Source organism: Rathayibacter sp. VKM Ac-2928 (assembly GCF_022815545.1).
Lineage (GTDB): Bacteria > Actinomycetota > Actinomycetes > Actinomycetales > Microbacteriaceae > Rathayibacter > Rathayibacter festucae.
In genome coordinates, this window is sequence record NZ_JALGRU010000003.1 from 113143 (window position 1) to 169629 (window position 56487).

A 56487-nucleotide genomic window follows, 5' to 3' on the forward strand; every position below is an offset into this window, starting at 1 on the left:
CCGCGTGCCAGCGGATTCGCGGAGCGCGACGCTCCCCGCTCCACTCGGCGCGACCACCTCGGAAAGCCGACCGCGGCGGTGATGACGAGCGGAGCGAGGAATCGCCGCAAGACGGCTCAAAAGAAGCCCATGGGCCCTTCCGCGTAGCTGACGAGGAGGTTCTTCGTCTGCTGGTAGTGGTCGAGCATCATCTTGTGGTTCTCGCGGCCGATGCCGGACTGCTTGTAGCCGCCGAAGGCAGCGTGGGCGGGGTACTGGTGGTAGGTGTTGGACCAGACGCGGCCGGCCTCGATGGCGCGGCCGGCGCGGTAGAGCTGGGCGCCGTTGCGGCTCCAGACTCCGGCGCCGAGGCCGTAGAGGGTGTCGTTGGCGATGGCGATGCCGTCGTCGAAGTCCTCGAAGGAGGTGAGGGCGAGGACGGGGCCGAAGATCTCCTCCTGGAAGATGCGCATGGAGTTGCGCCCCTCGAAGACCGTCGGGTTGACGTAGTAGCCGCCGCTGAGCTCGCCGCCGAGGTCGGCGCGGTCACCGCCGATGAGCAGCTTCGCGCCCTCCTGCTTGCCGATGTCCATGTAGGAGAGGATCTTCTCCAGCTGGTCGTTGGAGGCCTGGGCGCCGATCATCGTCGAGACGTCGAGCGGGTTGCCCTGCTTGATCCGGCCGACGCGCTCCAGTCCGTCGCCGACGAAGTCGTCGTAGATGGACTTCTGCACGAGGGCGCGGGAGGGGCAGGTGCAGACCTCGCCCTGGTTGAGGGCGAAGAACGAGAAGCCCTCGAGCGCCTTGTCGTAGAAGGAGTCGCGCTCGGCGGCCACGTCGGCGAAGAACACGTTGGGGCTCTTGCCGCCGAGCTCGAGGGTGACCGGGATGAGGTTCTCGCTCGCGTACTGCATGATCAGGCGGCCTGTGGTCGTCTCGCCGGTGAAGGCGATCTTGCGGATCCGCGGGTGCGAGGCGAGCGGAGCGCCGGCCTCGATCCCGAAGCCGTTGACGATGTTGAGGACGCCGTCGGGCAGCAGGTCGTGGATCAGGTCCATCAGGACGTGGATCGACGCGGGGGTCTGCTCGGCCGGCTTGAGGACGATGCAGTTGCCGGCGGCGAGCGCCGGAGCGAGCTTCCACACGGCCATCAGGATCGGGAAGTTCCAGGGGATGATCTGGCCGACCACGCCGAGCGGCTCGTGGAAGTGGTAAGCGATGGTGTCGTGGTCGATCTCGGAGACGCCGCCCTCCTGGGCGCGCAGGGCGCCGGCGAAGTAGCGGAAGTGGTCGATCGCGAGGGGGATGTCGGCGGCGAGGGTCTCGCGCACCGGCTTGCCGTTCTCCCAGGTCTCGGCGACCGCGAGCAGCTCGAGGTTCGCCTCCATCCGGTCGGCGATGCGCAGCAGGACGTTCGCGCGCTCGGCAGGGCTGGTCTTGCCCCAGCTCGGGAAGGCCTTCCAGCCGGCCTCGACCGCGCGGTCGATGTCCTCGGCGGTGCCGCGGGCGATCTCGCAGAAGGGCTTCCCGGTGATCGGGGTGATGTTCTCGAAGTACTGGCCCTTCGCGGGGGCGACGTACTCGCCTCCGATGAAGTGGTCGTAGCGGGAGCGGAACGAGGCGACGGATCCCTCCGTGCCCGGGTTGGCGTAGACCGTGGACTCCGGTTCCTTCGGTGCCTGGTCGGCTACCGGGTCGGCGTACAGCGTCATGTGGACCTCCATCGACGTCGTTGTCGGGTGAGTGCGGGGTGTCGCGCTCGGTCCGACCGTACGTCGCGGGAGGTTGCACGCCGTTGCACGGCCGCGGAGACGGAGGCGGTGGCCGAGCGCGGGTCAGCGCTGCTCGGCCTCGAGCTCCTCGAGGTGCGCGACGATGCCGGCGCGGCGGGGCGAGCGGCGCGGCAGGATCCGCAGCAGCTCGGCCCAGACCTCCGCGTCGTCGTGGCCGTCGGGCCCGTGCGCGTAGGCGAGCAGCGTCTCGGCGGCAGCGCTGGTGAGCACGGTGGCGCGGACGCGGGCGCGCAGCTCGTCGGCGATCGCGCGGATGCCGGGGGCCTCGGAGCCGGGCAGCGGGGCGCCGGCGTAGGCGTCGAGGGCGAGCCGGTGCGCGCCGCGATCGAGCAGGCCGACCACCTGGCGCGCGTCGAGGTCGACCGGACTGGCGAGGCGGTACGGGCGCGAGAGCGGCACCAGCCTCGGGAGGCGCGGCTCGAGGATCCGGCGCAGGCGCACCATCTCGGCGCGCACGGTGACCACCGCGTCCTCCCGCCCGTAGAGCAGCTGGGCGAGCGCCTCGGCGGACAGCCCCGCGCGGTGCCAGGCGAGGAGGGTGAGGATCTCGGCGTGCCGGGTGGAGAGCTCGAGCTCGACGCCGTCGGCGGTGACGACGCCGGTCTCGCGGCCGAGGACGCGCAGGCTCGGCGCGCGGGCCGCCGCGGGCCGAGGTGGCGAGCGGCGGGGTTGCGCGCGGCGCGGGCGCTGCAGCCGCTGCACCATCAGCTGGCTCTCGACGGCCGCCGCGGTCGCCTCCATCAGCGGCAGGGTCTGCGGCGCGACGACCTCGGCGCCGCCGGTGATGTCGATCACCCCGAGGATCTCGTGGGTCTCGGGGTCGTGGATCGGCACCGCGGTGCAGCTCCACGGGTGGACGAGGGACGCGAAGTGCTCGGCGCCGTGGATCTGCACGCCGTGGTCGAGGACGAGGGCGGTGCCGGGAGCGGAGGTGCCGACGTCGGGCTCGGCCCAGGCCGCGCCCTCGACGAAGAGCATCCGCTCGGCGGAGCTCTTCAGCGCCTGATCGCCGTCGATCCAGAGCAGCCGCCCGAGGGCGTCGCCGACCGCGACGAGCACGCCGCTGTCCTCGTCGGCGTCGCGGACGAGGAGGCGCCGGATGACGGGCAGCACTGAGGCGAGCGGGTGGCCCATCCGGTAGTCGCGCAGCTCGTCGCTCGAGAAGGACAGCGGCGCGGTGAGGCGCTCGGGGTCGAGGCGGTGGCGGCGCGCCCGCTCCCAGGACGCCTCGACCAGCGGGCGGCGGCGACCGCTGCCGGGCAGGGCGAGCCAGGGGTTGGTCATCGGATCCGCCCCCTCGTCGTCGATCGGTGAGGCGCTCAGGCGCCGCGGCAGGGCAGAGGCTACTCCGCGAGGCTCGACGGCGCCTCAGGCGCGACGACCTCGGACCTCCTGCGGCGCGGCACTCCCCCGGCGCGCACTCCCCCGGCGCGCGGGCAGTGCCAGGAGCAGCACGGCGAGCACCAGGACGACGATGCCGGCGACCGCGTCGGGCGTCAGCCGCTCGCCGAGCAGGGCGACGCCGAGGAGGGTCGCGGTGGCGGGCTCGACGAGGGTGAGCGTCGAGACCGTGGCGGCGGGCAGGAGGCGCAAGCCCCGCGCGAAGAAGGTGTAGGCGACCGCGACGGTCACCACGCCGAGCCAGAGCACGGCGGGGAGGGAGCCGGCGAGGCGTCCGGGGTCACCCGCGAGCAGGACCGGCAGCGCGAGCAGCGCGGCGGTGCCGAACTGGGCGCCCATCGCGGCGGCCGGGCTGAGGCCGCGCTCGAGCAGCAGCTTGCCGCAGACCGCGTAGAGCGCGTAGGCGGCGCCGGCCCCGGCCGAGCCGGCGAGACCGAGCACGGAGACTCCGCCCGCGGCGCCACCGGTCAGCAGGCCGGCGAGCAGCACGACGCCGACCGCGGCGAGCGCCGTCGAGACGAACCAGCGCGGGCTCGGGGCGGAGCGCAGCAGGAGCCACTCGAGCAGTCCGGTGAAGGCGGGGGCGGAGCCGAGCGCGACGATCGTGCCGACCGCGACGCCGTTCTCGGCGGTGCCGGTGAAGAAGGCGGGCTGGTACGCGGCGACGCCGGCCGCGCCGAGGAGGACGAGCAGCACCGTCGAGACGCGCGGCCTCCGGGCGGCGCGGCGCGGAGCGCGCGCCGTCTCGACGCCGAGCAGGGCGGCCAGCAGCGCCCCGCCGAGCACGATCCGGGCGGCGCCGAGCAGCAGCGGATCGACGCCCTCCGCGCCGAGCGACTGCGCGGTGCCGGTGGTGCCGAAGCAGACCGCGGCGAGGACGATCGCGGCGACCGCGGATCCGCGAGACCCCATCTCCGCCCCGTCCCGCGGCCGGGCGGCGCGCGGGCTCCAGTCTGGCAGCGGCGGACCTTCCGCCGTTCAGGTTCCGGGCCCAGGATGGCGGTACGGTCGAAGCGAAGGCGGGTGGAGCATGGGCATCGCGGAACCGTTCGATGTGGAGAGCTACCGTCGCAGCGCGCACGGCAGCCTCCGCGACCACTTCTCGATCCGCGAGTTCGAGGAGGCGCCGCTGGATCGCGAGGCGATCGTCGCGTCCGCCTACCTCCGCGCTCTCGAGCACGCGGCCGTCGTGCGGGTGCTGCCGCTCGCGCGGGCGCATCCGGACCCGCGGGTGCGGTCGTTCGCGACGACCTGGGCCGCCGAGCGGCACCGGATCGCCGATGCGCTCGGCGAGGTGCTGGCGGCCTCGCCGCGGATCCGCGGTGTCGAGACCGGCCCGGCCGAGCCCGTGGTCAGGAGCCGGGTGCTGCGCGACCGCTCGTCCCGGCTGCTCGCAGGGCCCATCGCCCTCGCGCTGGCGGTCGACGCGCAGATCGCGCTGCACGCCTACCGCCGCCTCGCGCGGCTGTCGCTGCACCCCGAGATGGAGCGCCTCGCCGAGACCGTCGCCGCGATCCTCGAGCGGCACGCCGACTTCTTCGGCGAGCTCGCCGGAGACGCGATCGGCCGGCCGCTGCGCCGCCGGATCGTCGCCGCCGCCGTGCTCGCCTCCGTGCGGCTGCCGGTCGGCGAGGCGGCGCTGCCCGAGGAGCTCGCCCGCGAGGGACGCGAGCTGGTCTTCGGCCGCGACGACGGCGGGCTCGACGGGATCGACGCGGGCGTCGTCGCGCTCTACGCGCTGCCCTGCACGGCGGCGCGGCGGCTGCTGCGACCGCATCGCACGCTGCCGCTGCGCGCGGCGGTGCAGGCGGGGCGCGTCGGCGCCGACGTGGTCGCGGGGGTGCGGGAGCTGCGGTCGCTGGTCGCGGACTGAGCCGACGGCGACCCTGAGCGCCGCGCTTCTCGAGGACGCCCTCCGCGCTACGCGGATTCCCGCTGGACGAGGCTCACGGGCAGGATCCGCTGCCGGTCGATCTCGCGTCCCTGCAGGACGGCGACGACGGTCTCGGCGGCGATGCGGCCCATCTCCGCGAGGGGCTGGCGGATCGTCGTGATCGGCGGGTCCGTCGTGGTCGCGATGACGACGTCGTCGAAGCCCACGACCGAGACGTCCGTCGGCACGCGCCGCCCCGCGGCCCGGAGGACGTGGATCGCGCCGTGCGCCATCAGGTCGGAGGAGGCGAAGATCCCGTCGAGATCGGGGTAGCGCTGCAGGAGGCGCACCATCGCGGTCACGCCGCTCTCGACCGTGAACGCACCGTGCGCGAGGGGCGCGTAGTCGATGCCCAGGTGCTCCAGTTCGTCGCGCCAGCCGCGCAGCCGCTCACGGGCGGGCTTCATGTCGTGGGGGCCCGTGATGATGCCGAGTCGCCGACGGCCGGACTCGGCCAGCACTCGTGCGGCGAGCCTCCCTCCCCCGTAGTTGTCCGCATCGATCACGAGCGCGTCGTCCGCGAGGGCGACCCGCGGCCGTCCCACCCAGGCGATCGGGGCCGGAGAGTCCGCCAGCTCCTGGGTCACCTGGGTCATCTCGTTCTGCAGGATCACGATGGCCCCGTCGACCGCGCGCGTGCGGAGGAGCCGGGCGACGCGGCCCCTGTCGTCGTAGTCCGCGGGCAGCAGGACCGGCTGGACTCCCTGCGCGTGCAGGCTCGCCGCGGCGCCCTTCAGGACCGCCGTGAGGATCGTCCCGGGCAGGCGGTCGAGATCCTCGAAGGCGACGATCAGCGCGATCGAGCCCGCGCGTCCCCCGCGCAGCATGCGCGCGGCGCCGTTCGCCTCGTAGCCCAGCTGCTTCGCGGCGCGCTCCACGGCGGCGGTCATCCCGGCGTCGACGTTGGTCCGGCCCGCGAGCACGCGCGCGGCGGTCGCACGGGACACCCCCGCGATGCGCGCGACGTCCACCAGTGTCGGTTCAGCCATCGCCTGTCCTTCTGTCGAGGAGGAGCGACCGCGACGGCGTCGCGGGAGCGCCACGAGTCACCGTCCTGTGCTCCGAAGACACAGGATGTCAGAGTTCGGTCCGCGCGCTGCCAGCTGCGATCGGGGGCTTGCGGGCACAGCAGGACGGTCCGCGTGATGCCGGAGTCCCGAGCCGCCGAAACACCCGTGTCACCTGCCTGGGGTACGGTGACCGCCGGGGTTCGCGAGGAGACGCATGCACAGGGCAGGACGGCTGGCACGGCGCCTCGGCGTCGGCGCCCTCGCCGCGCTCGTGCTGGTGGTCGGCGCCGGGATCCCGGTCTACGTGCTGCCCGCGATCGATCCGGTGCCGGAGCACGCCGACGCGGTCCTCGTCCTCGGGCCGCCCACCCGCGCGCGCACCGAGCTCGGCCGCGACCTCGTCGAGGCGGGAGTGGCCGACACCCTGGTGATCTCGGTCTGGGCCTCGGATCTGGCCGCGGCTCCGGGCGAGAACGACGTCGTGGCCTGCGACGAGCCGGACATGGACGTGATCTGCTTCACCGCCGAGCCCGGGACCACCCAGGGCGAGGCGCGCGCCCTGGCCGACGACGCGCGGGCGGACCACTGGGACAGCGTCGTCGTCATCACGCAGACCCCCCACATCGCCCGGGCGCGCCTGCTGCTCGGCCGATGCTTCGACGGCGAGCTGTCGATGGTGTCCTCCGGCGAGCCCTACACGCTCGGCGACTGGGCCTACGAGTACGTCTACCAGACCGGCGCGTTCGTGAAGGCGCTCGCGGACCCGGCCTGCTGACCGGACCCGCACCGACCCGGGCCGCTCAGCCGAGCAGCTCGCGCACGTCCTCCGCGGTGATGCCGCCGGTCGCCGCCGCGCCGTCGTCGGACATCACGGCCGCGAACAGGGCGGCCTTCGCCTCCTTGAGCGCCATCACCTTCTCCTCGATGGTGTCCTTCGCGACGAGCCGGTAGACCATCACCGAGCGGGTCTGGCCGATGCGGTGGGCGCGGTCGACGGCCTGCGACTCCGTCGCCGGGTTCCACCACGGGTCGAGCAGGATGCAGTAGTCGGCCTCGGTGAGGTTGAGGCCGAAGCCGCCCGCCTTCAGCGAGATGAGGAAGACGCCCGCCTCGCCGGAGCGGAAGCGGTCGATCACCTCGTCGCGCTTCTTGGTGGCGCCGTCGAGGTAGGCGTACTCGACGCCAGCCGCGTCGAGCCGGCCGCGCACCCGGCCGAGGAAGCGGGTGAACTGGCTGAAGACCAGCACCCGGTGCCCCTCGGCGAGCGCGTCGGCGAGCAGCTCGTCGAGCAGGTCGAGCTTGGTCGACGGCACCGTGGCGTGCGCCTCATCGACCAGGGCCGCGTCGAGCGCGACCTGGCGGAGCACGGTGAGGGCGCGGAAGATCGCGAACCGGTTCTTCTCGAAGTCGCCGATCAGGCCGAGCACCCGCTGCCGCTCGCGGGCGAGGTAGGTGTCGTAGACCTTGCGCTGGCGGGTGCCGAGCTCGACCTCGATGGTCTGCTCCTGCTTGGGCGGCAGCTCCGTCGCGACGAGCTCCTTGGTGCGGCGGAGCATCAGCGGGCGGATGCGGCGGCGCAGCTGGCTGAGGCGCTCGGTGTCGGCGTCGCGCTCGATCGGCTTCTGGTAGTACTCGGCGAAGCCGGCCGGCGAGGGGAAGAGGCCCGGAGCGACGATCGACAGCAGCGACCAGAGCTCCATCACGTTGTTCTCCATCGGCGTGCCCGTGATGGCGAGCTTGAACGGCACGTCGAGGCGCCGGGCGAGCTGATGGGTGGCCGACTGGCGGTTCTTGACGAACTGCGCCTCGTCGAGCAGGAAGCCGGACCACTGGATGCCGGCGTAGGACTCGTAGTCGAGGCGGAAGAGGGCGTAGGAGGTGACGACCAGCTCGGCCTCGCCGATCATCGTCGACAGCGCCTTACGCTTCTTCTTCGAGGTCTCGTCGATGCCGACCACGCGCAGGTCGGGGGCGAAGCGCTTGGCCTCGCCGACCCAGTTGGGCACGACGCTCGTCGGCGCGACGACGAGGAACGGGCGGGGCGAGGTGCCGGCGCTCGCGGCGGCCGCGCGCTGCTCCTGCATCACCCGGGTGACCAGCGCGAGCGACTGCACGGTCTTGCCGAGGCCCATGTCGTCGGCGAGGACGCCGCCGAGCTGGTTGTCGTAGAGGAAGGAGAGCCAGTCGTAGCCGAGCTGCTGGTACGGCCGCAGCTCGACGGCGAAGCCCTCGGGGAGGGCGCGGGACTCGAGGGCGCCGGTCGCGGTGAAGCCGGAGAGGCCCTCGACCGAGCGGCGCCAGGCGGCGGCCTGCGCCTCGACGACGCCGAGCTCGACCAGCTCGTCCCAGAGCGAGGACTGGAAGCGGCTGATCCGGAGCGTCTCGCTCGGGTCGTCGGAGAGCTCGCGCGCCTCGGCGATCAGCTCGCGGAGACGGCCGAAGCGCTCGTCGTCCAGCGCGAAGTAGACGCCGCTCGGCAGCACCATGTACTCGTCGCCGCGGGCCAGGGCGAGGAAGATCTCGGCGAGCGGGACCGCCTCCTCGTTGACCGTGACCGAGATCTCGAGGTTGAACCAGTCGCGGCTGTCCGGCTGGGCGACCGTCTGCACGGCGACGACCGGAGCGGTCTCGGCCTCGCGGTACTCGACGCGCTGGCCGATCTCCTCGATCTCGACAGTGCCGAGCTCGCGCAGGCGCTCGACCTCGCCGGTGAGGAAGCCGACGGTCTGCATGCCGCGCAGGTCGAAGGTGGGGCGGAGGCGGCGGCTCGAGGGCGAGACCAGGGCGGGCGTCGACTCCGGGTCGATGCCGGCGCCGCCGAGCGAGTCGAGGATCCGCTGCTCGGCCTCAGCGTCGCGGTAGCCGGACTCGTCGTCCAGGCGCAGCGGGAGGCGCTCGGCCTCGGTGCCGCGGCCGCCCTCGATGCCGTAGCGCCACCACCAGGAGCCACGGAGTCCCGCGCCTTCGGTGTGCTCGAGGGTGAGGCCGAGCCGCGGCTCGGGGACGGGCGGCGCCTCGAAGGAGCCGTCGCGCGAGACGATGTCGAAGAGGCGGTGCAGGCGCTGGTAGTGCTCGGTGAGGAACGCCGACTCCTCCTGCTCCGGGATGCGGATCGGCTCGTTGCTCCAGAGGAAGGTCCGGGCGGAGGAGACCAGCGGCGCGGCGAACGGCACGAGCGTGACGGCCTTGCCGCGCAGCTCGTCGCCCTCGTCCCACGTGTAGAGGCCGACGGCGGGGTCGCCGATGAAGCCGAAGTGCTCGGGCGCCGGGTGGTCGCCGATCGCGACGAGCGAGCGCAGCTCGAGGCCGGCCGGGGTGCGGGTGACGTCGATGGACGCCGTGGCGGTGGTGTCCAGGATCTTCAGCGGGGTCTGGTCGCGGTCGCCCATGACCAGGCCGATGCCGGCGCGGACGGCGCCGTGCAGGGCCGCCCAGATCGCCTCGCTCCGGCACTGGTCGAGGTAGAGCCAGGTGTCGGGCGAGTAGTAGCTGGAGGCGCTGTGCCCGGAGAGCAGGCCCTGCATCTCGCGGACGACGTCGATCTGGCGCTCGTCGTAGTCGTGGCTGTAGTGGAGGTAGCCGAGGTCGCGCCAGCTGGTGCCGGTGCGGACCCAGCGGTCGCGGTCGCCCATCCGCACCGGGCGGACGCCGAGGCGCGGGCGCGGCTCGGGCGGCGGACGATAGCTGTTGTAGCGGCCGGGCGGGCGGCGCACGGGCTCGCCGGGGAGGAGCTCGAACTGGAGGCCGAGCGGGATGCCGGAGTGCGAGCGCTCGGCGCCGGCGAGCAGCGGCGCCAGGGCGCTGCGCCACTCCGGGACCGCGTCGACGGCGGCCTCGCCGGGGAACGGGCCGCTCAGGGCGCCCTCGCGCTCGCGGCGCAGCGCCTCGATCAGGACGGCGGCGACGTGCTTGCACTCGTGCTTGACCGGGCAGCTGCAGGCGCCGCCGAGGAGGATCGAGTGGTCGCCCTCGTCGCGCAGCTGCACGCTCACGGCGTAGGGCGAGCGGCCGGAGCCGCGGACCTGGCCGAAGAGCCGGGTGCGCCCGCCGAACCACTGCAGCTCGGCGACGCGGCCCTCGTCGGCGTAGGCGACGCCCTTGTCGAGGGCGGCGGTGCCGACGAGTCCCCGGATGTCCTGCTCGCTGAAGGGTTCGCGGCCCTCGGCCCCGGGCGCGGCCGAGGGGGGCAGCACCTCTTCGGGGGGACTCTGGCGGGCCATGGACCTCACGCTCTCCGCGCACCGACCGGAGCGCATCCGTCCATTCAACCCGATTCCGGAGGCGCCGGGAGCCGCGGAGCGGGATCCGCGCCCTCCGCGCCCGCTCCTACGATGGACGGATGCCCCGCCTGTCGATCGTCTCGGCGCACACCTCGCCCCTCGAGCAGCCCTCGACCGGCGATGCCGGCGGGATGAACGTGTACCTCGCCGGGGTGCTGCCCGAGCTCGCGGCGCTCGGCTGGGAGGTCACCGTGCTCACCCGCGGCGAGGGCGTGCGGCGGCTCGCGCCGGGGGTCTCGGTGGTCGGCGTGCCGGTCGAGGCGGCGGACAAGTACGCGCTGGCCGCCTCCGCGCCGGCGTTCGCCGAGGCCGCCGAGGGTGCGGACGTCGTGCACTCGCACTACTGGGTGTCGGGGCTGGCGGGGGCGCTGACCGGCGCTCCGCACGTGCACTCGATGCACTCGAACTCGCTGGCGAAGAACGTGCGGCTGGTGCCGGGCGACGTGCGGGAGCCGGAGGAGCGGATCCGCGCCGAGCGCTCGGTCCTGGGCTCGGCGGACGCGGTGGTGGTCGCGGGGGCGTCGGAGCGGTCGGACGTCGTGGACGGATACGGGGTGGATCCGGCGCGCGTGCTGGTCGTGCCGCCGGGGGTGGATGCGCGGTTCTCGCCGGGTGACGGCGAGCGCGCGCGGGAGATCGTGCTGCTCGGGCGGGTGCAGCCGCTGAAGGGGCAGCTGCTGGCGGTGCAGGCGCTGGCGCGGATCCCGGTGGGCGAGCGGCCGCTGCTGCGGCTGGCGGGCGGGCCGGCGCCGGGACGCGAGGGGTACCTGGAGGAGGTGCGCGCTGCGGCGCGGGAGCTCGGGGTGGACGAGTGGGTGCGCTTCGAGGGCGTGGCCGACCGGGAGACGGCGGCGGCGCTGCTGCGGGGGGCGCGGCTCGCGCTGGTTCCGTCGGCGGCGGAGACGTTCGGGCTGATCGCGCTCGAGGCGGCGGCGAGTGCGACGCCGGTGCTCGCCCGGCGGACGACCGGGCTGGTCGACGCGGTGCGCGACGGCGAGAGCGGCGTGCTGATCGACTCCGGCGACCCGGCGGTGTGGGCGGCGGAGATCCGCCGGCTGCTCGCCGACGACGCCGAGCGCGCGCGCCTCGGCCGCGGCGGCGTGCAGTGGGCGGCGGCCCACACCTGGGCGGCCGCGGCGGCGCGCCTGGACGCGCTGTACCGCGGGCTGCTGCGGGGGCGCTGACGCCGACATGCTGATCGAGCAGCCCTCGCAGAGGGCGTGCGCACCATGCTGATCGAGTAGCCCTCGCAGAGGGCGTATCGAGATCCGGCGTCGCGCGGTGGGCGGGTCTCGATACGCCGCGATGCGGCTACTCGACCAACATAGGGGCGCCGCTCCGCGGCTCCGCAGGCGGTCAGTCGGCGATGGCCGGGGTGCCCGGGTCGAAGTGGGCGCCGCGGGTGGAGCGGTACCAGGGGGCGAGGCGGTCGGGCGAGACGGCGACCATGGCGGCGCCGGTGAAGCCGGCGTCGTTGCCGAAGCGGGCGGAGACGATCTCGGTGCCGAGGTCGAGGAAGCGGGCGAACTCGTCGAAGACGTGCGCCGCGGCTCCGCCGATCACGAAGAGCTGCGGCGAGAGCAGCATCTCGAGGTGCCGGTAGTAGACGTTGAGGCGGCCCGCCCACTCCTCGAGGGTGATGCCCTCGCGGCGGACGGCGGAGAAGCCGACGCGCGGCTCGAAGTCGGGGCCGTCGATGTGCACGTGGCCGAGCTCGGAGTTGGGGATGACCTCGCCCTCGTAGACCAGCGCGGTGCCGATCCCGGTGCCGAGCGTGGTGAGCAGGCAGAGGCCCTCGCGGTCGCGCATCGCGCCGAACTCGCGCTCGGCGACGCCGGCTGCGTCCGCGTCGTTGACGACGACGACGTCGACGCCGGTCGCCTCGGACAGCAGCGCCTGCGCGTCGATCCCGACCCAGCGCTGCGAGACGTGGGTGGTCTGCCGCACGATGCCGCCGCGGACGATGCCGGGAAAGCCCACGCCGACGGGCGTGCCGGCGATCGGCGAGACGTCGCGGACGATGCCGGCGATGGCCGCGGCGAAGTCCTCGGGCTCCTTGCCGACGGGGTTCGCGACGGCGAAGCGGCGGGCGGCGCGCTCGCCGGTGGTCACGTCGACGAGGGAGGCCTTGATCGAGGTGCCGCCGATGTCGACGCCGACGGCGAAGCGCGGGAGGAGGCCGTCCTGGGGCTGGGTCACGGATGCTCCGTCTGGGAAGTGGTGGCGAGGGCTGACCTCGGGCTCGCGGGAACGCGCACGGCTCGCCGGATCACAGGATCCCGACGAGCATTGGACGAGTCTACGAGCCGGAGGTCCGAGCGGGCTCGGAGGTGGCGTCGAGGCCGTCCAGGAGGTAGGCGATCACCGGCTCGTAGAGGTGCACGGCGAGACCGTCGTCGATCGGGACGACCACCTCGATCGAGCCCTGCGCTTCGGCGACGAAGACGGCGGGGTCGTTGCAGTCGGCGATCGCGATCGTCGGCAGACCGCGCCGCCCGGCCGCCCCGGCCCAGCCGTGGTCGGCGACGACGAGGTCGGGGCGGATGCCGAGCGCCTCGAGCTCGTCGAGGAGGGCGTTCATCGGCTCGGCCGAGTGGGTGTGCTGGAGGCTGCCGCCGCGGTAGGCGCAGGTGACGCCGCCCGTGCACCAGAGGCGCTGGTGCTCGTCGGCCAGGGCGACTCGGATGCCGTCGGGGCGGGCGAACGGGAGGGCGTTCACGTCGATCACGCGGGCGCCCGCCGCCGTCGCGGCCGCGGCGAGCCGGCGGTAGACGTCCAGCAGGGTCGCAGGGTGCGCGGTGGCGAAGAGGATCAGCGCGCCCTCGCGCACGGCGCGGGCGAAGCGGTCGCGATAGGCGTCGAGCGCGGCGACGGTGAGCGCGGCGTCGATCCGGTCCTGGCCGTGCTCGAACGCGGGGTCGGTGCTGATGCCGACCCGCTGCCCCATCAGCGCGAGCAGGCTCTCGACGTCCCAGTGCTCGGCGACGTCGACGCCGTAGAGGTGGGCGGGCTCGCGGGCGGCCAGGCGGCGGAGGTTGCCGAGGTTGCTCGCGCGGCCGGTGAGGACGGCGCCGGTGAGGAGTGACTCGTCGAGGAGCGCGGCGAGCGCGGCGGCGGACAGCGGCATGCGGAGGGGCCTTCCGGTGGGGGTCCCTCGAGCGTAGTTCGAAACCCGTGCTTGACGAGTGACAGTCGCCGATATATCGTTACTACATCGCCGACAGATCGTGAGCACTCGCTCCGACGGGCGAGACGGATTTCGAGAGGAATCCCCAGACACGAGAAGAGACACCATGAACACCAGGAACTCCTTCCACGACCACAGCGACCGCTTCGACCGCTCGCACGGCGACCACGACCACGGCCGCGGCGGCCACGACCAGCCCGGCCGCCGCGAGCGCCGCGGCCCCGGCGGACACGGCCGCGGCTTCGGTCCCGGCTTCGGCTTCGGCCCGGGCTTCGGCGGCTTCGGCGGCCCCGGCTTCGGCGGCCCCGGCTTCGGCCGCGGCGGAGGACGGGCCCGTCGCGGCGACGTCCGCGCCGCCCTGCTCTCCCTCCTCGCCGAGAAGTCCTCGAACGGCTACGGCCTGATCAAGGCGATCGCCGAGAAGACCAACGGCTCGTGGCGCCCCAGCCCCGGCTCGGTCTACCCCACGCTCCAGCAGCTCGTCGACGAGGGCCTCATCACGGCCGTCGGCGAGGGCCGCGGCACCGAGTACCAGCTCACCGACGCGGGCGGCACCTACGTGCGCGAGCACGCCGACGAGCTCGCCGCCGCCTGGGAGGCCACTCCCGGAGCGAGCGACGCGGACCGCGAGTTCGTCGAGAACATCGGCAAGCTGATGGGCGTCGTCCAGCAGTTCCGCGGGGCCTCGGAGGCGCAGCGCGCCGCCGCCTCCGCGAAGCTCGACGAGACCCGCCGCGCGCTGTACCTGATCCTCGCCGACTGACGAGGCTCTGCCGCCGGTGGATCTCGATACGCCCGCGGAGCGGGCTACTCGATCAGCAGGAAGGGGGCGCGGTCCTGCGGTGGCGGCAACCACTGCGGGTCGAGCAGGCCCGTCTCATGCTGGTCGAGTAGCCCCGCAGGGGCGTATCGAGACCCGGCGTTGTCAGAAGGGCGGGTCTGCAGACTCGACTTCTAGCGGTGGTGGATCTCGATACGCCCGCTGCGCGGGCTACTCGATCGACATGGAAGCGATCAGCATGAAGGCACGCCCGCGGAGCGGGCCGCTCCACCAGCAGGCGTGACGACGGACGCCCCTCGCGCACTCGCGCGGGGGGCGTTCGTCGTGTCAGCGGTAGGAGGCGGCCAGGCGGGCGAGGCCCTCGTCGAGGGTCACCGCGGGCGTCCACTGGAGGTCGGCGCGGGTCGCGCGCTGGTCGAACCAGTGCGCGGTCGAGAGCTGCTCGGCGAGGAAGCGCGTCATCGGCGGCTCGTCCTCGCCCGGGCGCACCGCCCAGACGCGCTCGACGAGCGAGCCGGCGGCGCGCGCGACGCCCGCGGGCACCGACCAGCTCGGCGGCTGCACGCCGGCGGCGCGGCAGATCCCGGCGAGCAGCTCGGCGACCGGCCGGGGCTCGCCGTTGGTGACGACGTACGCGCGGCCGTGCACCGCCTCCGCCCGCCCGAGCGCGGCGACGATCGCCGAGGCGGCGTTGTCGATGTAGGTGGAGTCGATGAGCGCCTGGCCGTCGCCGAGCAGCGGCAGCCGGCCGGTGCGGGCGCGCTCGACGATGCGCGCCACGAGCTGCGTGTCGCCCGGCCCCCAGACCAGGTGCGGGCGGACCGCGACCACGGCGAAGCCCGGCGCATCCGCGGCCAGCGCGAGCAGCTCGGCCCGCGCCTTGGTGCGGGCGTAGTCGCCGCGGGCGCGCTCGGGATCGGCGGGCTCGGCGCCCTCGCCGATGATCGAGGCGCCGGAGTGCGCGACCGACGGCGACGACACCTGGACGAAGCTCCGGACGCCTGCGCGAGCTGCGGCCGCCAGCAGATCCCGGGTCCCGTCGACGTTCACCCGGACGAAGTCGGCGGGATCGCCCGTGAGCGACACTTTCGCTGCGAGGTGCACCACGCCCTCGCAGCCCTCGACCGCGGCCTCGACGGCGCCCGAGTCGGCCAGCGAGCCGCGGACGTCCTCCACCCCGCTCACTCCCGAGGGACGGCGCTGGAACGTGCGGACCTCGTGCCCCGCCGCGACGAGCCCCGCCGCGACGGCGCCGCCGAGCAGCCCGCTCGCCCCGGTGACGAGGACCCTCACGGCGCGACCATCCGGCCGCCGGCGAGGATCGACTCCGCCCAGCGCGCGAGCGCGGCCCGGTCGATCTTGGAGTTGTGCCGGATGTCGGTCGGCAGCGCCGGCACGACGAGCACGGCCGCGACCGGTGCACCGACGGCCGCGCGGACCTCGGCGGCGAGCTCCTCGGACGCGAGCTGCGTGCGGCGGGCACCCTCGTGCCGCTCGACGACGGCGACCAGTTGCGCGACTCCGCGGGGCCCGACGCCGACGATCGCGGCGCGGGAGACCGCGGCGACGCGCGCCTCGATCCGCTGCTCCGGCCCGACGGGCGTGACGACGCCCTCGGCGGTGACGATCACGTGCGGCAGCCGGCCCTCGACCCAGAGCCGGCCGTCGGCGTCGATCCGGCCGACGTCGCCGGTGCGGTGCCAGCGCTCGCCCGGGACGGCGCCGCGGCGCGCGGCGCGGTCGGTGAGCCAGAGCCGCTCGTAGTGGTCCTCGACGTGCCCGGCCGAGACGACGATCTCGCCCGTGACGCCGACCAGCTCGGCCGGCTCGGGAGCGGCCTGCCCGTCGTCGTCGAGCGGAGCGATCCGGAGGCGCACGCCCGCGGCCGGGACGCCGACGCAGACTCCCCCGCGCGGATCGTCGTCCGCGGCGGCCGCGCGGATGCCCTCGAGCGACGCGTCGGTCAGCAGCAGGCCCTCCGTCATCCCGTAGGGCGTGCGGGCCGAGGCGTTCGGCATCAGCGCCTGGGCCTGCCCGAGCAGCCCCTCGGCGACGGGGGCTCCGGCCGAGAGGAAGGTGCGGACGCCGGCGAGCGCGCGGTGATCGTCGGCGTCGAGGTCGCCCGCGGTGGCGACGACGTTGGCGAGCGCGGCGGGCGAGAGGAAGAGGACGGTCGCGTCGACGCGCGCCGCCGCCGCGGCCACGGCGCGCGTGGTGAGCGTCCGCGGCGAGGTGACGTCCATGTCCGGCGTCGCCGAGCGGGTGCCGAGTGCCGGGCCGAGCAGGGCGAACGGCGCGAAGCCGGCGACGAGTCCGGTGCCCGGTCCGATGCCGTACTGGCGCGCCAGGGCGTCGCGGACCCCGGCGAGCTGGCGATGCGTGTAGACGACGCCCTTCGCGGGGCCGGTCGAGCCGGAGGTGAAGAGGATCGCGGCGGTCGCGTCGGCCGCGGGCGCCTCGCCGAGCGCGTCGGCGGAGGCGTCGAGCTCCGCGCGGCCGAGCTCGATCAGCTGCCCGAGCGAGGTGTCGACGCCGAGCGTGCGGGCGGAGGCGCGCGGCAGGGTCTGCGTCGAGACTCGGCCGCCCGGCCAGCCGAGCGCGCGGGCGACGGCGAGCCCCGGCAGCGCGCCGACGACGAGGTCCGGCCAGGCGCCGCGGACGGCGCGGGTCAGCCCGCGCAGGCCCAGGCCCGCGTCGGCGACGACCACGACGGCCCCGATCCGGAGGCAGGCGTAGAGCAGGGCGGTGAGATCGGCGCCGGGCGGCACGAGCAGCGAGACGCGGTCGCCCGGGGCGACGCCCGAGGCGCGGAGCCCCGCGGCCAGCTCGCGGACCCGCTGCGAGAGCAGCCGCCAGGACACGGAGCGCGGTCCGCCTCCGCCGGGCGGCGCCATCTCGACCAGCGCGAGCGAGTCGTCCTCGACGCGCTCGTCGAGGTGCCGCCAGAGCGGCTCGATCGGCACGGTCGGGCGGTGCACGTCGGGCGCCTGGACGCCGGCGGCGACGTCGCCGAGCCAGGTCAGCACCGCGGCGGAGTAGTCGACGTCCTCCGCGAGCAGGTGGCCGGTGCCCTCGAAGCGGTGCACCTGCGCGTGCGGGAGGCGGTCGACGAGGTCGTCGAGGTAGCGGTCCGAGAAGATCGGGTCCAGCGGGCCCCAGAGCAGCAGCGCGGGCGTCTCCAGCGCGCGGACGCCCGCTGCGATCCGCTCCAGCTCGGCGTGGCTCGGGTGCGCGGGGCCGACCGGGATGTCGGCGACGAACCCGCCGACCCCGCCCCGTCGCTCCGCCGAGCGGTAGGGGGCGCGGTAGCCGGCCTTGACGGCGGCCGGGATCGCCGGGTGCCCGAGAGCGAGCGTCGTCTCGAGGAACGCGGGCGTGCCGACGGTCGAGGCGCCGAGGACGCCGGAGGCGAGCGCGAGCCGCAGCGGCGCGGGGATCGGCGCGTCGGCCGGCTGGTGGATCGCCGTGTTGAGCAGCATCGTGCCGCGCAGGAGCTCGGGGTGGTCGACCGCCCAGCCGAGCGAGACGACTCCGCCCCAGTCGTGGCCGAGGGTGACGACGTCGGTCAGGCCGAGCACGTCGGTGAGGTTCGAGAGCTCGCGCACGCGGTCGGCGAGGGCGTGCAGCTCGCCGGTGCGCTCGGAGAAGCCCATCTCGAGCTGGTCGACGGCGACGACGCGCCAGGCCGGCTCGCCGCGGCGGGCGGCCCCGACGGTGGCGGCGGCGAGGGCGCGCCAGAGGTAGGACCAGGTCGGGTTGCCGTGCACGCAGAGGATCGTGCCGAGCGGCTCGACGCCGCCCAGCGCCTCGTGCGTGTCGAGCAGGTGCCAGCGGCGCGGGACGCCGTGCGCATCGGGCGCGTCGACGAGGCGCGACCAGGACGGATCGAGGCCGTCCAGTCCCGCCGGCGGCAGCTCCGCCGCCGAGGTCGAGCCGAGTGCGCGGCGCATCCTGGCGGCCGGGTGCCGGCCGGCGGCGGCGCTCACCAGGCGATCTCGAGCATCGCGGTGTTGATGCCGGAGCCGACGCCCAGCAGCAGGACGCGGTGGCCCGGCTCGAGGGTCTTCGACTCCTGCGCGAGGGTGATCGGGATCGACGCGGGGCCGACGTTGCCGAGGGTCGGGTAGGTGGTGGGCACCAGCTCGGGGTCGATGCCGACGGCCTTCACGAAGGCGTTGGTGTGCACGTCCGACACCTGATGCATGATGTAGCGGTCCATCCCGCCCCAGCTCCAGTCGCGCTTCGCCTCCTTCCAGGCGGAGACGACGAGCTCCATGCCGCCCTTGAGCAGCGCCTTCGCGTCGGTGAACATCCCGTCGACGCTGCCGACGCAGAGCTCGTTGAACTGGGTGGCCGCGCGGGTGATGCCGCCGAGGATCCGGTGGCCCTTGGGGTGCTCGTCGGCCGGGCCGAGGATGGCGGCCGCGGCGCCGGACCCGAGGGTCAGGCTCGCGAACTCGCTCATGAAGTCCTTGCGCTTGATGCCCTCGCGGCTGAGGCGCTCGATCGTGTTGACCTGGATCTCGTCGGCGTCCTCGCCGTCGATGATCATCGCGTACTTGATCTGGCCGGAGTCGATCAGCTGGGCCGCGAGCGTCATGCCGTTGACGAAGCCGAGGCAGGCGTTCGCGATGTCGAAGTTGATCGCGGAGGACGGCAGGCCGAGCCCGTGGTGCAGGCGCACGGCGACCGAGGGCTCGAGGTGCTTGCGGGTGACCGAGGTGTTGATGATCAGCCCGATCTGGTCGGGCCGGATGCCGGCCTCGGCCAGGGCGCGCTTGCCCGCCTCGATCGCGGCGCCGTCGAAGCCCTGCTCGGGGCCCCAGTTGCGGCGCTCCTGCACGCCGGCGACGCGCTGGAGGAGTCCGGTGGGGAGTCGCAGCCGCTTCAGCGCCGGCGCCAGTCGCGCGTCGATCTCTTCCGACGTGGTCACCCGGGGGGCCATCGTGGTTGCGACGGACAGCAATGCGACGTTGCGGTGCGTGGTCGTTGCGTTTCCGTCCAACGGAACTCCCTATCGAGTTGTCGATCTCGGCATGTGCCCCCGTGATTTTACGCTGTCGTTCACCCGACGCTTGCTGGACGCGGGCTGGACGGCGGCGACATGCACACTCCGGGGGCCTTCTGCGCGCTCTGGCGCGGAATCGCGCGCGTTCTCGACGGTGTCCTCCGGGGTGGCCACAGGCGACCCTCCGGTGTCAACCACCCGGCGCTCGTCGCACCTCCGGCTCGCGGAAACGGCTTCGGCTCGCAGGAGCAGCCGGATTTTATGAGCCGGACCTGAGATCGCGAGCCGGACGTGACGGCCGCCGAGCTCCGGCTCGCGGAAACTGCTCCGGCTCGCCGAAACAGGCGGATCCGACGAGCCGTAGCCGAAACCGCGAGCCGGAGGTCCGGGCCACCGACGTTCGGCTCGCGATATCAGCCTCGGCTCGCCGGAACAGCCGTGTTTCGCGAGCCGAGGCCGGAATCACGAGCCGGAGGTCCGGGTCGCCGACATTCGGCTCGCGAAAACCGCCTCGGCGCGTCGGAACTGGCGGATCCCACGAGCCGTGACCGAAAGTGCGAGCCGGAGGCCCGGGTCACCGACGTTCGGCTCGCGGAAACAGCTTGGGCTCGCCGGAACAGGCGGATCCCGCGAGCCGAGGCCGGAACCACGTGCCGGAGGTGGCGGCGGAGTTCCAGGCGGCCGAGCTTCGGCTCGCGGAAACCGCCTCGGCTCGTCGGAGTCCGCTGGTTTCGCGAGCCGGAGCCGGTTTCGCGAGCCGGAGATGCAGCGGAGGTGCGGGCGGAGGCGAGCAGGGAGGGAGGTGCGGACGACAGCCGCGGGCAGCGCGTGCCGCCTCAGGTGCCCATCGCCCAGGGCTCGCGGTCGCCACGGAGGCGGGCGGCGAGCGCCATCGCCTGCTCGTCGGTGAGGGTCGCCACGTAGTCGACGACGCCGCGGGCCCGGCCGAGGCGCTGGAGCGACTCCGCATCGACGCGCGGGCGGCCACGCTCGCCGGCCGGCAGCCACTCGGGGCGGTCGGCGCGGAGGCGGAAGTAGCCGTCGGTCGCCAGCTCGATCAGGTCGAGCAGCTTCTGCGGGGCGCGCGGGCCGTCGCGCGGATCGTCGAGCCAGGCGTCGAGGTGGGTGACCAGCGTCCCGAGCACCTGCGATTGACCGCGCTGGTAGGTCGCGAAGTCCGGCCGGTCGATGACGAAGCGGGTGTGCACGAACTTCAGAACGGCGACGTCGTGCCAGGCATCGGGGAGCAGCGTCAGGTGCCCCGAGCGCACGTTCGGCTCGGCGAGCACGAGCACCGAGCGCTGCAGCCGGCCGATCCAGGAGGAGACGAAGGACTCGATCGCCCGCTCGGTGCGGGTGGAGCCGTCGAAGGGGACGGCGAGCAGGCCCTCCACCAGCTCGGCCGAGACCCGCTCGACGGAGGAGCGGAAGTGCTCGTCGCTGGCGATCCACGGGTCGCGAGCCACCAGCCGGCGCCGCAGCATCTCCAGCGAGTGGCCGGGCGCCCGCGCCCACAGCTCGTCGGCGTCGAGGGCGGCCAGCGCGTTCTGCTCGCGGAGGAACGCGCGGAACTCCACGGCGACGGCCGCCTGCTGCAGCACGCCTGCGCGGTAGAAGTCGTCGAGGTCGTGCAGCGAGTAGGCGATGTCGTCGGCCACGTCCATCACCGAGCACTCCAGCGTCTGCTGCCAGGGCGCGATCGCGGTGAAGCCGGTGCGGGAGTCGAGCAGGTCGTCGAGGTCGAGGGTGTAGGCCGAGAACTTGGGCGGCGCGGTCTCCCAGCGGCTCGCGGTCGAGCCGCGCGGCAGCTCGGTCGGGTCGGCGGTCTCGAGGTCCGGCCGGCAGACGGTGCGGCCCCACGGGTACTTGAGGACCGCGGCGCGCGAGGCGGCGGTGAGGTTCAGCCCCGCCTCGACCGTCTCGCAGACGTCGAGCTCGGAGAGGATCCGGAACGACTGCGCGTTGCCCTCGAAGCCCTCCTCGAGGCCGAGCTTCTCGCGTGCGAGGCGGTCGAGCGCCTGCTCGCCGAGGTGCCCGAACGGCGGGTGGCCGAGGTCGTGCGCGCTGGCCGCCGCCTGCACGACGACCGGGTCGCAGCCGCCGAGGCGCTCGACCAGCTCGCGCTGAGCGGTGTCGGTGGTGGTCAGCTGCATCGCGATCGCGCGGGCGACGGCGGTGACCTTGATCGAGTGCGTCAGCCGGTTGTGCACGACTTGGCCGACGCCGGAGGGCGAGATCACCTGCGTCACCGCGGAGAGCCGGGCGAAGTAGGGCGAGAAGCGGATGCGCTCGAGGTCGACCCGGTACTCCGGGAACTCCTCGCCGGTGGCGAAGCGGTCGACGGGCTCCGGCGTGCGGCGGTCGCGGCGGGTGTCGTGCGCCCGGTCGTCCGCGTGCGCCCGGTCGTTCGCGGGGGGCAGTGCCGGTGTCGCCTCGTGCATGGGCCCACCCTACGGGCGGAGCTCCCCCGGCTCCCCGCGGCCCGGCTCGTCCCGCCCCGGCTCCTCGCGCTCGAAGCGACCGCGCGGCGCCACCGCGATCAGCACGGCGGCGGCGACCACCGCGCCGAGCACGTACGCGGCGATGTCCAGCCAGGAGAAGGTGCTGCCGACGACGAGCCGCAGCGGCGGCCACAGCTCGACCAGTCGGGCGGCCGCTCCGATCGCCTGGAGCTGCTCCATCGCGATCGACCAGGCGAGGGCGATCCCCGCGGCGGTCACCGCCGGGATCCGCGGCAGCAGCACGCAGACCAGCAGGGCGACGAGCACGACGTAGAGGACGCTGCCGGCGAGGTCGGCGAGCAGGCCGGCCAGGAGGAAGCGCAGGGCGAGCCCGAGTGCGAGCGCGGCGATCGCGGCGAGCGCGAACGGCAGCCGCGACCTCATCGGGCGCCGTGCGCGCGGCGCACCCGGTCGAGGGCGAGGAGGAAGGTGCGGTCGTCGGCGACGGTCCAGCCGAGCGGCCCCGGGGAGGCGACCACGAGCGGCACCAGGACGCGGCGGCGCGCCCGCGCGGCGAGGGCGGCCGCGGAGGCGCGGGCCGCGTCGGACACCAGGCCGCGGAAGCCCTGACCCGCGGCGGCGCCCCGCTCCGGTCGCGCCGCCAGCACGGCGAGCACGACGGCCCGGACGCGGAAGGCGCCGTGCGCGACCGTGCCGACCTCGACCGAGAGGACGTCGCTCCAGTCCGCGATCGCCAGGGCGTCGGCACGCTCCCCGGCGAGCGCCGGTCCGTCCGCGCCGAGGGTGACGACGCCCGTGGCGTCCGGAGCGACGGCGGCGGCCGGGGCCCCGATCCGCCGCAGCGCCCGGTCGAACTCGCGGCCGCGCAGCAGCGCGACCCCGTCGGCGACCGCCGCGAACTCGGCCAGCCGCCGCCGGTTCGCCGGGGACGTCTGGCGCAGCTGCGCGGCGAGCGCGCCTCGCGCCCGGCGGGCCTCGGCCGGAGAGGTGATCAGCGCGGTCGGCTCGAAGCGGCGCCGCGGGGGCAGTGGATCGGAGGGCAGCGGCTGCGCGGAGGCGTGCGGCGGCGGGGCGCCCCAGTCGGGCGTCGGTGCGGCGGCCATGTCCCCTCCCCCGGAGCACTCGGGACCGCGGCGCTCCTCCGTCGATTCTCCCGCCTTCCGCCTCCGCCTTGCCCGCGAGCGCGGACGGGCTTACGATGGGAGTACCCCCGGGGGGTATCCTTCCGCCGGGCCCCCCGCCCCACGCAAGGAGAACAGCATGACCGCGCACCTCGATCTCGGACTCACCGCCAAGGGAGCCGCGGGCGGGTCCGGGGGCGGCTGCGGGTCGGGCGGCGCCTGCGCCTGCGGCGGTCACGACTCCGCACACGCATCCGGTCACGGCTCCGCCGCGGGCGGCGCCTCGGTGCAGAGCTTCGGCGTCGCCGGGATGACGTGCGAGCACTGCGTCCGCAGCGTCACCGAGGAGCTCGCCGCCTACCCCGAGGTCGACAGCATCGACATCTCCCTCCTCCCCGACGGCGTCTCCACCGTCACCGTCGGCTCCTCCCGTCCGCTCGGCCGCGAGGAGATCGCGGCCGCCGTCGCCGACGCCGGGTACCGCCTCGCGCCCCTGGCCTGAGACGGCCGACGCAGAGATGGCCGACGCCGCCCCGACCGGCCGCACGGAGACACCCGCCGAGCTCGAGCTCGCGATCGGCGGGATGACCTGCGCGTCCTGCGTCGCCAAGGTCGAGCGCCGCCTGGACGCGCTCCCCGGCGTCCGCGCGAGCGTCAACCTCGCCCTGGAGCGCGCCACGCTCGCGCTGCCCGAGGGCACCACGGCCGCCGACGCGATCGCCGCGGTCGAGGCCGCCGGCTACACGGCCACGGTCTCCGGAGCGACGCCCGTCGCGGACGACGGCACGGACGACGGCGCCCCCTCCCGCGAGGAGGAGGCCGCCGAGGCCGAGCGCCACGTCCTGCGCACCCGCCTCACGGTCTCGGCCCTGCTGGCCGCGCCGGTCGTGCTGCTGTCGATGATCCCCGCGCTGCAGTTCGCGAACTGGCAGTGGCTCTGCCTCACCCTCGCCGCGCCCGTCGCCGTCTGGGGTGCCTGGCCCTTCCACCGCACCGCCTGGCGGGCACTGCGGCACGGCACGACCACGATGGACACCCTGATCAGCCTCGGCACCACCGCCGCCTTCGCCTGGTCGCTCTACGCCCTCTTCCTCGGCGACGCCGGCCGGCCCGGGATGAGCATGCCGTTCGAGCTGCTCGGCACCCGCTCCGGGCACGACGAGATCTACCTCGAGGTCGCCGCCGCGGTCCCCGTGCTGGTGCTGGCCGGCCGCTGGCTCGAGGCCCGCTCCAAGCGCGACGCCGGTGCCGCCCTCCGCGCGCTGCTGAGGCTCGGCGCGAAGGAGGCGACCCGCGTCGCCGCCGACGGCACCGAGGAGCGCGTCCCCGCCGCGGCCCTCGCGGTCGGCGACCGCCTGCGCGTGCGACCCGGCGAGGTCGTCGCCGCCGACGGCACCGTCCTCGACGGCTCGAGCGCCGTCGACGCGAGCCTGCTGACCGGCGAGAGCGTCCCCGTCGAGGTCGGGCCCGGCTCCGTCGTCACCGGCGGCGTCCTCAACGCGCACGGCGTGCTCACCGTCCGGGTCGACCGCGTCGGCTCCGACACGACCCTGGCCCGGATGGGGCGCCTCGTCTCGCAGGCGCAGGCCGGCAAGGCGCGGGTGCAGCGCCTCGCCGACCGCGTCTCCGCCGTGTTCGTGCCGGTCGTCGTCGTGCTCGCGCTGGCGACCCTCGTCGGCTGGCTGCTCGCCGGCGCCGACCTCGCCGCCGCCGTCTCGCCCGCCGTCGCCGTGCTGATCGTCGCCTGCCCCTGCGCGCTCGGCCTCGCCACACCGACCGCCGTTCTCGTCGGCACGGGCCGCGGCTCGCAGCTGGGCATCCTGATCCGCGGACCCGAGGTGCTCGAGACGAGCCGCCGCGTCGACACCGTCGTCCTCGACAAGACCGGCACGCTGACCACCGGCGCCTTCACCGTCGCGGCAGCCAGCGACGACGAGTCCCTCCGCCTGCTCGCGTCCGTCGAGCGCGGGTCCGAGCACCCCCTCGCCGCCGCGATCGTGCGCGGCGCGGAGGAGCGCGGGCTGACCGTCCCCGAGGCGACCGGGTTCCGCGCGAGCGCCGGCTTCGGAGTCCGCGCGAGGATCGACGGCCGTCTCGTCGTCGCCGGGCGCCTGCGCTGGCTCGACGAGCAGTGGGGCTACGCACCCGGCGACCTCGCCGCCCGCGCCGAGCAGGCCGCGGCCGACGGCGGAACCGTCGTCGGGATCGGCTGGGACGGCGAGCTGCGCGGCTTCGCCGTCCTCCGCGACGAGCCGCGGCCCGAGGCGGCGCGCACCGTCGCGTCGCTGCGCTCCCGCGGGATGCGCGTGCTGATGCTGACCGGCGACAATCCGCGCGCGGCCACGGCCGTCGCCGCTGCGGTCGGCCTCGACGAGGTGATCGCCGAGGTGCTGCCGGAGGAGAAGCTCGCGGTGATCGAGCGGCTGCGCTCCGAGGGCCGCACGGTCGCCTTCGTCGGCGACGGCGTGAACGACGCGGCCGCCCTCGCCGCCGCAGACCTCGGCATCGCGATGGGCGCCGGCTCCGACGCGGCGATCGAGGCGAGCGACGTCACCCTGGTCGGCGACGACCTCGCCCGCGTGCCCGACGCGCTCCGGCTCGGCCGGCGGACCCTGGGCGTCATCCGGGGCAACCTGTTCTGGGCCTTCGCCTACAACGTGGCGGCGATCCCGCTCGCGATGGCCGGCCTGCTCGGCCCGCTGGTCGCGGGGGCCGCGATGGCGTTCTCGAGCGTCTTCGTGGTCTTGAACAGCCTGCGGCTGCGCTCGTTCCGCGCGGAGTGACGTGCGCGGAGCGACGTGGTTGGCTGGGTCCATGCGCACCGAGACCCGCCAGGGCGTCCCCCTCCTCCTCGTCGACGACGACGGGCCCGCCCTCTCCAGCTCGGAGGACGCGCTCGCGGTCATCGGCGAGATCTACGGCAGCGACGCCGAGACGATCGTCGTCCCGGTCGGCCGCCTCGATCCGGAGTTCTTCCGGCTCCGCTCCGGCATCGCCGGCGAGTTCGTCCAGCGCTTCGTGATGTACGGCAAGCGCCTCGTGGTCGTCGGCGACATCACCGAGCAGGTCTCGGCCTCGAGCACCCTGCACGACTTCGTCGTCGAGTCGAACCGCGGCGACCACCTCTGGTTCGTCCCCGCGCTCGACGCCCTCGACGCCCGCCTCCGCGACTCCGCGACGGCCGAGGAGCCCGGCGCCGACGGCGGGGTGGAGCCGACCCCCGGCCCCGCGCTCTGATGCCGGACGGGCGACCCGTGGCGCCGATGCTGCGGCTCGACGGCCCGGTGCGGCTGCTGCTGCTCGCCGACACCCACCTCCCCAAGCGCGCGAAGGCGCTGCCCGACGAGGTCTGGCGGGCGGTGGACGAGGCCGACCTGGTCGTGCACGCCGGCGACTGGGTGGACGAGGCGGCGCTCGACGCCCTCGAGTCCCGCGCCGCGCGTCTGCTCGGCGTCTGGGGCAACAACGATCCCGCCGGGCTCCGGGCGCGCCTCCCCGAGGTCGCCCGCGCGGAGATCGCGGGGCTCGACGTCCGCGTCGTGCACGAGACCGGCCCCGCGGCGGGCCGGGAGGCGCGCGCCGACGCCGCCCACGCCGGCGCCGACCTGCTCGTCTTCGGCCACAGCCACATCCCCTGGGACTCGCGGACCGCGGCCGGGATGCGGCTGCTCAACCCCGGCTCGCCGACCGACCGCCGCCGCCAGCCGGCCTGCACCTACCTCACCGCGGTCGCCGAGGACGGCGAGCTGCGCGACGTGCGCCTCGTCGCGCTCCCGGTGCGCGTCCCCGCCCGCTGAGGACGCGCCTTCCCGACCCGCGAGCGCAGGGCTACGCTCGCCGCATGATCGAGGACGCCGTACCGCTCGCCGGCCGCCGGATCGGCGACGGCCCCGCCCTCGTCCTGCTGCACCCGGGCGGCACCGACTCGCGGTCCCTCGAGCCGCTGGTGGCGGAGCTGCGGAGCGACTACACGCTGCACCTGCCCGATCAGCGCGGCCACGGCCGCACGGCCGACACCGACGCTCCCCTGAGCTTCGCCGCGATGGCGCGCGACACGATCGCCCTGATCGAGTCGCTGCCCGGCGTCCCCGTGCACCTCCTCGGCCACAGCGACGGCGCGATCGCCGCCCTGCACGTCGCCCTCCGCCGCCCCGACCTCGTGGCGAGCCTGGTCTTCTCCTCCGGCGTCTTCCACCGCGACGGCTGGCTGCCCGGCGTGCTCGACGGCGAGGCCCCCGAGTTCCTGAGGGAGAGCTACGCCGAGGTGTCGCCCGACGGCGCCGCGCACTGGGACGTCGTCGTCGCGAAGCTCGACGCGCTGCACGCCGCCGAGCCGGAGCTCACCACCGCGGACCTGCGCGGCCTCGCAGTGCCGACGCTCCTCCTCTTCGGCGACGACGACGAGATCCGCTTCGAGCACGTCCTGGCGATGTACGACGCGATCCCGGACGCCGAGCTGGCCGTCGTCCCGCGCGCCAGCCACGGCGTGATCGTGGAGAAGCCGGGCCTGGTCGCGCGCCTGATCCGCGACTTCCACGACCCCGGAAAGACCGACGGCTTCGCGCCGATCCGCCGCGTTTGAACGCCCGCCTTCGAGACCGCTCAGCCGCGGGACGACCGGTTCCGGCCGGCGGCGCAAGGGGGTCACAGCGGAATACGGTCGGCCTAAGCTCTCGGAGATGACCAGCTCACACGACCACCCCGATTCCGCGCACCTGCGTCCGGACGGTCTCGACGACGCCACCGTCGCTGCGCTGGGCAAGCTCTCCGAGGCGCTCGAGACCGTCGAGCACGCGCGCGGGCTCCTCTACGGCTTCCACCGGCTGACCGGCGCCGCAGACCTCGCGCTCGGCGAGGCGGTCGACGCCTTCCGCGAGGCGGGGCGCGACGCGCTGGCCGACACTCTGGAGAAGGAGCTGGTCGGCCGGAACGTCATCGAGGGCCGCTGGACGTTCCAGATCGTCGAGGACTACGACGACGGCTACTACGCCGCCTTCCGCGAGCAGGAGCGCGCCGCGCGCGACGAGCTCGCCGCCGGTCGCCGCCACCTCTTCGAGTCCGAGATGAAGGAGGACCGTCGCTCGCACGGTCTCCGCCACCACGAGTCCCGGCCGGATCCCGAATGAACTCCGTGATCCGGATGCACGCCTCCCCGATGCGCGTGCGCGCCGTCACCCCCGGCTCCGATCGGCGCGGGCCGACGCCTGCTCCCACGACCCGGCGCACCAGCCTCAGCATCGACGGTCGCCGCTTCCTGCTCGCCCTCTCCTTCGACACCGAGGAGCTGGAGAAGAAGCTCGTCGAGGCCGTCCGCGAGCGCGGCGGCATGGTGAGCTTCACCGTCGCCGGCGACCGCGAGGTCTGCGTGCTCGTCTCCCCCGGCGTCGCCGTCATCCTCGAGCACGAGGACGTGCCGGTCGACGAGTTCGAGCCGGACGACGCGGTGCAGTACGACGACGTCGAGTACCTGACCTAGACGCGGGCCGCTCCTGCGCGGCTCCGCTCCTGCGACGCTCCGCGCCCTTGTGTCTTCTCGTGTTCCGCATTATTGACACGAGTAAACCCGCGTGCTGAACTGGGTCGCCGCGCCACCGATCGTCGTCGGCTCTAAGGAGAAATCATGACCTTCACCCTCGGAATCGTCGGCGCCGGCCAGTTCAGCCGCCACTTCGCCGATCTCTTCCACCGCCATCCCGGAGTCGGCGCGATCACCGTGACCGATGTCCTCGACGGCCGCGCGGAGACGCTCGTCGAGTCGGAGGGACTGGCCGGGACGCACGAGAGCTTCGAGGCGATGCTCGCCGATCCGGCGGTCGACGCGGTCGCCCTGTTCACGCAGCGCTGGACCCACGGACCCCTGGTCGCCCGGGCGCTGCGCGCGGGGAAGCACGTCTACTCCGCCGTCCCGATGGCGAGCGACGCCGACGAGATCGCGGAGATCATCGAGCTGGTCTCGGCGACCGGCCTGACCTACATGATGGGCGAGACCAGCCAGTACAACCCGGCCACGGTCTTCGCGCGGCGCAAGCACGAGGAGGGCGCCTTCGGCCGCGTCTTCTACCTCGAGGGCGACTACCTCCACGACATGGACCACGGCTTCTACGACGCCTACCGCTACAGCGGCGGCGACGATTGGAAGTCGACCGCCAGCTACCCGCCGATGTGGTACCCGACCCACTCCATCGGCGGCGTGCTGGGAGCCGTGCCGATGCACGCGACCAGCGTGAGCTGCACGGGCATGCGCGACCACCTCGACGACGGGGTCTTCGACACCGACGTCAGCATGTTCGGCAACGACTTCTCGAACATGACCGCGCTGTTCGAGCTCGACGGCGGCGGCTCGATGCGCATCAACGAGTTCCGCCGGGTCGGCTACCCGTCCTTCCTCCGCGAGAGCCGCTTCCGCTTCTTCGGCACCACCGGCGTCTTCGAGCAGCTCGTGCAGACGAGCGTCTGGCAGACCGGCGAGGGCGTCGAGGACGTGACCGAGCAGCTCGCGACGACCGCGACGATGGCGGACGACGACCCGCGCCTCGAGAACGTCTCCCCCGCCCTGCGCGCCGCCTTCGTCAGCGGCCACGCACCGGTGCACGAGGAGGAGGCCGCACGCCTCCCCGGCGAGCTCGAGGGCGCGCCGAACGGCCACGAGGGCTCGCACCACTTCCTGGTGGACGACTTCGTCCGCGCCGTCTCCACCGGCACGCTGCCGACCGTGAACGCCTGGGTCGCCGCCCGCTACACCCTGCCGGGGCTCGTCGCGATGGAGTCCGCCCGGCAGAACGGGGCACGACTGCCCATCCCCGACCACGGCGACGCGCCGGTCGCGGTCGGCGAGCCGCTCCCGGCGTCGGCGCGGGTCTGACGCACGGAGCGGGGGCGGGCGCCGTGCCCGCCCCCGCTCAGAGTGCCGGGTCCGGACTCCCGGCGAGGAACGGCTCGAAGGCGTCGGCACCTCCTAGGCCGACCCAGTCGTACTCGAGGACGTCGTCGCCCGCCGACCACCGCGACGGCGTCGGCGAGTGCAGCCAGTCCAGCGGAGCGACTCCCCCGGGCGTGCCGCCGTCCAGCGCCAGCCGCAGCGCCTGCGCGAGGTCGGCGTCGACGGCGTCGGTCCGCGTCGCGGGATCGACGGAGACGAAGAGCGCGGTCCCGCTGCGGGCGATGAGGTCGAGGAACCGGCGGTTCAGCGCCCAGTCGGTGGCGGTCGTGCTGGGCACGCAGTCCGCGTCGAGGGTGAAGAACGCGTCGTGCTGGGCGAGGCGGAACGCCAGCGCGTTGACGCCGACGCGGCGGGTGCGGTCCCAGTGCAGGCCCGACGTGTCGTCGCCGACCCGCTGGGCGTGCACGAGCCCGGCGGCGAGGTGCCCGACGACGTTGCAGCCCAGCACCAGCGCCTCGCCGGCGGCCGCGCGCACCGTCGCGTAGAAGCGCACGAGCGCCTCGGCCGTGGTGACGGAGGGGTCGTGCAGCGCGGGCCCGGAGCCGGGCGCCGCACCGAAGTCCGGACCCCACGAGCCGAGGAGGTCGTAGGTCGAGAAGTCGTGCTTGATCAGCTCGAAGCCCCAGCCGCCGAGGCGCGCCGTGTCCTCCGCGACGAGCTCGAGCACGGCGGGCGAGCTGGGATCGAGGGCGAGGGCCCCGTCCCGCCCGGCGCGGATCCCCTCGATCGACTCCTCCCGCGTCAGCAGCGGCCGGAACCAGACGCCCGGCCGCACGCCCTCGGCGCGGACGGCCTCCGCCGCCTCGGCCATGTCGGGGAAGCGGTCCGGGCGACCCGCCCGCCAGGGACCCGGTGAGGCCGCGAGGCCGTCGGCGGTCCCGGCGGAGCTCCAGCCGTCGTCGACGACTCCGAACGGGCGCACCGCGTGGTCGCCGACGAGGTCCGCGATCGTGCGCGCGTCGCGGACGACGGCGGCGAGGCCGAAGTCGCGTCCGTAGGCGTAGTACCAGTTGTTCGCGCCGACCAGGGGTCCGCCCGTCGTGAGCGGCTGCGGGCAGAGCCGGCGGAGGAGCGACCGCTGGACGGCGAGCGCCCCCTGACCGCCGGAGACGACGTGCACGATCGCCGCGGTGAGCACGCGGTCGCCGGGGACGACCGCCGCACCGCCGCTGCGCAGGTCGAGCGTCAGGGTGACTCCGCGCCGGTCGACCTGCCAGAAGGCGAGCGAGGCGCCGCCCACCTCGACGCCCCAGCCGTCGGTCGTGCCCGTGCGCGGGTGGTGCACGAGGGCCGTCCAGGGCAGGATCCGCTCGGCGCGGACGCCGCGCCACTCGAGCTCGCCGTAGGAGCGCTCCCACGCGTCCCCGAGCACCAGGCAGTCCTCGGGGATCGCCGCGGCCCAGCGCAGCCGCACCCGCGAGACGGCGGCGACGGCTCCGACCTCGACCCGCAGACCGCCGGAGCCGGTCTCGACGAGGTGGACGCGGACGCCCGAGCCTCGGACGTCGGCGAAGGCTCCGTCGGGGTCGATCTGCACGGCGATGCGTGCGGGATCCACGGGCGGAATCGTCATGATGCTCTCTCTCCGACCCGGCAGCACTGCTCGGAGCCGAGCCCGACTGTAGTTATGTAAGAACAATCATTCAACAGTTGAATTCCTGCCGGTTACTCGTGTAGCTTCCTTCGCAGCACGCTCCCCCGCACCGCGGAACGGGCGCCTCCTCACCTGCTCGGACAATGACGAAGGAGTCATCTCTTGCTGCTTTCACGACGGTCGAACGCGCGACGAACCGGGTGCGCACGATGACGGCTCTCCGCGAGGGGCGCACCCGCCAGGGCGCCGGCGCGGTCCGGATCCGCCCGACGATGTCGCTCGGCCGGCGCCGGGCGCGCCGCTCCGAGCTGCTCGTCGCGCTCGCGTTCATCCTCCCCGCGGCCGTCGGCTTCGGAGCCTTCTACGTCGTCCCGACGATCCGCGGCATCTACCTCAGCTTCACCGACTACAACCTGATGAGCGCGCCGTCGTACATCGGCTTCGACAACTACCTCCGCCTGGCGAAGGACCCGCTGTTCTGGAACTCGGTCGGCGTCACCCTCGAGTACGTCCTGATCAACATCGTCGTCCAGACGGTCGTCGCGGTCGGCCTCGCCGTCCTGATGCACCGCCTCACCCAGTCCGTGGTGATCCGCGGGGCGATCCTGCTGCCCTTCCTGATCTCGAACGTCATCGCGGCGATGATCTGGTTCCTCCTGCTCGACTACCAGCTCGGCCTCGTCAACAGCGTCATCGAGAACCTCGGGCTCACCCGCATCCCGTTCTTCGCCGACTCGAACTGGGCGATCCCGACGATCGCGCTGGTCAACGTCTGGCGGCACATGGGCTACACCGCGCTGCTGGTCTTCGCCGGCCTGCAGCTCATCCCGAGCTACGTCTACGAGGCGGCCGCGATCGACGGCTCGAGCGAGTGGCGGTCGTTCTGGAAGATCACCCTGCCGCTGCTGCGGCCGGTGCTCGCGCTGGTCCTCGTGGTCACCGTGACCGGCTCGTTCCAGGTCTTCGACACCGTCGCCGTGACCACCCGGGGCGGCCCGGTCAACGCCACGAGGGTCATGCAGTACTACATCTACCAGGTCGGCTTCGGCGAGAACGACTTCGGCTACGCCAGTGCGATCTCGGTCGTCCTCCTCGTCATCCTCGCCGGCGTCGCGCTGATCCAGCTCCGGCTGCTGCGCGCCGACCAGTCCGACCTCGCGTAAGGAACGCCGATGTCCACTGCAGCTCCCGTCGCCCTCGATCCCGCCGCCGCCGCGTCCCCCGCGCCCGTCCCCGCGCGCACCCGGCCGGCCCGCCGGCCCTCCCTCGGCCGCGTCGTCGCCTGGATCGCGCTGATCCTCGCCCTCGTCGTCACCCTCTTCCCGTTCTTCTGGATGGTGCGCACCGCGTTCTCGACCGGGAACGCCCTCGCCAGCGACACCACCTCGCTGCTGCCCGTCGACTTCACCTGGGGCGCCTTCGCCCGCGTGCTGGGCTTCTCCACCCAGGAGCAGGCCCTCGCCGAGGGCGGGTCGGGCGCCTCCGTGAACTTCTGGCTCTACCTGCGCAACTCGGTCGCCTACGCGACCCTGGTCACCCTCGGCCAGCTGCTCTTCTGCTCCCTGGCCGCCTACGCCTTCGCGCGACTGCGCTGGCCCGGCCGCGACGCCGTCTTCTTCCTCTTCCTCACCGCGCTGATGGTCCCGCCGATCTTCACCGCCCTGCCCAACTTCGTCCTGATGCGCGATCTGGGGCTCCTCAACTCCTTCATCGGGCTCTCGCTGCCGACGCTGCTGATGACCCCCTTCGCGGTGTTCTTCCTCCGCCAGTTCTTCCTCGGCATCAGCCGCGAGATCGAGGAGGCGGCCGAGCTGGACGGCGCGGGCAAGCTGCGGATCTTCTTCCGCCTCATCGTGCCGATGAGCACGGCGCCGCTCGCGACGCTGGGCATCCTCACCTACATCAACACCTGGAACGACTACTTCTGGCCGCTGCTCGCCGGCAACACCGAGGACAGCCGCGTGCTCACCGTGGCCCTGGGCGTCTTCCGCTCGCAGACCCCGGGCGGCAGCCCGGACTGGGCCGGACTGATGGCCGCGACCGTCGTCGCCGCCATCCCCGTCCTCCTCCTCTTCCTCGCCTTCGGACGTCGCATCGTCGACTCCATCGGCTTCTCGGGCGTGAAGTGACCGACCCTCCCTCTTCTCCGCCCCCTCCCTCTTCTCCGCCCCCTTCCCCTTCCCCTCTTTCTTCCCCTTCCTCCCTCTCCCCCTCCCTTCCCTCCCGTGCAATGAAGCAGCAGACAGGAACCAGCACCATGACCCGCATCCTCCGACGATCCGCCGCCGTCCTGGCCGGCACCACCGTCCTCACCCTCGGACTGACCGGCTGCGTCGGCGGCTCCGGCGGCGCAGCGAGCGGTGGCGGCGACAGCGCCGACATCGACACCAGCTCCGCCTCCGGCACCATCGACTACTGGCTCTGGGACAACAACCAGAAGGCCGCCTACCAGCAGTGCGCCGACGACTTCCACACCGCGAACCCGGACGTGAGCGTCACGATCTCGCAGTACTCCTGGGACGACTACTGGACGAAGCTCACCAACGGCTTCGTCGCCGGCACGGCCCCCGATGTGTTCACCGACCACCTCTCGAAGTTCGCGGACTTCGTGAACAACGGCCAGGTCGTCTCGCTCGACGGCGTCGTCGAGAAGGACGGCGTCGACGTCTCGCAGTACCAGAAGGGCCTCGCGGACCTCTGGGTCGGCGAGGACGGCGAGCGCTACGGGCTCCCGAAGGACTGGGACACCACCGCGATCTTCTACAACCAGGCCCTCGTCGAGGACGGCGGCTACACCGCCGACCAGATCGCCGGCCTGGACTGGAACCCGGACGACGGCGGCAGCTACGAGAAGGCCATCGCGCACCTCACCGTCGACGTCAACGGCGTCCGCGGCGACGAGGCCGGCTTCGACAAGACCCGCGTCGCCGTCTACGGCCTGGGCCTGGACGGCCAGTCCGGCGGCGGCAACGGCCAGACCCAGTGGTCGATGTACGCCGGCACCACCGGCTGGAGCTACACCGACAAGAACCCCTGGGGCACGAAGTACAACTACGACGACGAGCGCTTCCAGGCGACCATCGGCTGGATGGCGAAGGTCATCGACGAGGGCTACATGCCCTCCCTCGCGGCCGTCACCGGCAGCGACTCGACGCAGACCTTCGGCGCCGGCAAGTACGCGATGATCACCAACGGCTCGTGGAACATCAACTCCTTCTACGGCCTCAAGGACATCCAGGTCGGCACCGCCCCGACCCCGACCGGCCCCGACGGCAAGCGCGCCACGATGTTCAACGGACTGGCCGACTCCATCTGGTCCGGCTCGGACAACAAGGCCGCCTCGGCCAAGTGGGTCGAGTACATGGCCTCCGCCGACTGCCAGAACGTCATCGGCGCCGCCGGCGTCGTCTTCCCGGCCATCCCCTCCGGCTCGGACGCGGCCCAGGCCGCCTTCGCGGAGCGCGGGATCGACGTGACGGCGTTCACCGGCCAGGTCGACGAGGGCACCACGTTCCTCTTCCCGATCTCCGACAACGCGGCGAAGATCAACGGCATCATGCAGCCGGCGGTCGACGCGGTGTTCGAGGGACAGGCCGACCCGTCGTCGCTGTCGTCGGCGAACGATCAGGTGAACGCGCTGTTCCAGTAGCCCGTCGGCCAGACTGGCGGAGAGGGGGCGATCGTGTCCCCCTCTCCGCCGATCGTCGCTTACTCGAGGAGATCCCGTGCCGGACATCACCACCCCCCGCAAGCGCCCGACCCGCAACGACGTCGCGGAGCGAGCGCAGGTGAGCTCGGCCGTGGTCAGCTACGTGATGACGGGGGCGAAGCACGTCACTCCCGAGACGGCGAAGCGCGTGCGGACGGCGATGGAGGAGCTCGGCTACCGGCCGAACTCCACCGCCCGCGCCCTGCGCACCGGCCGGACGCACACCCTCGCCCTCATCGTCGCCGATGTGAGCAACCCGTTCTTCTCCGAGTACGCGCTGCAGCTCGAGATCGCGGCCACGGAGCGCGGCTACGCGCTGCTCATCGCCAACTCGCACGAGAGCCTGGAGACGGAGGTGCGGCTGCTCGACGAGATCGCGCAGCGCGGGGTCGACGGCGTGATGCTCTCGAGCGTCCGGCACGCCAGCGACCGCTCCTCCCTCGACTCGATCCCCGTCCCCGTGATGTGGATCGACGCCTTCCATCCCGCGGACGGCGCCGCCAGCGTCGGGGTCGACATCCGCCACAGCGCGCGCACCGTCGTCCAGCACCTCGCCGACGTGCACGGCTGCCGCTCCGTCGGCCTCGTCATCGGCGCGAGCTCGCAGGACACCACCGACCCGCGCGTCCTGGGCTGGGCCGAGGCGATCGAGGAGATCGGCCTCGAGCCCGGTCCGGTGGTCACGACGACCTGGACGCGGGAGGGCGGGATCGAGGCGGCGCGGATGCTCCTGGACACCCCGAACCGGCCCGACGCCGTCTTCGCCGGCTCGGACCTCCTCGGCATCGGCGTCCTCCGCGGCGCGGCGGACCTCGGGCTCCGGGTCCCGGAGGACCTCCGGATCATCTCCTACGACGGCACCGCGGAGTCCGCGTTCAGCGTTCCGCGGCTCACCTCCTTCAAGCAGCCGGTCCGCGAGATGGCCCGCGCTGCGATCGACACCATCATCGACTTCACACCCGACAAGGCGCACCACACGCTGTTCCGCGGGGAGCTGCTCCTCCGGGAGTCCTGCGGCTGCGCGTCGTCCGCGCCCTGACCGGGCAGAACAGCCCCGATCCGGGCAGAACAGCCCCCATCCGGGCAGAACAGCCCCCATCCGGGCAGAACAGGAACACTCACCGTGACACTCGCCACCTCCTCGACCGGAGTCGTCCTCCGCAGCGCCGGAGTCGCCCTCGTGCTGGACCTCAGCGACTCCCGGCTCCCGTCGGTCGCGCACTGGGGGGCGGACTGCGGGCCGCTCGATCGGGCGGCGTTCGACGCGCTGGTGCTCTCGGGCGTCGCCCCGGTCGGCCCGAACGACATCGACGAGCCGATCCGCCTCGCGGTGCTCCTCGAGCACTCCACCGGCTGGACCGGCCGGCCCGGCCTCAGCGGATCCCGCGCGGGGGCGGCCTGGTCGCCGGCCTTCCGCACCACGAGCCTCGAGCTCGACGGCGCCGCCCTCGCGGCCGGCGAGATCGCGGACGCCGGCGCGGGCACGCTCGTGGTCCGCGCCCGGGACGACGTCGCCGCGCTCGGACTCGAGATCGTGATCGTCCTCGACCCCTCCGGCGTGCTGCGGATGCGGGCGGCGCTCACCAACCTCGGCGCCGACGGCTACCAGGTCGACGAGCTGCTGCTCAGCCTGCCCACCCCGGCCTCGGCGAGCGAGATCCTCGACTTCGCCGGCCGCTGGGGCAAGGAGCGGAGGCCGCAGCGCTCGGCCGTCACCATCGGCGCGCACCGCCGCGAGGGCCGGCACGGGCGGACGGGGGCGGACGCCGCCACCCTGCTCAGCGTCGGCGAGCCCGGCTTCGGCTTCGCCCGCGGCGAGGTCTGGGGCGTGCACACCGCGTGGTCCGGCAACCACGTCCACCAGGTCGAGCGCGTGCACACCGGCGTGCAGACCCTCGGCGGCGGCGAGCTGCTGCTGCCCGGCGAGGTCCGGCTCGCCCACGGCGAGACCTACACCGGACCGTGGATCCACGCCGTCTACGGCGACGGACTCGACGAGGTCGCGCGACGCTTCCACCGCCAGCTGCGGGCGCGGCCCGGTCACCCGACGTCTGCGCGCCCGGTCACGATCAACGTGTGGGAGGCCGTCTACTTCGACCACGACCTCGGCGCGCTCGTCGAGCTGGCCGACCGCGCGGCCGACCTCGGCATCGAGCGCTTCGTGCTCGACGACGGCTGGTTCGGGAGCCGCCGGGACGACCACTCCGGCCTGGGCGACTGGACCGTCTCGAGCGACGTCTGGCCGGACGGCCTGCACCCCCTGGTCGACCACGTGCGCTCCCTCGGCCTGCAGTTCGGGCTCTGGTTCGAGCCCGAGATGGTCAACCCGGACTCCGACCTCGCCCGGGCGCACCCCGAGTGGATCCTCTCGACCGGCGACCGGATGCCGCCCGAGTCGCGCTGGCAGCAGGTCCTCGACCTGGGCGATCCGGACTGCTTCGCCCATCTCCGCGACGCGATCCTCGCGATCCTCGACGAGTACGACATCGGCTACATCAAGTGGGATCACAACCGCGACCTCACCGACGCGGGCCGGCGCCCCGACGGAGCCCCGGGCGTGCACCGCCAGACGCTCGCGGTCTACCGGCTGATGGACGAGATCCGGGCCCTGCACCCGGGGCTCGAGATCGAGTCCTGCTCCTCGGGCGGGGCGCGGGTCGACCTGGAGATCCTGGAGCGGACCGACCGCGTCTGGGTCTCCGACAACAACGACCCGCTCGACCGCCAGCAGATGAACCGCTGGACCGGCCAGCTGCTGCCGCCCGAGCTGATGGGCACCCACATCGCGTCGGGGGCCTCGCACACGACGGGCCGCGTGCACGACCTGTCCTTCCGCGCCCTGACGGCGCTGTTCGGCCACCTCGGCGTCGAGTGGGACCTGCGCTCCGCCGGCGACGAGGAGCTCGAGGAGCTGCGCCAGTGGATCGCCCTGCACAAGCGGCTCCGGCCGCTGCTGCACGGCGGCGACCTCGTCCGCCTCGACCACCCGGACGAGACGATCGCGGTGCACGGCGTGGTCGCTCCCGACCGCTCGGCCGCCGTCTACGCGTACGTCTCCCTCGCGCGCGCCGGCGTCGTCTCCCCCGGGCGGGTCCGCCTGCCCGGCCTCGATCCGGAGTCGGTGTACCGGGTGGCCCCGATCGTCGTCGGCACGCGCGGCATCGCCGACCGCGAGGCGATCTGGTGGCCGCAGGACGGCGGGGCCTTCGAGCTGTCCGGCGCCCTGCTCGGCCGAGCGGGACTCGTCCCGCCGCTCCTGCACCCCGAGCGCGGGGTGCTCTACGAGGTGACGCGGGTCGGGAGCGTGCGGCCGCTCGCAAGCTGAGGCGGATGACTCCGGTCGTGCGGGCGCGGGCGGCACGGGCGCGGTAGGTTCGCTGCGATGAACACCTCGCGACGGGTCACTCGGCGCGACGTCGCCCGCCTCGCCGGCGTCAGCGACGCCGTCGTGACGTACACGCTCACCGGGACCGCGCCCGTCGCCGAGGCGACCGCGGCGCGGGTGCGGGCGGCGATCGCCGAGCTCGGCTACCGGCCGAACGCTACGGCGGCCGCCCTCCGGACCGGGACCTCCCGGACCATCGCCCTGCTCGCCCCGGTCGGCAGCCGTCGGGTGTTCAGCAATCCGCTCTTCACCGAGCTGGCCAGCGCCGTCGAGGACGCGGCGCGCGCCCGAGGACTCGATCTGCTCGTGGTCACCTCGATCCCGGACGTCGACGCCCTGCACGCCCGCCTCCGCGATCTGACCGCGCGGCAGATCGCCGGGGTGCTCCTCCTGGCGGGCGGCCCCGTCGACCGGGGGTCGATCGACTCCTTCGGCGTCCCCTGGCTGCAGCTCAACAGCAGCGACGAGTCCGGGGCGAACGGCGTCGGCGTCGACCTGGAGGCCGGCGCGGCGGCGGTGACCCGCCACCTGATCGAGACGGGCCGGCGGCGGATCGCCTTCGTCGGCGACGTCGAGCGGGACGGCCGCGGCCGCGTCGAGGCCCGTCGGCGCGGCTGGGAGTCGGCGTGCCTCGACGCCGGGCGGGAGCCGGGTCCCGCGCTCCGCAGCGACTACTCCCGCGAGGGCGGCCGGGCCGCCGGCCGGGTCCTGGCAGGCCTGTCGCCCCGGCCCGACGCCGTCTTCGCCGCCTCCGACCTGATCGGCATCGGCGTGCTCCGCGCGCTGCGGGACGCGGAGCTCCGGGTGCCGGACGACATCGCGGTCGCGAGCTTCGACGGCACCTGGGAGGGCGAGTACAGCGCTCCACCGCTCACCTCGCTGCGGCAGCCGCTCGATGCGCTGGCCGAGGCCGCCCTCGACCGTCTCGTCGGCGGCGTGACCGGCTCGACGCTCCTCGAGGGGACCCTCGTCGTGCGCGCCTCGTCGAGGTAGGCGGGACGCGCGCGGGCCGCTCCGACGGGTTCAGACGGCGCCCGTCGAGGCCCACAGGTGGAAGGCCGCGTGGGCCCGGTGCGGACGCCAGGCCTGCGAGGCCGCGTCGGCCGCCGCCGTGCTGATGCCGCCGAGCGCGCGGCGCAGGACGAGGTCGCCCGCGGGGAACGCGTCCGGGTCGCCGAGCAGCCGGAGGCCGAGGTAGTCGGCGGTCCACGGGCCGATGCCGGGGATCGCGAGCAGGAGCCGGCGCTGCTCGGGCAGGTCGCCCGCGCGGTCGAGCACCAGTCCGTCGGCGAAGGCCGCCGCGACCGCGCGGACGGTCGCCGCGCGGGCCCGGGTCACGCCGATCGCGGCGCGCAGCTCCTCGATCGGTCCGGCGAGGAGGGCCTCGGGCGTGGGGAACGAGTGGAGGCCCCACTCGCCCTCACTGCCGAACGCTGTCACGACGCGCCCGCCGAAGGTCCTCGCCGCCGCGACCGACACCTGCTGGCCGAGGACCGCCATCACGGCGGCTTCGAACGGCGCGGGGTACTGCGTCGCCCGCAGTCCCGGCCGCGCGGCGACCATCGGGGCCAGCAGCGGATCGCGGGCGAGGTCGGCGCCGATCGCCTCGACGTCGGAGTCGAGATCGAACCAGGCGCGGACCAGCGGGAGGACGGCGGGGTCGGTCGTCGTGACCCGCACGCCGGTCGCGGTCAGCTCGAGCGCGAGCGGCACCGCCCGCGACCCGACGGTGACGAGTCGCTCGAGCCGCCGTCCGTCGTCGGAGACCCGCTCGACACCGGGCAGCGCGTGGTGCAGGAGGAGGTTCGCGGCGCCGACGACGTCGAAGGGGCCGTTCGCGACGAGGTCGACGGGGCGCGGGTCCACGGGTCGGGAGTGTGCGGCGCTGGGGTCGACGGCGTTCAGGGGAGGAGCACCACCTTGCCGCCGGCGCGGCCCGACTCGACCATCGCGAGCGCCTCCACGGCCGAGGCGAGCGGGAAGGAGGGGCCGAGCACCACCTCGAGCTCACCCCGGCCGGCCCGCTCGAGCAGCGGTGCCCGGGCGGCGTCGCGCAGAGCGGTGCCCGGGTCGGCCCCGGCCCCGCCGCCCAGCAGCAGGACGCCGAGTGCCGCGCCGCGCTCGAAGCCGGCGACGGTGGCGATCCGGGAGCGGTCGGCGACGAGCTCGACGGAGGCGTCGAGCGCCTCGTCGGTGCCCGCCGTGTCGAGCGCGACGTCGACGCCGTCGGGGGCGAGGGCGCGCACCCGCTCGACCAGGCCGGCGCCGTAGCGCACGGACTCTCCGCCGAAGCGCTCGACGACGGCGGCGCCCCGCTCGCTGGACGTGCCGATGGCACGGGCGCCGCGCTCGCGCACGAGCTGGACGAGGAGGCTGCCGACGGCGCCGCTCGCCCCGTGGATCAGGACGGTGTCGCCGGCGGAGACGTGCGTCGCCTCGAGCAGGTGCACCGCGGTCGTGCCGGTGAGCAGGAGCCCGGCCGCCTGCTCCCAGGCGAGGCCCGGCGGCTTCGGCAGCACCGAGGAGGCCGGGACGACCAGCTCCTCGGCGTAGCCGCCGGAGACGCGGAAGGCGACCACCTCGTCGCCGACGCGGACGTCGCCGAGCGGCCCCGTCGCTGCCTCTCCCACGGCGGTGACCACGCCCGCGACCTCGCTGCCGGGCCGGACGGGGGTGCGCCCACGACCGAAGAGACCGCGGAGGAGCTTCGCGTCGGCGGGGTTGACGCCCGCGGCGCGCACGCCGATCCGCACCCGGCCGGCGGCGGGCTCGCCGGGCTCGGTCGTCACGGCGTGGAGGGCCTCGGGCCCGCCGAAGTCGTCCGCCTGCATCGCCAGAACCACGGGGACCGCCTCTCGCGCGGGCCCCGATCGCCGGTGACGATCAGGAGGGGTCCGAGCGGGGCCGACGCTAGCAGCAGCCGCCGACACCGGGCCGGGCCTCGGGGCGCTGAGTGCCGAACGAGTGTCGGACAACTGAGAACGCGCGTTCCCTCAGCGCCTACGATGGAGGGATGACGCCGCCGACGCTCGAAGCAACGCATCCCCGCGAGGCGATCCTCGCGGCGGCCGACCGCCTCTACTACGAGCGCGGGATCCAGTCGGTCGGGATGGACGCGCTGCGCACCGCCGCCGGCGTCTCGCTGAAGCGGCTCTACTCGGAGTTCCCGAGCAAGGAGGCGCTGGTCCTGGCCGTGCTCCAGGCCCGCCACGAGCAGTGGACGCTCGGCGTGCGCAGCCGGGTCGCCGCCGCGGCGGGCGCCCGCCCGAAGCTCCTCGCGATCTACGACTTCCTCTTCGACTGGTTCTCCGAGGACTCCTTCCGCGGCTGCAGCTTCATCAACGCCTTCGGCGAGTTCGGCTCGTCCAACCCGGCGGTCGCGCAGCTGGCCCGCGAGCACAAGGACACCTTCCAGCGCTTCCTCGCCGTGCTGACGGAGGAGGTGGGCGGCGGCCCCGAGCTGGCCCAGCAGCTCGCCATCCTGGCCGAGGGCGCGCAGACCACCGCCGCCATCTCGGGCACCCCCGAGTCCGCCCTGCACGCCCGCCGCGCCGCCGAGATCCTGATCGACGCCGCGACCCGCGCGTCCTGACGCCGCGCCGCATCCCCTGCTGATCGAGTCGCCCACAGGGAGACCCCTGCTCGTCGAGATGCCCGCAGGGCGTATCGAGACCCGCCGTCATCAGCAAGGCCGGTCCGCAGGCTCGTCCCTGTGACGCGAGTGGGTCTCGATACGCGCGCTGCGCGCACTACTCGACCAGCAAGAGAGGGGCCCCATGCCGGTCCGGCATCCCGCAGGGCAGCCGTTCATGCTGGTCGAGTAGCCGCCTCCGGCGGCGTATCGAGACCCACCATCGCCGAGAGATCCAGGAGCGAGCCTCCTCCACACTCGCGTTCCGACGACGTTGTCCCCGATCAGCCCCTGGTTCCGACCATGCTGTCGGTGCCCCCTGCTTCAATACGCGTATGTCAAACGATGAGAACGCGGCAGCACTCGCGGAGGTGCGCGACTGCTTCACCGACGCCGCGGCCGCCGAGCGCGCCGCGTCCCCGACGCGCCTGAGGGCCGCGGAACGCATCCACCGCGGCTACCGCGTCGCCCTCACCGTCCCGGAGGCGTTCGCCCGCGGCACGTCCCGGAGCGAGACCCGCGACCTCGTCGAGCGCTCGATCCGCGCCGAGCTCGCGGTGACGCTCGGCGTGTCCGAGCCGGAGGTCTGCCGACGGCTCGAGACCGCGGAGATGCTGATGGAGCACCTGCCGCTCACCCGCGCCCTGCTCCGCGACGGCCGGATCCTCTGGGAGGTCGGCGAGGCGATCTGCAGGACGGCGAGCAGTCTCCCTGAGGCCTCCCGCGTGGCCCTTGATGAGCGCGCAACCGACGCCGCGGTCACCATGACGACCACGCAGCTGCGCCGCGCCCTGAGCCGCTGGCGGGAGGAGCTGCACGAGCAGCCCCTCGCCGAGCGCCACGCCCGCGCGAAGGAGGACCGTGCCGTCTGGGTCACCCCGGATGTCGACGGGATGGCGACGCTCTGCGTCCACGCTCCCGCGCCGGCGGTGACGGGCGCGTACGACCGGCTGCGCCGCATCGCCCGCACCCTCCGCGACGACGGCGACCCCCGCACCCTCCAGCAGCTCAGCGCCGACGCCGCTGTCGACCTGCTCTGCGACGGCGACATCGCCGGCACGACCCCCGGTTCCGAGAACCGGCCGGACCCGACGTTCGTCCCCGGCATCCGCGCCGAGGTCCGGCTGACCCTCGCCGCGTCGACGGCCGTGGGTCTGGACGACGCGCCCGCGGATCTCGACGGCTACGGCCCGGTCCCCGCCGAGATCGCCCGCGAGCTGATCCGCACGGCTCCGTCGTTCACCCGGGTCCTGACCGATCCGGAGACCGGCGCGGTCGTCTCCGTCGGCCGCACCCACCGCGTCCCACCGCCGCAGATGCGCCTGCACCTGAAGCTGCGGGACCAGACCTGCCGCTTCGCCGGCTGCACCCGGCCCGCCGCCACCAGCGAGGCCGACCACACCCTCGAATGGCGCAACGGCGGAGAGACGTCCTTGGAGAACCTCGTCTCGCTCTGCACGTCCCACCACCACATCCGGCACGGGGACCAGTGGAGCTACGTCAGACACGACGACGGGACGATCGTCTGGACGACACCCACCGGCCGGCGGATCAGCATTCGGCCACCGGCACTCCCCGGGCGTCCGCCCGACCCGCCCCCACGGCCGTACTTCGTCGATGTTCCCGCACCGTTCTGACGGTGGGGGGATCTCGATACGCCCGCTGCGCGGGCTACTCGATCAGCATGCATCGCCCGCAGGACGCGTCCGTGTGAGCCCGCACATGCTGCAGGGACCGCGCGCAGGGTGTGTCGGCGCACGTCCGCACATGCTGGTCGAGCAGCGCGCAGCGCGTATCGAGACCCACGATGCTCGGGCGAGCACCCGCCGGCGTGCTGACGCGGGTCGATCTCGATGCGACCGCTCCGCGGGCGATCCGATCAAGCGCGTCAGGCCTCGCCGCCGCCGGGCGGGCCGACGACGAGCAGCGCGGCGAAGACCGCGGCGACGGCGGCCAGGACCAGGGCGGCCGCGAGGACCGGGCGGCCGAGCGCCCAGCGCAGCAGCCGGCTCGGGAGCCTCCGGTCACGCGGGTCGGCGCCCGCCTCGCGGCGCCAGTCGCCCTCGAGGAGCCCGCGCCGCTCGAAGCCGCGCTCCAGCGGGATGGTCGTATAGGGCACCACGGCGCTGGCGAGCGCGAGCAGGGTCGCTCCGGCGGTCCAGCGCAGGTTTACCGCGAGGACGAGCGCGGCCGCCCCGTAGGCGAGGAACGCGAATCCGTGGATCGGGCCGGCGACGCTCACTGGCCAGTCGCCGACTCCGACGGCGTACTTGAGCAGCATGCCGACGAGCAGGAGCGTCCAGGTCACCGCCTCGAGGATCGACAGGATGCGGAAGAGGCGGCGCGGGCTCATGGGATCGGCTCCGTTCGGGTCCACGGCCATATCAGCGGACGGTCGGCGTCGGTCGACGATCAGCGGGTCGACGGTCACCGGGAGACTACGACAGCACTCCTGCCCGCCACCTGGGCGACGCGGGACCGCGGTCCCCGCGTCAGCCGAGGCGGCCGAGCAGAGCGAGCGTCGAGGCGACGCCGACCGCGACCGCCGAGAGCGCCGCGATCGCCCCGTGCACGCCGCTGCGCAGCGGCGTGGCCCGCGGCTCGTCGCGCAGTCCCGACCACAGTCGGCGCGCGACCCCGTCGGCGCTCGGGCGGGCGGCGGGGTCGAGCCTGGTCATCTCGGTCAGCAGCCCGCGCCAGCGCTCGGGCACCGAGTCGGGGACGACCGGAGCGTGGTGCATCCGCTGCAGCGAGATCTCCAGGGTGGTGCCGGTGTAGGCACGACGGCCGGAGACCGCCTCGAGCAGCACCAGGCCGAGGGAGTAGACGTCGGACGCCGGGCCGACCGTCCCGGAGCCGAGGCTCTCGGGGCTGAGGTACGCCGCGGTCCCGACCAGGACGTCCGAGCGGGTGAGCCGCGCGTCGTCGACGGCCCGGGCGATGCCGAAGTCGCTGAGCTTCGCCTCGTGCAGGGCACCGGCGGCGACGACGGACCGCGTGCGGACCAGCACGTTCTCGGGCTTCACGTCCCGGTGGAGGACGTCCCGCGCGTGCAGGTGCGCCAGAGCGTCGGCGAGCTGAGCGCCGACCTCGGCGAGCAGCCGCTCGTCGCCCGAGGCGAACCAGCCGGCGGCGGGGTCGGCCGGATCGAAGTACTCGAGGACGAGGAACGCGAGCGCGCCCTCCTCCGTCGCGATCTCGCCCTGGTCGAGGATCTCGACGATCGAGGAGTGACGGGAGTCGATCAGGAGACGCACCTCGCGCTCGCGCCGCGACCGCTCGTTCGGGGTGTCGGCGATCTCGCGGTAGACCTTCACGGCGACGGATCGCGCCAGACGGAGATCGCGCGCCCGGAAGACCGTCGCGCTGCCGCCCTCGCCGATGCGCTCGAGGAGGAGGTAGCGATCGGCCAGAGTCGTGCCGAGCAGGGGATCCGAGAGCGGGAGGACCGGTGCAGTGTCGAGCATGCCGTCCTCCTCGTCCTGATTTCGCTAGCTCGTCTAACTAGCTTGTCCATTCGTACCGTCTGGGGTCGCCGAGGACAAGCACCAGGACGGGGTTGTACATGACTAGATCTTCTTGCTACATGACTGTCTAAGCTGTGGTGCATGGACGAGGTCGCGCTGAGTCGACCGGCTGCCCTCCGGCACCCGGCCGTTCCGAGCGCGCCCGGGGCCGCCGAGGTCCTCGGCGCGATGCGGGCCTTCCGCACGGCCGAGAGCGCGATGCGCCGGCGCACCCGCGGATCGATGGGCATGGGCGAGAACGATCTGCTCGCGGTCCAGTTCCTCATGCGCCGGCAGCAGGGCGGCCAGCACGTCAGCCCGAAGGACCTCGCCGCCTACCTCGGCATCTCCTCCGCCTCCACCACCGTGCTGATCGACCGCTTGGTCAAGAGCGGCCACGTCCTCCGCCAGCCGCACCCGAGCGATCGGCGCGCGATCCGGATCGTCGCCACCCCCACCTCCCACCGCGAGGTGCGCGAGACGCTCGACGACATGAACCAGCGGATGCTCGCCGCGGCCGAGCAGCTCTCCCCCGAGGAGGCGAGCGCGGTGGTCCGCTTCCTGCAGACCGTCCGCGAGATCGTCGAGATCCCCGGCGAGCAGGGCGACGTCCTCGAGGACGACGCCGACCACGAGCTCACCGTCGAGCGACGCCGCGCCTGAGCCGCTCGGCTCGGCCGCACCCTCCGCGTTCTCTGCGGAACACGCGTCCTCGGCGTGGGTGCTCGGGCTCTCCGGGCGTCACCGTCCGTTCATCCGGCCGGGCTTGACATCGTTAGTCAAACTAGTAGACAGTCTTTCTAGCGACAGGGACAGGCTCCTGTCTTCGTGCGAACGGGAGAAGACCATGGGCAGCATCATGTACGGCACTCCTCCGGCGGCCATCGAGGTCGACGACCGGACTCTGGCCCACCTGCAGATCGTCATCATCAACAAGTTCCGCCGGGACGAGCGCTTCCTGCTCACCCTCGACGCCAGCCCGAACGCCGGGACCGGCCGCCGCGGCGTCTGGATGCACCCGACCATCCCGCTGCAGTTCGACTTCAAGGGCAGCCGCCAGCCCACGATCAACCCCGAGTGGATCGAGGCCCTGATGGAGCGCGCCAACAGCGGCGCCGGTCTGCGCATCGTCCCCGAGCCCGTCGGTGCGACCGCGGTGCCGCTGCGCCGTGCGGAGCCGGCCGCCTAGCGAACACCGCCTGGCGCACGCCGACTGACGCTCGCCGCCTGGCGCCGGCCGTCTCTCAACGACCGGACGGCATCGAGTTCGCCGATATCTGTCGGACTCTCCGAACTGCCTCGCAAGCGCTTGACATTCCGCGCCACGCCCAGGACACAGGCCTACACTTCGAGTGCGGTCCGGGTTCGTTCCGGCGGGCTCGACCCCGTGACCGCGCGCATGACCGGATGCCGGGTAGCGAGCTCCCCCTCTCGTGGGCCTGGCATCCGGGTGCGCGGCGCACCCGAAGCGCTTCCGCGAGGCCTGCCGACAGGAGTCGGCGCCATGCTCGACACGACCACCGCCCCGCGTTCCAGCACCGGGGCTTCCGGCACGGATCCCGGTGACGTCCGGCCCGGCGACGAGTTCACTGCCGTCGTCTCCGACGAGCTCGAGTGGTGGCGCGTCGTCGCCGTGCTCGGCATCCGCGTGCTGGCGGAGCGCCTCGGCAGCGGCGACCGGCACAGCTTCACCCTCCGCTTCGTCCGCTACCGCCTGGCCGTCGCGGCCGAGGGCGGCGCCTAGGCGGCCTGTCCCGCCTGCACCGGGCGCCCGAGCCGGGCGAACATCCGGTCGAACACCCGGCGGCGGTCGAACTGCAGGGCGTACTCGCGTGCCGCGACGGCCCGCTGCGCCCGGTCCTCGGCGGTCAGCTCGAGCACCACGTGGTCGAGCAGCGCGGCGATCGTGTCCGGGGCGTCGACCGGGGTGATGAACGCGTGCTCGCCGACCGCTTCGCCGATGCCGCCGGTCAGGGTCGTGATGACGGGTCCGCCGCCCGCGAGCATCTTCTCGGCGAGCGCGATGCCGAAGGTCTCGACGAACTCCGGGCGCGGCTTGCTCGGCAGCACGAACGCCGAGCAGCCGGCCATCAGGTAGGGCTTCTCCGCGTCGCCGACGTCGTCGAGGAAGAGGATGCGGTGGGCCAGCGGCGACGCGGCCGCCAGGCGCCGCAGCTCCGCCTCCTGCGGTCCGCGCCCGGCAATGACGAGCTCCCGATCCGCGTGCACGGCACTGCGCTCGTAGCCGGCGATCAGATCCTCGACGCCCTTCGCCTCCGTCAGCCGGGAGAGGAAGAGCACGTAGCCGTCGGTGCGCAGCCCGCGCGCGCGCACCACCTCGTCGACCACGGCCGGGTCGAGCCCGGTGTAGGCGTCGGAGTCGATCGCCGGGTAGGAGATCTCGATGCGCGCGCGGCACTGCTCGGCGAAGCGGGTGCCGTGCACCGCGTCGATCCGCTCGGCCTCCTCGACGATCAGGTCGCGGGTGTACTCGGAGACGGCGACGCAGTGGTCCTGCGAGAGATACGAGGCGAAGATGTGCGCGGCGGCGCCGAGGCGGCCCTCCTCGACCGCCCGGCGGACGACGTTCGTGACGTCGGAGCCGACCGCCTCGGCGATCGTGGTGACGTCGACCGGGAGTCCGGTGCTCCAGGCGGCGCGCAGGGCGTCCGCCACCGCGAGGGTGTGCGGGCTGAGGTAGAGGGAGAGGCAGACGGTGGGCACGCCGTCGGTGAACAGCTCGACCAGGCGGCCGACCATGCCGGCGAGGAAGCGGCCGTCCGGCACCTTGTAGTCGCCGACGGGCTCCGGGCGCTCGACGATGATGCCGTCGCTGTAGGGGAGGACGGCGTCGAGCGGCTTGAGCGGGAGGCCGGCGGCCTGGAGCCGCTCGATCGGCCAGGTGACGATCCGCACCTCGTCGAAGCCGCGCTCGAGGGCGGTCTCGGCGAGGTTGCGGGCCTCGACCGAGTGCCCGCAGATCACCGGATCCGCGCGGACCACGATGACGAGTCGGTTCTGCACGGTGTGGGCGTGCGTGCTCTGGTCCATGGTGCTCCTTCAGGGGTGATCGGTGCGGGCGGGGTGGAGTGGTGGAGTGGGTGGAGGCGGTGGAGGCGGTAGGGGCGCTCAGTGCCGCGGGAACGACGGCGGGCGGTGCTCGGGGGCGCTCCCCCAGCCGGCCGGCTCGGGGCCGAGGTGCAGCGTCAGCTCGCCGCCGCGGTGCAGCTCGGCGGCGGTGATCCAGCTCGCGTCGAGCGGTGCGCCGTTCAGCTCCGCGGACTGCACGTACTGGACGGGGCCGCCCGGCACCGGCTCGACGAAGCCGGTGGTGCGCAGCTCGACGTCCGCCCCGCCCACCGCGATCGACGCCCGCGCGAAGGCCGGCGCGTTGACCAGCAGCAGCCCCTGGCCGGCGACCGGGAAGACCCCGAGGCTCGCCCAGACGTACCAGGAGCTCAGGCCGCCGGAGTCGTCGTTGCCGGGCAGACCGCCGCGGCCGGCACCGAAGCGCTGGTGCAGCACGCCGTGCACGATCTCGGCCGTGCGGTCGGGGCGACCCGCGTAGTGGTACGCCCACGGCGCGTCCATGTCGGGCTCGTTGTTCAGCCCCTCGAAGCGGCCGAGGGCCGCGCCCGCGAGCATCTCCGCACGGTCCGGGCGCAGTCCCGGCTGCACGACGGGCTCGGCGCCGTAGCCGAAGAACTCGTCCAGCTGCGCGACGAAGGCCTCGTCGCCTCCGCTGATCGCGATGCGGCCGGCCATGTCGTGCAGCAGGCGGAAGGAGTAGTTGTGCCGGGTGCCCTCGTAGTAGGTGGAGTCCTTGAGCAGGCCGGAGCGCAGGTCGTAGGCGTTCACCCACTGCGCCGCCCGCTCCTCGAGCTGGTCGGCGAGGAGGTGGTCGCCGACGTGCCGCGCCACGACGGCGGTGCACCAGTAGCCGTGCGCGAGGTCGAGGGTGTGGCTGATCGGGTGCGCCTCCCCCGCCGCGAGGAACTCCTCGCCGTAGGTGCGCTTGAGGTCCTCGCCCATGTGCACGAGGGCCGCCTCCCAGTCGATGCCGGGCAGGCCGAGCCGGCAGAGGTCGGCGAGGAAGGTGTGCGCGAGCGCGCTGCCCTGGCGGGAGAAGCGGTCGCTCCCCTTGGCCATCCGGTAGCCGATCGGGAAGTTGCCCTCCTCCTCGCAGATGGTGAGCAGCGCGGCGCCGATCTCGACCGCGCGCTCGGGCAGGAGCGCGGTGAGCAGCGGGAGCTGAGTGCGGTAGATGTCCCACATCGTGCTGAGGTCGAAGACGAACGGGCCGTCGCTCGGCCAGAACGGGCTCTCGTCCGGCGCCAAGCAGGGCTTGATCAGCGAGTGGTAGAGCGCCGTGGCGAAGACGGTCTCGCGCTCGGGCGAGGGGGTGTCCACGGCGATCGTGCGCAGGCGCTTCCGCCAGGTCTTGCGGGTGCGGTCGCGGCGCTGGTCGAAGCCGCCGGTCGTCGGCGGCACGTCGCGGTGCAGGTTCTCGCGGGCGCGCTCGGTGCCGCGGAGGGAGAAGCCCATCCGCAGCTCGACGGTCTGGCCGGCCGTGCTCGGCCCGGCCCACATCAGCCCGAACGGGCGCAGGGTGGTCGGCCGGATGTGGTCGAAGTCGAGCCGGGTGCCGCCGGGCATCAGCCGGCGGTCGTACCAGAGCATCTGACGCCACTGCAGGGCGTCGCACTCGAGGTGGACGGCGAGCGGCGCGCCCTCCATGACGACCTCGCCGGCTGCGACGCCCGGCGAGATCGAGTGCAGCTGCGCGCGGAGCGGGATCGTGGCTCCGGACGGGATCGCCAGGCCGCCGAGCGAGAGGTCGACGACCACGCGGGCGCTGCGGTGCTCGGGGAAGGTGTAGCGGTGCACGACCGAGGCGGGGCCGACGGTGAGCTCGGCGCGGATCCCCGAGGAGAGGGTCGCGGCGTAGTAGCCGGGCTCGGCGACCTCGTCCTCGATGGCCCAGCTGCGGCCGAGCTCGTCGAGCGGCTCGAGCATCGGCGTGACGCGGAGGTAGTTGTAGTACTTGCGGATCGCGCCGGTGCCCGACTGCTGGAAGTGCGTGAAGCCGGAGGCGACGAGGCCGTCCTGGATCGTCGGCGGGACGCCCTCGAGCGCGAGGTCGTAGCGGCCGTAGCCGGTCGGGTAGGCGCCAGAGTAGGAGCAGGCGGACACCATCCCGAGCGGGAAGGTCGCGCCCGGGTGCGTGTTGCCGATCTGCGGCTTGGGTGACCACCAGGTCGCCGCGAGCCCGGTCGCGTCGGGGAGCCGGGTCGCCTCGGTGCCGAGGAACGGGTCCACCCGCTCGATCACCGGGTGCCCACCCGTCCGTACCCCGCCGCCGCCATGCCGTGACGCTAGGCAGCGCGGGGGGACGCAGGGTGTCGGCGGGGTGTCCGCCGGACGACGGGTCGGCGACCGGACGGGGCCGCCGACCCGACACGCTTACGGGATGAGGCGCTCGGCGCGGTAGCGGTCGAACAAGTCCGTGAAGGAGTCGACCGTGCGGTGGTGCACGCCGAAGCCGGCCAGGCGCGACTTGCTGATGTCGGTGACGACCTCGATCTGCCGGCCCAGGTCCGCGTCGGTGTGCCACCAGGAGGCGACGCGCTCGAGGTCGGGCTCGATCAGGTCGTGCTCGCGGACGAGGCGCTGCCAGACCTCGTCGGCGCCGGCCATCTGCTGCTCGAGGGGCTGCGGCTCCTCGCCGGGGCCGACGGGCTCGACGCCGAAGTGCTCGGCGATCCGCGACCACATCCAGCGCCAGCGGAAGACATCCCCGTTGACGACGTTGAACGCCTCGTCGCGACCCGCCTCAGACGTCGACGCCCAGACCATCTGCTCGGCGAGGACGGTGGAGTCGGTCATGTCGGTGAGGCCGTTCCACTGCGTGAGCGAGCCGGGGAAGACGAACGGCGTGCCCTGCGCGCGGTGGATCGATGCGGCGACGGCCAGCGTGAGGCCCATGTTCATCGCGTTGCCGACCGCGTGGCCGATCACGGTGTGCGAGCGGTGCACCGACCAGGTGAAGCCGTCGCGCTCGGCGGCGGCGAACAGCTCGTCCTCCTGCGCGTAGTAGAAGTTGGGCGCCTCGAGGCGCTCCTCCTCCTCGTGGAACGGGGTGTCGGGCATCGCGCCCTGGCCGTAGGCCTCGAACGGGCCGAGGTAGTGCTTGAGCCCGGTGACGAGCGCGACGTGCTGGAGCGGCGCGTGCGAGAGCGCGGCGAGGAGGTCGCGGACCATGCCGCCGTTGACGGCGATGTTCTCCTCCTCCGTGGCCTGGCGTGACCAGGCGGTGAAGAAGACGTGGGTCGGCTTCTCGTCGGCGAGCACGCGCGCGAGGTCCTCGGCGGAGCGGAGGTCGGCGGAGAGCGGGGTGACGCCGGGGCGCTCGGCGATGGGCCGACGGGAGAGGGCGGTCACGGGCCAGCCGCGCTCGGTGAGCAGGTCGACGAGGGCGGAGCCGCCGATGCCGGTGGCGCCGACCACGAGGGCGCGCTGCTCGGGAGTGGGGGCCTCGGGAGTGGGGACGGTGGACGGGTCTGCTGCGGAAGTCATCCCTGAGGACAACGCGCGTCCCGGCCCGGCATTCCTGGGCGGGTCAGCCGACGGCGGGCAGCGGCTCGCCGTGGCCGTCGAAGGAGAGGTCGACACCGGCCTCGGAGCACTCCTCGGCGATCAGGTCGAGGGCGTTCCAGAAGGACGGATTGCGCACCGGCTTCCGGGCGAGGGTGTTCTGCAGCGCGGACTTCGCCGAGCGCGCCGCGTCGACCGCTGTCGAGGTGGCGTCCTCGTACTGGAGCGCGTCGAGGGCGGCTTCGAACGCCTCGCGGTTCGCCGTCGCGGGGTCCGCCGCGAAGGCGTTCCACGACTCCTCGACGGGCGGGCAGAGAGCCGGGTCCTGCGTCTGCCCGGGGAGAGCGCAGCCGGTGAGGAGGAGGACGGGCGCGACGAGGAGCACTGCCGCCACCCTGCTTCTCCACCTCATCCGAGTGAGGGTACCGTCCGTCCGGGATCGCAGTGTCGGGGGCACGGGGTAGCGTCGGTGGGTGCGTGCTCCGTGGAAGAACCGTGAACCCGGGGCGCGGCTCCCCCGCGACGTGAAGGTCCTCGGGATCGTGGCGTTCTTCGTGATGCTGGGGTTCGGGGTCGTCGTGCCGGTGCTGCCGGTGTACGTGCGGAGCTTCGGGGTCGGCTACGTCGAGGTCGGGGCGGTGGTGTCGGCGTTCGCGCTGATGCGGCTGGTCGCGAATCCGTTCGTCGGGCCGCTGGTCGACCGGGTCGGCGAGCGCATCGTGCTGGCCGTCGGCATCGGGATCGTGGCGGTGTCCAGCGCGCTCGTCGGGCTGGCCGGCGACTACGCGCACCTGCTGCTGCTGCGCGGAGCGGGCGGGATCGGCTCCGCGATGTTCTCGGTCGCGGCGATGACGCTGCTGCTGCGGACGGCGGATCCGGAGCGGCGGGGCCGGTCGATCGGCTTCTACCAGGGCGGGTTCCTGCTCGGCGGCATGGCCGGGCCGGCCGTCGGCGGCGTGCTGACGGCGATCTCGCTGACCGCTCCCTTCTTGTTCTACGCGGGCACGCTCGCGATCGCCGGGATCGTCGGGCTGGTGCTGCTGCAGCGGCCAGACCGCGACGCGGAGGCGGCGGCGGCGGCGGCCGTGGCGAAGCCGATGCACGAGGTCGCGCGCGATCGGCGCTACCAGAGCGCGGTGCTCGCGAACTTCGCGCTCGGCTGGTCGGCGATGGGCGTCCGGGCGACGCTCGTGCCGGTGCTCGTCGTCGAGGGACTGGGCGACGAGCCGGCCTGGACGGGCATCGCCTTCGCCATCGCGGCGGTGGTGCAGACGATCGCGCTGGCGCCGGCCGGGCGCTTCGTCGACACGGTCGGGCGGCGCCCCGCGCTGATCGGCGGGTTCGCGGTCGCGGCCGTCGCGATGCTGGCGATGCCGCTGGTGCACGAGCTGTGGCTGCTGATCGCGCTGCTCTGCGTGTACGGAGCGGCGGCGGCGTTCATGGGGACGGCGCCGGGCGCGCTCGTGGGCGACGCGGCCGGCGAGCGCGGCGGGAAGCCGGTGTCGTTCTTCCAGGCGGCGTCGGACCTCGGCGGCGTCGTCGGGCCGCTGCTGGCGGGGGCGCTCGCGGACGCGGCGTCGCCGACGGCGGCGTTCGCCTCGGCCTTCGTGCTCCTCGGGCTGACCGCGGTGGTCGGGCTGCGGGTGCCGCGGCGCTGAGCCACGCGGGATCTACTTGGGAGACGCCCGCAGGCATGGTGGTCGAGTAGCCGCGGAGCGGCGTATCGAGACCTGCCGTGACCAGCAGGCCGGGTCTGCAGACCTCCGTCGGACGCTGGTGGATCTCGATACGCCCGCTGCGCGGGCTACTCGATCAGCCTGGGTGGGCCGCTGCGCGGGCTACTCGATCAGCTGGGGTGGCCCGCTGTGCGGACTACTCGATCAGCAGGGGCGGCTAGGTGTTGCGGCCGCGGGCGTCGACGGGCCAGGTGGCGGTGGTGCCGTCGGCGCGGAGGACGCGGTAGTCGTCGGCGAGGTTGACGGCGACGCAGACGTGGTTGGGGGCGATGCGGATCCGGGTGCCGAGCGGCAGGTCGACACCGGTGATGGTGGCGTGGTGCTCCGAGAGGACGGTGATGCGGGCGTCGGGGTGCTCGAGGAGGCGGCCGAAGCCGGTCGAGGCGGCGCCGCGGTCGGAGGAGAGCACCTTGCTGCCGGCGTCGGCGATCAGGTGGTCGTCGCGGCGGGCGACGATCGTGGCGAGCACGGTGACGGCGATCGACTCCGGGCCGATGGTGCCGATCTCCCACTGCTGCGCGTCGCCGAGGGCGGAGACGCCCGGGCGCAGCTCGGTGAGGACGCCGGCGTCGGCGAACTCCAGGGACGGGGTCGAGCCTCCGCTGATCACGCGGGCCGGGACTCCGGCGCCGGCGAGCGAGGCGGCGGCGGCACTGAGCGCGGCGGCCTCGTCGCGGGCCGCGGCCCGGCGGCCGTCGAGGGCGTAGCTGTGACCGGGGAAGGTGAAGACGCCGACCACGTCGAGCCCGGCCTCGGCCGCGGCGGCGGCCACCGCGCCGGCCTCCTGCGGCGGCACTCCGCTGCGGTGGTGGCCGGAGTCGACCTCGACGACGACCTCGAGGCCGTCGGGGATCGCCGCGGCCAGGCGGCGCGCCGACTCCGCGGAGTCGACGCCGACCCGGACCCGCGCCCGCTCGAGCACGCCGCGCAGCCGGACCGCGCGCTCGGCGTCGAGCCAGAGCGGGTAGGCGATGAAGAGGTCCTCGACACCGCCGGCCGCGAACACCTCGGCCTCCGACACGGTCGCGACGGTGAGGCCGACCGCGCCGGCCGCCAGCTGCCGCTGGGCGATCTCGATCGACTTGTGGGTCTTGGCGTGCGGGCGCAGCGCGACGCCCCGCTCGCGGGCCGAGCGGGCGGTGGCCGCGATGTTGCGGTCGAGGACCGCCTCGTCGAGGACGAGCGCGGGCGTGGGGACGCTGTCCGGAATGCGAGGCATGGCGCGATCATAGGGCGGCTCTCCTCTACGGTGAAGGAGACGACGAGCGGCGGGGGCGGCGCCTCGACCGAGCCGGAGACGCGAAGGAGCGCCGCATGCGCGAGCAGGTAGCCCGATCCCACCACGAGGACTCCGCGGCGCGCGCGGCCTCCTTCGGTCGGGGCATGCTGACCGCGACGTACGCGCTCCGGCACGAGAAGGGGCTCGACGTCGTGTTCCTGCTCCGCGGCACCGGCCCCGACTTCCTGATCGGCATGGGCGCCGCCTCGGACGACTTCCGCTCCGTCCTCTCCATCGGCCTCGACAGCCGCGACGGCGTGCTCCGCCCCACCGCGAGCCACACGATCGACGGCCGCCGCCGCGGAGTCCCGGCGCGGGTGGTCTACCGGAGCGACGGAGCCCTGGTCGTCGAGGCGAGCCCGCTGCCGCTGCGCGATCGGCCCGCGTCGCTCAAGTGCTGGTCGTTCGTCCGCTCGGGCGAGGACGAGCACTACTCCGACGTGATCGGCTTCGTCGCGCCGTCGCTCGCCGCTCTGCCGCCCGTGCCGCTGAAGACGCGGCCGCGGGCGCGCAGGCCCTAGGGTGTGGTCAGGCCGGTCCGCCGCCGGTCGCCCGCGCCCGACGGAAGGCCGAGCTCCATGGATCCCGACGACTCCCCGACCCTCGAGCAGGCGCCGCCGCAGCGGCGGATCGTCACCACCCGCACCGGCGCCGTGGTCGCGGTCGGCGTGCTCGGCGCGGTGATGCGCACCGAGGGTGCCATCTACGGCACGGTGCTCTCGATCACGCTGATCGCCGTCGGCTGGGACAAGGACACCGATCTCGACGTCCTGCTGTTCCTGCTCGGCTCGGTGACGGTGTTCTGGGTCGCGCACCTCTACTCCGGGACGATCGCGCGCCTGCCCGAGTCGGATCCGACGCCGCGCACGGTCCTCGCGGCCGTGCGGGACACCGCCCGGCACTCGATCGGGATGATCGCCGCGATGGTCGTGCCGGCGCTGCTGCTCGCGCTCGGGCCGCTCGGGGTGCTGGACGAGTGGACGGCGTACTACCTGGCGCTCGGAGCGGGTGTCGTGATCCTCGCGGCGCTCGGCTACCTGATGTCGGCGCGGCGCGGCAGCTCGTGGAAGCGGCGGGTGCTGAGCACGCTCGTGACGACGCTGCTCGGGTTCGTCGTGGTGTGGCTGAGCACGCTGGTGCACTGAGCCCTCTGGTGCA

General features: G+C 73.8%; 49 protein-coding genes. 26 read left to right on the forward strand and 23 right to left on the reverse strand.

Translation table 11 applies throughout. The annotated features are described in order from the left end of the window. Positions 1 to 116 precede the first annotated feature (116 nt). From MT350_RS12055 to MT350_RS12065, 3 genes are all read right to left on the reverse strand, one after another. Positions 117 to 1691, reverse strand: a complete 1575-nt coding sequence (locus MT350_RS12055) for an aldehyde dehydrogenase family protein (RefSeq protein WP_243615974.1) — start codon at positions 1689 to 1691, stop codon at positions 117 to 119. 123 nt (positions 1692 to 1814) lie between these two features. After that, on the reverse strand, positions 1815 to 3056 hold the full coding sequence (locus MT350_RS12060) for a helix-turn-helix domain-containing protein (RefSeq protein WP_123736753.1): 1242 nt from the start codon (positions 3054 to 3056) through the stop codon (positions 1815 to 1817). An 84-nt stretch (positions 3057 to 3140) separates the two neighbouring features. Continuing rightward, entirely contained in the window at positions 3141 to 4085 is a 945-nt protein-coding gene (locus MT350_RS12065; RefSeq protein ID WP_243615975.1) for a DMT family transporter, read from the reverse strand. A gap of 118 nt (positions 4086 to 4203) precedes the next feature. On the opposite strand from MT350_RS12065, the gene MT350_RS12070 reads away from it, so the two are divergent. Continuing rightward, positions 4204 to 5046, forward strand: coding sequence for a ferritin-like domain-containing protein (locus tag MT350_RS12070; protein ID WP_243615976.1), 843 nt, complete (start codon positions 4204 to 4206; stop codon positions 5044 to 5046). Between the two features lie 47 nt (positions 5047 to 5093). On the opposite strand, the gene MT350_RS12075 is transcribed toward MT350_RS12070, so the two are convergent. Further along, positions 5094 to 6095 carry a LacI family DNA-binding transcriptional regulator gene (locus MT350_RS12075; protein ID WP_243615977.1) on the reverse strand — a complete coding sequence of 334 codons (1002 nt, stop codon included), beginning with the start codon at positions 6093 to 6095 and terminating at the stop codon, positions 5094 to 5096. Between the two features lie 235 nt (positions 6096 to 6330). Between MT350_RS12075 and MT350_RS12080 the strand changes: the two genes are divergently transcribed. Further along, positions 6331 to 6891: a hypothetical protein gene (locus MT350_RS12080; protein ID WP_132437502.1), complete on the forward strand. Its 561-nt coding sequence runs from the start codon at positions 6331 to 6333 to the stop codon at positions 6889 to 6891. A 25-nt stretch (positions 6892 to 6916) separates the two neighbouring features. Here MT350_RS12080 and MT350_RS12085 read toward each other — a convergent pair whose 3' ends face one another. After that, on the reverse strand, positions 6917 to 10336 hold the full coding sequence (locus MT350_RS12085; protein WP_127887454.1) for an SNF2-related protein: 3420 nt from the start codon (positions 10334 to 10336) through the stop codon (positions 6917 to 6919). Between the two features lie 119 nt (positions 10337 to 10455). Here MT350_RS12085 and MT350_RS12090 point away from each other — a divergent pair, with 119 nt between their 5' ends. Continuing rightward, positions 10456 to 11580 (forward strand): glycosyltransferase, encoded by a 1125-nt coding sequence (locus tag MT350_RS12090; protein ID WP_243615978.1) that lies wholly within the window; start codon positions 10456 to 10458, stop codon positions 11578 to 11580. Between the two features lie 172 nt (positions 11581 to 11752). On the opposite strand, the gene MT350_RS12095 is transcribed toward MT350_RS12090, so the two are convergent. Together MT350_RS12095 and MT350_RS12100 are read right to left on the reverse strand one after the other, a co-directional pair. Next, positions 11753 to 12595 (reverse strand): ROK family protein, encoded by an 843-nt coding sequence (locus tag MT350_RS12095; protein WP_123446641.1) that lies wholly within the window; start codon positions 12593 to 12595, stop codon positions 11753 to 11755. Positions 12596 to 12695: 100 nt separating this feature from the next. After that, a complete protein-coding gene (locus tag MT350_RS12100) occupies positions 12696 to 13523 on the reverse strand; it encodes a phosphatase (protein ID WP_243615979.1) in 828 nt (275 codons plus the stop codon). A 166-nt stretch (positions 13524 to 13689) separates the two neighbouring features. Between MT350_RS12100 and MT350_RS12105 the strand changes: the two genes are divergently transcribed. Next, entirely contained in the window at positions 13690 to 14346 is a 657-nt protein-coding gene (locus tag MT350_RS12105; RefSeq protein ID WP_243615980.1) for a PadR family transcriptional regulator, read from the forward strand. A gap of 345 nt (positions 14347 to 14691) precedes the next feature. On the opposite strand, the gene MT350_RS12110 is transcribed toward MT350_RS12105, so the two are convergent. The 6 genes from MT350_RS12110 to MT350_RS12135 all read right to left on the reverse strand — a co-directional run bounded on the left by MT350_RS12110 (position 14692) and on the right by MT350_RS12135 (position 22937). Continuing rightward, entirely contained in the window at positions 14692 to 15657 is a 966-nt protein-coding gene (locus MT350_RS12110; protein ID WP_243615981.1) for an NAD(P)-dependent oxidoreductase, read from the reverse strand. Further along, positions 15654 to 18314, reverse strand: coding sequence for an alpha/beta fold hydrolase (locus MT350_RS12115; protein WP_243598695.1), 2661 nt, complete (start codon positions 18312 to 18314; stop codon positions 15654 to 15656). The genes MT350_RS12110 and MT350_RS12115 overlap by 4 nt, the downstream gene beginning before the upstream one ends. Positions 18315 to 18346: 32 nt before the next feature. Beyond that, a complete protein-coding gene (locus tag MT350_RS12120; protein WP_372487889.1) occupies positions 18347 to 19309 on the reverse strand; it encodes a 3-oxoacyl-ACP synthase III in 963 nt (320 codons plus the stop codon). 899 nt (positions 19310 to 20208) lie between these two features. After that, entirely contained in the window at positions 20209 to 21813 is a 1605-nt protein-coding gene (locus tag MT350_RS12125) for a deoxyguanosinetriphosphate triphosphohydrolase family protein (RefSeq protein ID WP_123446646.1), read from the reverse strand. A 9-nt stretch (positions 21814 to 21822) separates the two neighbouring features. After that, entirely contained in the window at positions 21823 to 22257 is a 435-nt protein-coding gene (locus MT350_RS12130; protein WP_243615982.1) for a DUF2809 domain-containing protein, read from the reverse strand. After that, on the reverse strand, positions 22254 to 22937 hold the full coding sequence (locus tag MT350_RS12135) for a hypothetical protein (protein ID WP_243615983.1): 684 nt from the start codon (positions 22935 to 22937) through the stop codon (positions 22254 to 22256). The genes MT350_RS12130 and MT350_RS12135 overlap by 4 nt, the downstream gene beginning before the upstream one ends. 157 nt (positions 22938 to 23094) lie before the next feature. Here MT350_RS12135 and MT350_RS12140 point away from each other — a divergent pair, with 157 nt between their 5' ends. From MT350_RS12140 to MT350_RS12175, 8 genes are all read left to right on the forward strand, one after another. After that, positions 23095 to 23457: a heavy-metal-associated domain-containing protein gene (locus MT350_RS12140; RefSeq protein ID WP_127887462.1), complete on the forward strand. Its 363-nt coding sequence runs from the start codon at positions 23095 to 23097 to the stop codon at positions 23455 to 23457. 16 nt (positions 23458 to 23473) lie between these two features. Continuing rightward, positions 23474 to 25738, forward strand: a complete 2265-nt coding sequence (locus MT350_RS12145; RefSeq protein WP_243615984.1) for a cation-translocating P-type ATPase — start codon at positions 23474 to 23476, stop codon at positions 25736 to 25738. Between the two features lie 31 nt (positions 25739 to 25769). Beyond that, positions 25770 to 26192: a DUF4180 domain-containing protein gene (locus tag MT350_RS12150; protein ID WP_243615985.1), complete on the forward strand. Its 423-nt coding sequence runs from the start codon at positions 25770 to 25772 to the stop codon at positions 26190 to 26192. A 26-nt stretch (positions 26193 to 26218) separates the two neighbouring features. Beyond that, the gene (locus MT350_RS12155; protein ID WP_243616209.1) at positions 26219 to 26752 is read left to right on the forward strand and encodes a metallophosphoesterase; all 534 of its coding nucleotides are present in this window, start codon (positions 26219 to 26221) and stop codon (positions 26750 to 26752) included. A 44-nt stretch (positions 26753 to 26796) separates the two neighbouring features. Beyond that, entirely contained in the window at positions 26797 to 27537 is a 741-nt protein-coding gene (locus tag MT350_RS12160; protein ID WP_243615986.1) for an alpha/beta fold hydrolase, read from the forward strand. Positions 27538 to 27634: 97 nt separating this feature from the next. Next, positions 27635 to 28081 (forward strand): hypothetical protein, encoded by a 447-nt coding sequence (locus MT350_RS12165; RefSeq protein WP_123705394.1) that lies wholly within the window; start codon positions 27635 to 27637, stop codon positions 28079 to 28081. Continuing rightward, complete coding sequence (locus MT350_RS12170; RefSeq protein ID WP_123736736.1) at positions 28078 to 28431, forward strand: hypothetical protein; 354 nt, start codon at positions 28078 to 28080, stop codon at positions 28429 to 28431. The genes MT350_RS12165 and MT350_RS12170 overlap by 4 nt, the downstream gene beginning before the upstream one ends. A 144-nt stretch (positions 28432 to 28575) precedes the next feature. Next, entirely contained in the window at positions 28576 to 29817 is a 1242-nt protein-coding gene (locus MT350_RS12175) for a Gfo/Idh/MocA family protein (protein WP_243598269.1), read from the forward strand. Positions 29818 to 29854: 37 nt separating this feature from the next. Here the strand turns inward: MT350_RS12175 and MT350_RS12180 are convergent, their stop codons facing one another. Further along, positions 29855 to 31453: a hypothetical protein gene (locus MT350_RS12180; protein ID WP_243615987.1), complete on the reverse strand. Its 1599-nt coding sequence runs from the start codon at positions 31451 to 31453 to the stop codon at positions 29855 to 29857. Between the two features lie 308 nt (positions 31454 to 31761). On the opposite strand from MT350_RS12180, the gene MT350_RS12185 reads away from it, so the two are divergent. The 6 genes from MT350_RS12185 to MT350_RS12210 all read left to right on the forward strand — a co-directional run bounded on the left by MT350_RS12185 (position 31762) and on the right by MT350_RS12210 (position 39576). After that, the gene (locus MT350_RS12185) at positions 31762 to 32652 is read left to right on the forward strand and encodes a carbohydrate ABC transporter permease (RefSeq protein WP_123732896.1); all 891 of its coding nucleotides are present in this window, start codon (positions 31762 to 31764) and stop codon (positions 32650 to 32652) included. Positions 32653 to 32661: 9 nt separating this feature from the next. Next, entirely contained in the window at positions 32662 to 33618 is a 957-nt protein-coding gene (locus tag MT350_RS12190; protein ID WP_123736734.1) for a carbohydrate ABC transporter permease, read from the forward strand. A gap of 128 nt (positions 33619 to 33746) precedes the next feature. Beyond that, positions 33747 to 35138, forward strand: a complete 1392-nt coding sequence (locus MT350_RS12195; protein WP_132437488.1) for a sugar ABC transporter substrate-binding protein — start codon at positions 33747 to 33749, stop codon at positions 35136 to 35138. Positions 35139 to 35214: 76 nt separating this feature from the next. After that, positions 35215 to 36237, forward strand: coding sequence for a LacI family DNA-binding transcriptional regulator (locus MT350_RS12200; RefSeq protein ID WP_243615988.1), 1023 nt, complete (start codon positions 35215 to 35217; stop codon positions 36235 to 36237). A gap of 84 nt (positions 36238 to 36321) precedes the next feature. Further along, positions 36322 to 38523: an alpha-galactosidase gene (locus tag MT350_RS12205; protein ID WP_243615989.1), complete on the forward strand. Its 2202-nt coding sequence runs from the start codon at positions 36322 to 36324 to the stop codon at positions 38521 to 38523. Positions 38524 to 38580: 57 nt separating this feature from the next. Further along, positions 38581 to 39576, forward strand: coding sequence for a LacI family DNA-binding transcriptional regulator (locus MT350_RS12210; RefSeq protein ID WP_243615990.1), 996 nt, complete (start codon positions 38581 to 38583; stop codon positions 39574 to 39576). 30 nt (positions 39577 to 39606) lie between these two features. On the opposite strand, the gene MT350_RS12215 is transcribed toward MT350_RS12210, so the two are convergent. Both MT350_RS12215 and MT350_RS12220 read right to left on the reverse strand, forming a co-directional pair. Beyond that, complete coding sequence (locus tag MT350_RS12215) at positions 39607 to 40449, reverse strand: AlkA N-terminal domain-containing protein (RefSeq protein ID WP_243615991.1); 843 nt, start codon at positions 40447 to 40449, stop codon at positions 39607 to 39609. Positions 40450 to 40484: 35 nt separating this feature from the next. Further along, positions 40485 to 41426 (reverse strand): NADP-dependent oxidoreductase, encoded by a 942-nt coding sequence (locus MT350_RS12220; RefSeq protein WP_243615992.1) that lies wholly within the window; start codon positions 41424 to 41426, stop codon positions 40485 to 40487. 170 nt (positions 41427 to 41596) lie between these two features. Between MT350_RS12220 and MT350_RS12225 the strand changes: the two genes are divergently transcribed. Together MT350_RS12225 and MT350_RS12230 are read left to right on the forward strand one after the other, a co-directional pair. Then, on the forward strand, positions 41597 to 42175 hold the full coding sequence (locus tag MT350_RS12225; protein WP_243615993.1) for a TetR/AcrR family transcriptional regulator: 579 nt from the start codon (positions 41597 to 41599) through the stop codon (positions 42173 to 42175). Positions 42176 to 42549: 374 nt separating this feature from the next. Then, positions 42550 to 43851 (forward strand): HNH endonuclease signature motif containing protein, encoded by a 1302-nt coding sequence (locus MT350_RS12230; RefSeq protein WP_243598261.1) that lies wholly within the window; start codon positions 42550 to 42552, stop codon positions 43849 to 43851. A 251-nt stretch (positions 43852 to 44102) separates the two neighbouring features. Here the strand turns inward: MT350_RS12230 and MT350_RS12235 are convergent, their stop codons facing one another. Further along, positions 44103 to 44567, reverse strand: a complete 465-nt coding sequence (locus MT350_RS12235) for a DUF3817 domain-containing protein (RefSeq protein WP_243615994.1) — start codon at positions 44565 to 44567, stop codon at positions 44103 to 44105. A 139-nt stretch (positions 44568 to 44706) separates the two neighbouring features. Continuing rightward, positions 44707 to 45681, reverse strand: a complete 975-nt coding sequence (locus MT350_RS12240; RefSeq protein ID WP_243615995.1) for a serine/threonine-protein kinase — start codon at positions 45679 to 45681, stop codon at positions 44707 to 44709. Between the two features lie 141 nt (positions 45682 to 45822). Here MT350_RS12240 and MT350_RS12245 point away from each other — a divergent pair, with 141 nt between their 5' ends. From MT350_RS12245 to MT350_RS12255, 3 genes are all read left to right on the forward strand, one after another. Then, complete coding sequence (locus MT350_RS12245) at positions 45823 to 46383, forward strand: MarR family winged helix-turn-helix transcriptional regulator (protein ID WP_243615996.1); 561 nt, start codon at positions 45823 to 45825, stop codon at positions 46381 to 46383. A gap of 184 nt (positions 46384 to 46567) precedes the next feature. After that, positions 46568 to 46909, forward strand: a complete 342-nt coding sequence (locus MT350_RS12250) for an ATP-dependent DNA ligase (RefSeq protein ID WP_123705407.1) — start codon at positions 46568 to 46570, stop codon at positions 46907 to 46909. Between the two features lie 315 nt (positions 46910 to 47224). Continuing rightward, on the forward strand, positions 47225 to 47464 hold the full coding sequence (locus MT350_RS12255) for a hypothetical protein (protein ID WP_243615997.1): 240 nt from the start codon (positions 47225 to 47227) through the stop codon (positions 47462 to 47464). Here the strand turns inward: MT350_RS12255 and MT350_RS12260 are convergent. The 4 genes from MT350_RS12260 to MT350_RS12275 all read right to left on the reverse strand — a co-directional run bounded on the left by MT350_RS12260 (position 47461) and on the right by MT350_RS12275 (position 52708). Further along, the gene (locus tag MT350_RS12260; protein WP_243615998.1) at positions 47461 to 48771 is read right to left on the reverse strand and encodes a glycosyltransferase; all 1311 of its coding nucleotides are present in this window, start codon (positions 48769 to 48771) and stop codon (positions 47461 to 47463) included. The two genes, MT350_RS12255 and MT350_RS12260, sit on opposite strands and share 4 nt — an antisense overlap. Before the next feature lie 78 nt (positions 48772 to 48849). Then, positions 48850 to 51051, reverse strand: coding sequence for a glycoside hydrolase domain-containing protein (locus MT350_RS20480; RefSeq protein ID WP_243615999.1), 2202 nt, complete (start codon positions 51049 to 51051; stop codon positions 48850 to 48852). Positions 51052 to 51183: 132 nt separating this feature from the next. Further along, the gene (locus MT350_RS12270) at positions 51184 to 52296 is read right to left on the reverse strand and encodes an SDR family oxidoreductase (RefSeq protein ID WP_243616000.1); all 1113 of its coding nucleotides are present in this window, start codon (positions 52294 to 52296) and stop codon (positions 51184 to 51186) included. A 43-nt stretch (positions 52297 to 52339) separates the two neighbouring features. Next, entirely contained in the window at positions 52340 to 52708 is a 369-nt protein-coding gene (locus MT350_RS12275; protein WP_243616001.1) for a hypothetical protein, read from the reverse strand. A 79-nt stretch (positions 52709 to 52787) separates the two neighbouring features. On the opposite strand from MT350_RS12275, the gene MT350_RS12280 reads away from it, so the two are divergent. Beyond that, positions 52788 to 53972 (forward strand): MFS transporter, encoded by a 1185-nt coding sequence (locus MT350_RS12280; protein ID WP_243616002.1) that lies wholly within the window; start codon positions 52788 to 52790, stop codon positions 53970 to 53972. Between the two features lie 235 nt (positions 53973 to 54207). Here MT350_RS12280 and MT350_RS12285 read toward each other — a convergent pair whose 3' ends face one another. Beyond that, complete coding sequence (locus MT350_RS12285; RefSeq protein ID WP_243616003.1) at positions 54208 to 55269, reverse strand: alanine racemase; 1062 nt, start codon at positions 55267 to 55269, stop codon at positions 54208 to 54210. A gap of 95 nt (positions 55270 to 55364) precedes the next feature. Here MT350_RS12285 and MT350_RS12290 point away from each other — a divergent pair, with 95 nt between their 5' ends. Both MT350_RS12290 and MT350_RS12295 read left to right on the forward strand, forming a co-directional pair. After that, positions 55365 to 55850, forward strand: coding sequence for a hypothetical protein (locus tag MT350_RS12290; RefSeq protein WP_243616004.1), 486 nt, complete (start codon positions 55365 to 55367; stop codon positions 55848 to 55850). Positions 55851 to 55907: 57 nt separating this feature from the next. Continuing rightward, complete coding sequence (locus tag MT350_RS12295) at positions 55908 to 56474, forward strand: hypothetical protein (protein WP_123705415.1); 567 nt, start codon at positions 55908 to 55910, stop codon at positions 56472 to 56474. The last annotated feature ends 13 nt before the right edge of the window (positions 56475 to 56487 follow it).

Excerpts from the sequence above, each read along its gene's own strand:
- MT350_RS12260 (WP_243615998.1), bottom strand. The coding sequence starts at position 48,771 with ATGGACCAGAGCACGCACGCCCACACCGTGCAGAACCGACTCGTCATC.
- MT350_RS12170 (WP_123736736.1), top strand. The coding sequence starts at position 28,078 with ATGAACTCCGTGATCCGGATGCACGCCTCCCCGATGCGCGTGCGCGCC.
- MT350_RS12245 (WP_243615996.1), top strand. The coding sequence starts at position 45,823 with ATGGACGAGGTCGCGCTGAGTCGACCGGCTGCCCTCCGGCACCCGGCC.
- MT350_RS12295 (WP_123705415.1), top strand. The coding sequence starts at position 55,908 with ATGGATCCCGACGACTCCCCGACCCTCGAGCAGGCGCCGCCGCAGCGG.
- MT350_RS12250 (WP_123705407.1), top strand. The coding sequence starts at position 46,568 with ATGGGCAGCATCATGTACGGCACTCCTCCGGCGGCCATCGAGGTCGAC.
- MT350_RS12270 (WP_243616000.1), bottom strand. The coding sequence starts at position 52,296 with ATGACTTCCGCAGCAGACCCGTCCACCGTCCCCACTCCCGAGGCCCCC.
- MT350_RS12125 (WP_123446646.1), bottom strand. The coding sequence starts at position 21,813 with ATGCACGAGGCGACACCGGCACTGCCCCCCGCGAACGACCGGGCGCAC.
- MT350_RS12195 (WP_132437488.1), top strand. The coding sequence starts at position 33,747 with ATGACCCGCATCCTCCGACGATCCGCCGCCGTCCTGGCCGGCACCACC.
- MT350_RS12065 (WP_243615975.1), bottom strand. The coding sequence starts at position 4,085 with ATGGGGTCTCGCGGATCCGCGGTCGCCGCGATCGTCCTCGCCGCGGTC.
- MT350_RS12060 (WP_123736753.1), bottom strand. The coding sequence starts at position 3,056 with ATGACCAACCCCTGGCTCGCCCTGCCCGGCAGCGGTCGCCGCCGCCCG.
- MT350_RS12235 (WP_243615994.1), bottom strand. The coding sequence starts at position 44,567 with ATGAGCCCGCGCCGCCTCTTCCGCATCCTGTCGATCCTCGAGGCGGTG.
- MT350_RS12240 (WP_243615995.1), bottom strand. The coding sequence starts at position 45,681 with ATGCTCGACACTGCACCGGTCCTCCCGCTCTCGGATCCCCTGCTCGGC.
- MT350_RS12230 (WP_243598261.1), top strand. The coding sequence starts at position 42,550 with ATGTCAAACGATGAGAACGCGGCAGCACTCGCGGAGGTGCGCGACTGC.
- MT350_RS12150 (WP_243615985.1), top strand. The coding sequence starts at position 25,770 with ATGCGCACCGAGACCCGCCAGGGCGTCCCCCTCCTCCTCGTCGACGAC.
- MT350_RS12090 (WP_243615978.1), top strand. The coding sequence starts at position 10,456 with ATGCCCCGCCTGTCGATCGTCTCGGCGCACACCTCGCCCCTCGAGCAG.
- MT350_RS12165 (WP_123705394.1), top strand. The coding sequence starts at position 27,635 with ATGACCAGCTCACACGACCACCCCGATTCCGCGCACCTGCGTCCGGAC.
- MT350_RS12100 (WP_243615979.1), bottom strand. The coding sequence starts at position 13,523 with ATGCCGCTGTCCGCCGCCGCGCTCGCCGCGCTCCTCGACGAGTCACTC.
- MT350_RS12190 (WP_123736734.1), top strand. The coding sequence starts at position 32,662 with ATGTCCACTGCAGCTCCCGTCGCCCTCGATCCCGCCGCCGCCGCGTCC.
- MT350_RS12185 (WP_123732896.1), top strand. The coding sequence starts at position 31,762 with ATGTCGCTCGGCCGGCGCCGGGCGCGCCGCTCCGAGCTGCTCGTCGCG.
- MT350_RS12225 (WP_243615993.1), top strand. The coding sequence starts at position 41,597 with ATGACGCCGCCGACGCTCGAAGCAACGCATCCCCGCGAGGCGATCCTC.
- MT350_RS12135 (WP_243615983.1), bottom strand. The coding sequence starts at position 22,937 with ATGGCCGCCGCACCGACGCCCGACTGGGGCGCCCCGCCGCCGCACGCC.
- MT350_RS12130 (WP_243615982.1), bottom strand. The coding sequence starts at position 22,257 with ATGAGGTCGCGGCTGCCGTTCGCGCTCGCCGCGATCGCCGCGCTCGCA.
- MT350_RS12155 (WP_243616209.1), top strand. The coding sequence starts at position 26,219 with ATGCTGCGGCTCGACGGCCCGGTGCGGCTGCTGCTGCTCGCCGACACC.
- MT350_RS12145 (WP_243615984.1), top strand. The coding sequence starts at position 23,474 with ATGGCCGACGCCGCCCCGACCGGCCGCACGGAGACACCCGCCGAGCTC.
- MT350_RS12290 (WP_243616004.1), top strand. The coding sequence starts at position 55,365 with ATGCGCGAGCAGGTAGCCCGATCCCACCACGAGGACTCCGCGGCGCGC.
- MT350_RS12075 (WP_243615977.1), bottom strand. The coding sequence starts at position 6,095 with ATGGCTGAACCGACACTGGTGGACGTCGCGCGCATCGCGGGGGTGTCC.
- MT350_RS12080 (WP_132437502.1), top strand. The coding sequence starts at position 6,331 with ATGCACAGGGCAGGACGGCTGGCACGGCGCCTCGGCGTCGGCGCCCTC.
- MT350_RS12140 (WP_127887462.1), top strand. The coding sequence starts at position 23,095 with ATGACCGCGCACCTCGATCTCGGACTCACCGCCAAGGGAGCCGCGGGC.
- MT350_RS12105 (WP_243615980.1), top strand. The coding sequence starts at position 13,690 with ATGAACACCAGGAACTCCTTCCACGACCACAGCGACCGCTTCGACCGC.
- MT350_RS12210 (WP_243615990.1), top strand. The coding sequence starts at position 38,581 with ATGAACACCTCGCGACGGGTCACTCGGCGCGACGTCGCCCGCCTCGCC.
- MT350_RS12160 (WP_243615986.1), top strand. The coding sequence starts at position 26,797 with ATGATCGAGGACGCCGTACCGCTCGCCGGCCGCCGGATCGGCGACGGC.
- MT350_RS12085 (WP_127887454.1), bottom strand. The coding sequence starts at position 10,336 with ATGGCCCGCCAGAGTCCCCCCGAAGAGGTGCTGCCCCCCTCGGCCGCG.
- MT350_RS12115 (WP_243598695.1), bottom strand. The coding sequence starts at position 18,314 with ATGCGCCGCGCACTCGGCTCGACCTCGGCGGCGGAGCTGCCGCCGGCG.
- MT350_RS12285 (WP_243616003.1), bottom strand. The coding sequence starts at position 55,269 with ATGCCTCGCATTCCGGACAGCGTCCCCACGCCCGCGCTCGTCCTCGAC.
- MT350_RS12070 (WP_243615976.1), top strand. The coding sequence starts at position 4,204 with ATGGGCATCGCGGAACCGTTCGATGTGGAGAGCTACCGTCGCAGCGCG.
- MT350_RS12120 (WP_372487889.1), bottom strand. The coding sequence starts at position 19,309 with ATGGCCCCCCGGGTGACCACGTCGGAAGAGATCGACGCGCGACTGGCG.
- MT350_RS12055 (WP_243615974.1), bottom strand. The coding sequence starts at position 1,691 with ATGACGCTGTACGCCGACCCGGTAGCCGACCAGGCACCGAAGGAACCG.
- MT350_RS12255 (WP_243615997.1), top strand. The coding sequence starts at position 47,225 with ATGCTCGACACGACCACCGCCCCGCGTTCCAGCACCGGGGCTTCCGGC.
- MT350_RS12175 (WP_243598269.1), top strand. The coding sequence starts at position 28,576 with ATGACCTTCACCCTCGGAATCGTCGGCGCCGGCCAGTTCAGCCGCCAC.